The sequence below is a fragment of the Aquibacillus albus genome (genome assembly GCF_016908325.1).
Taxonomy (GTDB): domain Bacteria; phylum Bacillota; class Bacilli; order Bacillales; family Amphibacillaceae; genus Aquibacillus_A; species Aquibacillus_A albus.
In genome coordinates, this window is the sequence record NZ_JAFBDR010000008.1 from 115,344 (window position 1) to 171,886 (window position 56,543).

Here is a 56,543-nt window from a genome sequence, read left to right on the forward strand (position 1 = left end):
TTCCAATCGCTAAAAATAACGACAACAACATCGCGCATAGCAAAAACCACGGCGTGAACGGAACCTCGATAATCGTTGCACCGCCAATCGCCCGTAACACGAAGCCAGCAGCAATGATCATAATATCGATAATCACGACATGCTTAAGCCGAAAGCTATACAGCAAATTCATGACAAAATAAATCAACAGTACCGCAAAGTAAATTTTATTTAATAGGAAAGAACTGCCGAGCGCCACCACGAGCAAGATAGCACATACACTTAACGCGAGTCTCGGATTAAGCGCCCCTGATGCCATTGGCCGGTGGCGCTTTTCGGGATGGTGCTGGTCAGCTTCCCGATCGTTGTAATCATTAATAATGTAAATACTACTTGCAATCATGCAAAACGTCACAAACCCATAAATCGATAAAAGAATCGCTTCTATATTTGTTAATTGAAATGAAAATAGTAGCGCTGCAAACAGGAGCACATTTTTCGCCCACTGTCTCGGGCGGAGCTGCGTCCACAGGGCTGCTATTGTTGATTGTGCAACCAATAAAATTCCCCCAACCTGACAAATCTCCACTAATTATAGCATGAAAATATTAGTAAATTCAGCCAAAATATGTGACCGGATTCACAATACGAAAATTATTAGTAAATTTTGTAACAATTTCTCTATTATTCTCGACTAATTAAATGGTAAAATACAAAAATAGGGGTCAAAAAAGAGAAGCAACGACCGAATAGTTGTAAGTGGGAAATAAATAAGTGAAATAGGGGAAAGGGAATGGACTTAGCAAAAGCTGCGCATAAGTTGATCAGCGCCGCACTTCTGCCGGAGCGCTGAACTCGACTAGAGCACCCACTGCACCAAAGCGGCTCGAACTAGAGACAGCACCCTACAATACCCACAATTTTCTGCTTGCAAGAAATAGATCAAGATGTATATGCTAGAAACTATGTAACAAAAAACGCGTGCGCATCCACCATAATGGGTGCACTGCTCGCATTACTTATACCTGGAGTGAACGTTATGAATAGTCAAAAGAATTTCATCGTATTTATTATCGCAACCATTGCTGTTCTAGGAATTGGACTCATCTTACCTCCATTCATTGCCCTCGGCTTATCAACAGCCTTCTTTGCAGGGATTGCTTGGTGGAAGCCGAAATGGGTAATTCCGCTACTAATTATTTATTTCCCGTTTCGACCATTTTTAGTAGAAATTAATGAAGGGTTAAAATATGCTGGAGACTTAGCAATCTTCTTGCTCGTCCTCGTGTTCCTACTATCGGCGATCCGCAAGAAACAATGGAAATCTATTTTCCAGCTCGAAATCTATGAATGGGCTTATATCCTATTTTGCGTCGTCGGAGCGATTGCCGCACTAATCACTGGTGTATCTCTAACAGCAATCATCTTCCAGCTGCGCAAATTCCTAACGATGTATTTATTGTTTTATGCAGTGAAGCGACTAGGGTGGAATAAGCAAGACCTCATCCTAAATGCAAAAGTCATCGTCGGCGTTGGGATTGTCCAAAGCCTTCATGGATATATTGAAAAATTATCACAACGGAACTGGCTGTTGCCACAAGCATGGGAGGAAATGTTCGTATCTCCTGCCAATGCTGATCGCATTTACGGCCTAATCGGAAACCCAAATTCAATGGGAATGTTCATGGTTGTCGCGATTGCCGCAACCTTCATGCTGTTACGCGTAACGAAACAAAACATTTGGTACGTGCCACTAGCAATGTTTATCGGAACGATGCTACTAACCTTCTCACGTGGAACCTTGCTAGGCGTGCTTGTTGCAGGAACGTTATATCTTATTCTATCGAAAAATTTACGCATCTTAAAACAGCTTGCCATCGCAGGTGCAGCTGGATTCATACTCGTCTATCTACCAGTTGACTACGGAGACCAATTCTTAGAAAGCTCCGTCGAACAAAGCTCTGGAGTAAAGCAAGGACCAGATGACAACGAGGAAGAAGAAGGGCGCAACCGTTTTACGGATATGGATGATCAAGAATTAGCTCGAAGCGCCAGCAGTGGTCGAATCTTTTTCGTTAAAAAAGGATTAGAGATCTTCATGGATTACCCAGTCATCGGAACTGGATTCGGTACGTTCGGTGATTCGGCTGCACTGGTATACTCTTCGCCAATTTATGCAGACTATGGCTTAGAGGATATTTACTATTATTTAGGAAAAGATTTTTATTCGGATAACCAATATATACAAATTATCGTGCAAACAGGAACGATCGGCGTCATTTTATTTGCGTTGTTCCTATTAAACATGGTGTACCGTATGTGGACGCTTCGCGCCACCCATCCAAGCATCGCCAACACCGCGATCGCTCTTTGGATGTTCACCTGTGTTGTCGGATTCGTTTACAACGTATGGGAAAACCAAGTGTTCCCGATGTTCTTATTCGCACTGATTGCCTGGGTCGAAACGATTAAAAAAGGAAAAACCGTCTCCGTACCAGGGGATTCAAACTAAAATCATTAAAATAAGGTCCAATTAACTGCGCAAAACCGGTTGAAAGTTGAGAGTAAACACGAAGAAGTTGCTCAAAACCGAGTTAAAGTTGAGAATAAATCCCGGAAAGCTGCTCATAACTGTCTCAAAGTTGCGAGTAAACTCGGGGAAATTGCTCATAACTGTCTCAAAGTTGAGAGTAAATCCCAGAAAGCTGCGCATAACCGGGCCAAAGTTAAGAATAAATCTCGGAACGTTGCGCAAAACCGGCTCAAAATTGAACTGATAACAAACTAGATTGCGGAAACAAATAACTCCGCCCACTTATCATTAGATTCTCAAAGGAGAGAAACATGAACATGGAAAAATTATGCGTCATCGGCTTAGGATATATAGGATTACCTACATCGATTATGTTCGCCAAGCATGGCTTTCAAGTCCATGGTGTCGATGTCAATCAGCAAGTCATTGAAAAATTAACGAATAAAGAATTACACATCGAAGAACCAGGACTACAGGAAGCACTAGAAGAAGTAGTCGATGCTGGAAAATTAACGTTTGCTAAAACACCAGTAGAATCGGACGTCTTTATCGTTGCTGTACCTTCCCCAATTACAGAGGAAAAAACAGCGAACCTTGATTACGTCCGTGCTGGTACAGAAGCAATCGTGCCATTTGTGAAAAAAGGAGACCTCGTTATCCTAGAATCAACCGTCCCACCACGTACGGTAGAGGACGTGATGATGCCGATTCTAGAAAAAACTGGCCTCAACCTCAATGAAGAGCTATACATTGCCCACTCACCAGAGCGTGTGATTCCAGGCAAGATCTTTCAAGAGCTTGAGGAAAACGACCGCATCGTCGGCGGCATTAATGAAAAATCAAGTGAACTAACGAAACAGCTATACAAATCATTCGTAAAAGGTGACATCCACCTGACCGATGCAACAACAGCAGAAATGGTAAAGGTAATTGAAAATACGTATCGTGACGTTAACATCGCCTTTGCGAATGAGCTTGCTAAAATTAGTGACAAAATCGGTGTCAATGCGTGGGAAGCGATTAAGCTTGCCAATTATCATCCACGTGTAAACATTCACCAGCCAGGTCCTGGTGTTGGTGGGCACTGTATCGCGGTTGATCCATGGTTTCTTGCTGAATTGCAGCCTGACCTTGCAAACATGATTACACTCGCACGGAACACAAACGACGGTATGCCAGCATACACCGTGGAACGCATTCAGCAAATCATCGAAGAGCACAATCTCGTTCAACCAACCGTTGCATTGCTTGGCTTGTCGTTCAAAGGAAATGTAGATGACATGCGCGAAAGTCCATCCTTAACAATTATGGAACATTTAAATAGGAAGAATATCGATTATAAAGTGTTTGATCCACACATTAAAGATGTCCGTGTGCCACATCAAGTACTCCAATTAGATGAGGTTATTCAAGATGCAGACATCGCCGTCATCTTAACGGATCATAAAGTATTCCAAACGTACGATCCAAACGAAGTAAAACAATTCATGAAAGAAAGCATCATCTTTGATACGAAAAATTGCATCGATGAAGCCGCGTGGCGCGATGCAGGTTTTAATTACATTCGTCTTGGAGATGCTAAAAACAGGTGATATCGATGGCAAACAAAGAAACAATACTAGGTGTCGATGTGTCCAATGAGACATACGACAGCATTACGAAACAATTATTCTATAATATAGAAGAAAAAAAACAATCCTTTATTGTAGCGGTCAATCCAGAGAAGATCATGAAGGCCTCTAAAGACCCGCAATTAAGGGAACTGATTAATAGTGCCGATTATCAAATTCCCGATGGGGTGGGCGTCCTGATTGCTTCGAAGCTTCAGGGCGGCTCTATTTCCAATCGGATTACCGGCATCGATTTAATGAATGCTTTAATAGAAGAAGCAGAGAAACAAGGGAAACGCGTCTTTCTGTATGGTGGGAAACCAGGAGTTGCAGAAGTAGCTGCCAAAAGATTGAAAGAAACCTATCCCAATCTATGCCTAGCTGGAATTCTTGATGGCTATCAAAAGGATAATGATAAAATCATAGACACAATTAATGATGCAAACGCAGATCTATTATTTGTCGCAATGGGGAGCCCAAGACAAGAGGAATGGATCCGGGCTAATAGAGAGCAATTAAATGTGTCTGTCTTCCAAGGAGTGGGCGGGTCATTTGATGTACTAGCAGGAAATATTAAACGAGCACCAGGAATTTTCCGTAAGTTTGGATTAGAATGGTTGTATCGATTAATCGTTGAACCATGGCGTTGGAAGCGGCAATTGGCACTACCAAGATTCCTTGTCCAAGTGATTACAAAAAAGTAACAAAGATTAGTTCTAATTGAGTAGTGACATCATATATTAGACAGGGTACATTGAGTAGAGGGAATCTATTTTACCAAAACTGGAAAAACTTACTCACATGAAAACACTATCATTTGCTTGTAATTTAGTCTCAGTTTCTAGTAAAATAAGAATCACCGAAGTAATTATTGGTTATCAATCGTAGCACTAAATCTTACATATCGTTGAACTAGTATTCTAGTGAAGAAATATTGCAATTATATTACAAATACACAAATTACTAGAAATAGTTGACAAATCATGCCATAATTCTCTATACTAATCATGTGCCAATAGTTTACTAGGGGAATTACTATTTTCCTAGGCTTACATATATTGGGTTTGCCAGAAAATAGTGCAATAAATTTATAAGTTTTTACTAAGGGAGGATAAAGATTTATGAGTCAGAACAAATTTCGCAAAATCACTGCTTCATCAATCGCGGCAACAGCGGCTTTAGCAGCAGTTGCACCGGCAGCAGTATCTGCTGATGAAGTAGTAGAATTCTCAGATGTAGCTGAGTCAAATTCACACTACCCAGCAATTACTACACTAGCAACTGAAGGAATCATTGCTGGATACCCAGATGGTACTTATAAGCCAGGGAACGAATTAACACGTGCTAATGCAGCGGTACTATTCGCTGGAGCACTAGATCTTGAATTACCAGCAGCAGCAGCTGTTGAAGGTTACTTCACAGATATTGATGCTAGCCATACTTATGCTGCACAAATCGCTGCAGTTGCAGAAGCTGAAATCTTCGTAGGTTCTAACGGAGAATTCGGATCTAGCGACGTATTAACTCGTGCGCAAATGGCTTCTACAATCGTTAACGCTTTTGGTCTTGAAGACAATGGCGAAGACGTAGACGTTTACCTTGATAATGTACCAGAAACACACAAAGAAAGTGTTAAAATTCTAGTACAACAAGGAATCACTAACCAAACTGGTGACTTCCGTCCAAGCGAAGCTGTAACTCGTGGACAGTTCGCAACATTCTTGTTCAAAGCTCTTGGACTTGAAGACGTAACTGCACAGCCGGAAGGACCAGCTGTAGAAGACGTTGAAGTTAGCGGATTGAAGCAAATTAAAGTTTCACTTACTGGCGATGTTGACTTGGAAGCAGCTGGTGAAGTTGACAACTATACATTAGTAGACGAAGATGACAACGAAATTGATCTTGCAGATGTTGATGTTCCTGAAGCAAGCACTTCTTCAAATCACATCGTGGTAACACTAACTCTTGAAGAAGATGTTGAAAACCAAACAAACGCAACTCTTACGGTTGATAAAGCTGTAACAGGTGAAGAGTTCACACAAGATGTTGAATTCTTTGACACAACTATTCCAGAAGTTACTAATGTTTCTGTTGTTGGTAAAGCGACAGTTAAAGTTTCCTTTACTGAATCAATGGATTTCGGAACATTAGATTCTGACGGGTATGTAACAGATAGTAACATTCGCAAGGCGTTTGAATTAAATGATGGTTCTGTATTCGTTAAGGACGTAAAAGTTCTTAAGAATGGTACAGAAGCAAATGTTGAATACTACTCAGATCTTGAAGAAGGAACTAATTCATTATCAGTGGGTAAAGAAGTTAAAGACTATGCAGGATATGTAGTATCTGCTGGTGACTTTGAATTTGATGTTGTAGAAGATACAGAAGCTCCTCAACTAGTTGCAGTTAAAAATGTTACTGCTCTAAAAGCAACACTTGTATTTGATGAAGACATCAATGATGATTTAGACACATCTGATTTCTACCATACAAACACAAGTAACACAGTGGATTCAATTGAAGAAGTTGATGGAAATGAAGTTACTGTTAAGTGGGATGACGATCATGCACTTCCAAACGGAACTGCTTACATCTATGTAAAAGCAGAAGGTGTTCAAGATCTATGGGAAAATGAAAATGATCAATTACTCCGCATCTCAGCAGATGTAACAGTAGACGAAGACGCTCCAGAAATTACAGCGATTGAAGCTGATGGCGAAGATGCTATTTTAGTTACTTATGACGAGGAAGTATCTGATTCAGCGCTAGATGAAGATAACTACACTCTTTTCGATGAAGATGGAGAAGAAGTAGATATTGATAGTGTAGAAGTTGAGGATGAAGACGACAACCAATATAGAATAGTATTAGAAGAACCTACTACTGGAGACTTCACTCTTGAAGTTGATGGTGTTGAAGACATCTATGGAAATGCTATTGATGAAGAAACTTTAAGTGTTACTATCACAGATAGTAGTGCGCCATCAATTAGTGACTTTACATCTAAACTATATGAAGATGGAGAAATCCAAGAATTGGTTATTACTTTTGACGGCGAAAAAATGGCGACAACTGGTAAATACTCAGTTCTAGATCTTGATAAGTATAGAGTAGACTTAGATGGTTTAGACGGTAATTCGGATGAGTGGAAAACACTTTCTGATTTAGATGGAATTAAAATTGTTGCACTTGATAACGGTGAGCAAGTTAAAATCACTCTAGATACTGAAGAAGCTGGATATGAATTTGTAGCAGATGAAGATGACAGTATTGAGTTAGCTCGTGTAGCTGATGCTTCTGGAAATGCAACTTCTGAATTAAGTGGAACATTTGACATTGATGAAGAAGGTACAGTTGGATTAGATTCCGATGATCCAGTGAGAGCAATTTCTAAGAACGAAGTTGAAATTGAATTGGATGGTAAAATTACTGAACTTGATGAAGACGACTTCAGAGTATATTATGGTTCAGATAATACAGATGAAATCGAAATTACAGGAAAGAGTTTAGATAATTCTGGTTCTAACTCAGTAATTACTTTCACTTTAGCTGAAGATTTAGATACGGATGCAACTTACAATAGTGAAACAGTTCGTGTTGTATCTGAAACTTCATTAGGCGGATCTTATGAGGGTGAAACAGTAAATCAATTTGGTGAACAAGTTGAATTCTCAGCAGAAGTTGTTGCTGATCAATTAGCTCCTGAACTTCATTCAGATTTACTAAATGATGATGATGATTACGAAGTTAGAGTTGCTCATGATGACACTGATGACGTAACTGAATTCGAATTAAAATTCACTGAAGACTTAGAAGCTTCATCATCTGCAGCAGCTGCTGGACTTGCTTTCGATGTTGAAGGGTATGAGTTCACGACAGCGTCTGAAGCTGATCTTGAAGAAGGTGAATTCACAATTGCTATCGACGGTGCTACAGTACGAGTTTATGTTTACACTGAAGATACTGATGAAGAATTCGAAATTAATCTAGATCCTACTAGATTCCTTGTAGACGGAGATGGTAACGAAGCTACATTCCAAGAAACTGTTACTGTTGAAGTTTATGATGAAGAGTAAAAATATTTGTAGTTAAATTTAAGGAGGATACCCTATTTAGGGTATCCTCTTTCTTATGAAGTTATTTATTAGAGTAAGTTGCAAGGAAGACTATCATTGATATTCAAGTATTCAGGAAAAAGGAAAATGCCAGAATTATATTAGGTAAGTTAATAGTTTGTGCTATAATTAAAATTAATTCATTCATAATTATTTACGAGGGAGAAATTACTTAATATGAAAAGGATACTTCTAAACTATAGCTTCTTAATTATTCTTTTATTAACTTTAGGTGCATGTGGAAATTCCGCTGATGAAAGATTACTTGCGGAAGATAATAACCAAAAGGACATTACGAATACTATAATTTTTGGTGAAAAAACTGGTGATACATCTATAAAGGCAAGAAATTTATTTGAAATTGGAGAAGAAACACATTTCCTTGTTACTGCAGAGGATGAATTTGGGATTGAGCAAGTATTAATTACGCTTAATAAAGCCAAGGATGAAAAATGGTCAAAAATAACTGAATCAGAGCTGGAAGTCCATCCAGATGCAAAGCAGTTTATGAACGGTTTTCCAGGATCTACTTTTGAAACACTAGGCACTGGGGCGTATCAATTAAAAGTTACGATTGATAAAGACCGTACGCTTACTGGTGAGTTTATCATTGAGGAAAAAGGAGACTAGTTTTGGAAACAATTTTTACCTTTTACAGGAAATTCTGTAAAGGGTATTTTTTTTAGCACAGGAAATGCTATAATTAGAGAGAAATTTGTTGTAAGGAGTAAAAACATGTCAAAAAGAGTTAGCTTATATGCATTATTCGCAATTTTTTCTCTTTCCTATGTCATTTCCCCCTATTCAAAGGGGTTATTCTTCGATAGACACTTTATTTGGTGGGCATTGTTGATCTTTACTGTTACATTATTATGGTTTTTTATAAGTAATGAAATTCAATTTAACTATTTGTTTATATTTATTATTCCATTGTTGTACGCAGTTAGCTTATTTACGGCTGTTTCAGTCAACAGTACAGTCAACGAACTTATCAGATGGTCAATTTATATCGTTTCTCTATACATTATAATTGATGCTAAAAGACTACCGTACATATCTAAAATATTACCTTTTGTCGTATACATAACAGGAACATGGATAGCAATATTTGGTATTTTGTCAAAATGGGGATTAGTTGAGTTTCAAGATAGTTTTCTAGGATCAAGGATGACAAGCGTCATTCAATATCCCAATACCTTTGCCGTTATTGTAGCAGCGTTTTTATTGTTTGGTATTATTAATCTATTAAGAAAAGACATGAAATTCTACGATCTATTATTTTATTCTATTCCATTAGCATCTTTTATAGTTGCTATTTTGTATTCCTCGTCAAGAGGTGTATTTGTATTATTTCCTATCACCTGGTTTATTGGACTCATTTTAGTTAGAAGTTTAAATAAGAAAATAGAATATCTGTTTATTTCTTTTGTTACGGTAAGTTGTGGAGGTTTGGTCTATCTCAACATGTTAAAGAATGGTGTCGGTGAGTTTTTCGGTAAAGAGTTACTATTTTTATTAATGTATTCCTTTATTGTTTCGACTTTCGTCATTATTTACAAGAAAATAAGTGATAAATTGCATATTAATTTATCAAAACGGACTCAGATAGTTACATCAATAGGTATTCCGATATCTATTATTGTGGCAGGCATTTTATTTGTACTAGACATTTTAAATAAAGGGCTTATTTACTCACTTTTACCATCTAACTTACAAGCTAGACTAGATACAATTGACCTTGAACAAACCAGCTTATTAGCTAGACAAGATTTCTATGTTACTGCGATTCAGATTATCAAAGATACACCGCCTTTTGGTTTTGGAGCAGATTCGTGGAATATTCTTTTTACCCAATACCAAGAAGAGCCTTTTTGGGCAACAGATGTTCACAATTTTTACTTAAATCAACTGATGAACCTAGGATGGCTCGGTGGCATGCTCTTTTTTGGAGTATTAATATATTTAATCGTTAAATCTGCAAAGAATATTTGGACAAATAGGAATAACAATATTGTTCATTTAAAACTTTCTTCAAGTGTGGCAATTATCATGCTATTACTTCACAGCGCAATGGATTTCAACCTGTCCTATGGCACTACAGTATTTATTCTGATAGGATTATTCGGAATCATATTAGAACCGGAAAGTAATAGTAATAAGCTAGTGATAAAGCATAATAGATTAATTAAATACGCATTGTTAGTTCCACTGATTATAATTGTTACATTCTATACATCTAGAATAGCATATGCTAATTACCAATTTGCACAAATTAATGATAAAGAAACATTAAGCGAAAAAGAGGAAATTTTACTTAAGGTTAATTCTGCAAAGCCTTATGATCCAAAAAGTTATAGTGATTTAGCTACTTTATATGCAACTGCTTATAATAATTCAAGAGATGAAAAGATTAAGGATAAAATAATAGAGTTAATTACAGAAGCTGCTAAAATTGAACCAAGAAATCGGGACATATCCTATGATTTAGCCTCTATTTCAGAGGATATCGGCGAGACAAATTTAACATTTTTGTTACTTGAACAAACAATTGAAAATGATCCTTTTAGAGGTACGGCATATCACGGTCGAATTGGTATGGGGTCAGAACTTGCTCTTGAATTAAGTAGTGAAGGTAATATGGACACTGCAAAGAATGAGGCATCAAAAGTTATCGAATATTACGAATCTTATATGACCATACGTGATAAGTTCTCCGAAAAGTCAATTCCTAATAAACGTGGAGTGAATATTAATCAGGAATCTCATTATTTTGCAGCACAAGCTTATATCATATTAGGTCAATTTGATAAGGCTTTAAAAGCACTTGAATACGTGAGCATTGACCCAGAAAAAGATAAAGAAAAGTTTTTAAGGCAGCAAGCAATGACAAATGTAGCATTGATTCAAGCAAATAAAGTTAAAGAAGCAGATGAAATTTTTAACACAATGCATGAACAATATCAGGATTTCAATGCCTATGTTGAAGGATATAAAAAATTAATAAGTACGGAGTGATCACATGGAAGAAGAAATATCCTTGAAAGAAATATTGACAATACTATGGGAAGGGAAAATAACGATTATAAGTGTTACAATCGTTGTAACATTACTTGCAGCCATATTTAGTAATTTTTTCTTAACACCTAAATATGAGACGTCTGCTACAGTATTAATTAACAGTGTACAGCAAAATGAAACGGGCTCATCCGCTTTTACTGGATATTTGAATGAAGCAGTGTCACCTCAAATTTTTATGGAAAGAGTTGCTTCATTAGAAGTGTTACGAAGAGTAAAGGATAAGACCCCAACCTCAGAAAGAGAGTTAACAAGTTATCAAAATAATTTATCAGTTGAATTGACAGAAGATAGTAATTTAATTAAGCTGACCTTTACCGGTACAAACCCTGCAGAAATTCAAGAAACGTTAACAAGTATTGTTGAAGAAGCGAAGATTTATACTGAAGAATTAATTAGTGACCGTTTAATCACCTTATCCAATCAATTTAGAGAACAAGCTGAAATAGAAAAGCAATCCTTGGATCAATTATTGGCAGAATACAATCAAATGCGAGTATCAGAAGGATTACCATCAATTGTTGTCATGGATGCAGTAACAAGTAACAGTAATCAATTCATTTTAAATAGTGAAGATTTGGAAGAGTTTCAAAACTTAGATCGAACCAAACAAGTGGAGTTTGAAAAAATTAATAGCAAAATAAGGAATTTAACCTCCTTATATAACCAATATTACAGTAGCTATGAAGAGGGACGAAGCCTGGCAGATTTTTATAAAGTAGACAATAAATTTTCGGTTTTATCACAACCATTTGAGCCAATCAATCCAGTTTCACCAAATGTACTACTAAATACAGCAATAGCATTTGTGATCGGTTTAATGGTTTCCGTAGGACTTGTATTTTTTCGCGCCTATTGGCGAGATGAAACTAGTAAATAGTGGCAATAACATTTTTTTACAAAACCCTTCAAATAGTGTCGAGAAATAGTATAATAGAATTAAATGACCAAGTTACTTTAAGTAATCTGTAATAGGTCCATAGTTGTTAGTCATCATAGGAAAAGGATGAATAGACAAGCTTCTTTGTTTTCATCCTTTTATTTTTGTAAATGGAGAGGAACAATATGAGTTACCACAAACGAATTATATTCTTAGTTGGGCTGGATTCGTTAATTGTCTTATTTTCGATATTTATTGGGTATTTTATTTTACAGCCGATGTATGCTTCAAACCCTTACCCAACTTTATTGTTTAGCTCGTTATCCCTATTAGTATGTCACCATGCGTTTGCCTTTCGATACAAGCTTTACCATAAAGCATGGGAATATGCGAGTGTTGGGGAACTGATTGCGATTGTTAAGGCAATTACCTTTTCGGTTGCTGCAACTGGGGTTATTCAACTGATTTTTATGGGTGCTATGTATAAACGGGTACTTGTATTAACTTGGATGCTACATATTCTATTAATTGGTGGATCGCGTTTTTCTTGGAGAATCATTAGAGATCGTTTTATTAAACCAAACAATTCAAAAAAACGTACACTCATAGTTGGAGCAGGTTCAGCTGGTACTATGTTGGTTCGCCAGTTAATGAAAAGCAATGATTCGGATATAGACCCAATCGCATTTGTCGATGATGACTTAACGAAACAAAAGCTTGAAATATATGGGGTGCCTGTAAAAGGGAAAACGGATGAGATTGTAAAAATCGTTGAAAATTATAATATCAAACATATAATTATCGCTATTCCTTCATTAAGCAAAAGTGAAATTCAGGCGATTTACCAGCAATGCAGTAAAACAAATGCGAAAACACAAATTATGCCGATGATTGAAGATATCGTAACCGGAAAAGTATCGGTAAACTCCTTCCGTGAAGTCGAAGTAGAAGATTTGTTAGGTCGTGATCCAGTACAGCTTGATACCGATAGCTTGAAGAAAAAAATTACTGAAAAAACGATCCTTGTGACCGGTGCAGGTGGTTCAATTGGATCAGAAATTTGTCGTCAAGTATGTAAGTTTCATCCGAAGAAAATTATACTACTTGGACACGGGGAAAATTCGATATATCAGATTGATATGGAGCTAAGACAGGCCTATCAGCAATCGTTTGAAATAGTTCCTATTATTGCAGATGTACAAGATAAAACAAGAATACTAGAAGTGGTTGACTTTCACCGACCAGAAGTTATTTACCATGCCGCAGCACATAAGCATGTACCACTAATGGAATATAATCCGAAAGAAGCGGTCAAGAACAATGTGATTGGCACAAAAAATGTTGCAGAAGCAGCAGATATATTTGGTGTGGAGACATTCGTACTTGTTTCCTCAGATAAAGCTGTGAATCCAACCAATGTGATGGGATCAACGAAACGAATTGCTGAAATGGTGATACAGAATCTTGCCAAAGAAAGCAATACAAAATTTGTTGCGGTTCGATTTGGAAATGTGCTCGGCAGTCGTGGAAGTGTCATTCCATTATTTAAAAAGCAAATTCAAGCAGGCGGCCCCGTTACAGTAACAGATCCTGAGATGACTCGCTATTTCATGACGATTCCGGAAGCTTCAAGATTGGTGATGCAAGCGGGTGCGCTCGCTCGAGGTGGAGAAATCTTTGTCCTCGATATGGGTGAACCAGTTAAAATCGTTGATTTAGCAGAAAACCTGATTCGGCTTTCTGGTTATACCGTCGATGAAATTGGCATCAAATTTTCTGGAATCCGACCAGGAGAGAAGCTGTTCGAGGAATTACTTAGTGAAAAAGAAGTACATCCAAAACCAGTCTATCCGAAAATATTTATTGGGAAGTCCGTGGAAGTGGAATATGACAAAGTTGATAATTTAGTATCTAACCATATGATGTTTGACCAACACTATTTGAAAGATTACGTTGTGTCGTTAGCGAATAATCGGGAGATGGAAGTTTATGGTGTTGTGAATAGTTGATAGATGTGGTTTGAAAAGGCGCTAAATAATAATTTGCGAAATGGTTCTTTGCTTTTTCGGTACTTACGTACCTATTTGCATATGCTCTTTTCCTTATAATCTAAAAGGTACTTTTTGAACACTATTAATAATGATCGGAGGAATAGCTTTGAAACAGGTAAAAAAAGCAATTATACCCGCAGCTGGACTTGGTACACGGTTTTTACCAGCAACGAAGGCGATGCCGAAAGAGATGCTACCAATCGTAGATAAGCCGACGATTCAATATATTGTAGAAGAAGCGATTGCGTCCGGTATTGAAGATATCATTATTGTGACAGGAAAAGGGAAGCGGGCAATCGAGGATCATTTTGATAACAACTTTGAGTTAGAAGATAACTTAATCAAAAAGGAAAAATTTGATTTGCTGGAAAAAGCAACGCAACCGGCGGAAGTTGATATCCATTACATACGACAAAAAGAACCACTGGGACTAGGACATGCGGTGTGGTGCGCGCGTAAGTTTATCGGTGATGAGCCTTTTGCAGTGTTGCTTGGGGATGATATTGTCCAGGCGGAGACTCCGTGTTTAAAGCAGTTGATTGATCAATATGAAGAAACTGGTGGATCGGTTGTTGGGGTGCAGAAAGTGCCGGATGAGGATACACATCGGTATGGCATTGTTGATCCTAGTGTGCAAGAGGGTAGAAGGTATCAGGTTAATAGATTTGTGGAAAAACCGCCTGAGGGAACAGCACCTTCAAATCTTGCGATTTTGGGTAGGTATGTTTTGTCGCCTAAGGTGTTTAAGTACTTAGATCGAAAAGAAGTTGGGTCTGGTGGAGAAATCCAGTTGACGGATGCGATTCAGATGTTAAATGAAAGTCAGAGTGTATTTGCCTATGATTTTGAGGGCAAGCGGTATGATGTTGGAGAGAAGATGGGCTTTATTAAGACGACGATTGAGTTTGCATTGAAGGATGAGGAGTTAGGGGCGCAGGTGGAAGAGTTGATTAGTGGTTTGGTACCAGAAAAAGTAGATGGTTAACATATTTTTTAAATACATTCAAATGGAATGTTAGAGAAATATTTACTGGTAATGTCTCCCTTAACCTTTATCAATGGAGGCACTCGGCTATGCTGTGGGTGATACACCTTAGACACTTTTGTCGTTAGTATGGTGTGAGGAAGGGTTAGATGCCCTTGTAGGTAGCAGATGCGAAATTTGTATAATTTTGAACAATCAGCTACTAATTATTTAAATTAGTAGCTGATTGAATGGTAAATATAATTGGAGGGAACTCAGTTAGGATTACTAGATAGGTAAATATCTATTTTGTATTTGTGTAGATGTTGAATAGATATTGAGAGGTATTTATTGAAGTGGATTAATTTAGTGGTTTAGTAGTTGATTGGAAGAAAGTGTCCAATTGAGTCCTAATTTACTAAATAACTTTTAAAGGGAGTTTTACGGTATGTATTTGAAGATAAAGAGACTGATTGATATCATTCTATCTTTAATTGGACTTATAGTATTATCACCGATTTATTTAATACTAATTATTGGTATTAAGATCGACTCAAGAGGTCCGGTTCTATTTAAACAAAAGCGTATTGGTATCAACAAAACACATTTCAAAATCTTGAAATTTCGCACTATGCGAATAGATACGCCTAAGGACACTCCTACACATCTGCTGGAAAACCCTCAACAGTATATTACTAAAATGGGTAACTTTTTGAGAAAAACTTCACTTGATGAGTTACCGCAGATTTGGAATATCTTTGTTGGGCAAATGAGTATTATCGGCCCACGGCCAGCACTGTGGAATCAATATGATTTGATTGCTGAACGGGATAAATATGGTGCAAATAATGTTCCACCTGGGTTGACTGGTTGGGCTCAGATTAATGGTAGAGATGAACTGCCTATTGAAGTAAAGGCAAAATTAGATGGAGAGTACGTTGAAAGAATTAGTTTAAGGATGGATGTTAAGTGCTTCTTTGGAACAATTGTAAGTGTTGTTAAAAGTGACGGGGTTGTTGAAGGTGGAACGGGAAGGACGACCAAAAAAGACGTTGCTGCTACAAAAAATCAAGCAAAATAAATTAAGAGATGGGTAAGGTGCTGATAGATGGATAATAAAATCACATTATTTGTAAACACGGTAAAGTATCTAAAACCTTCACAGATATATTATAGAGTGTTTAATAGATTGAAACGAGAACTGTACACAAGGAAATTATTATCTGTAAAAATACCCACCGAAGTAAAGGTTAGGGAAGGTTACGATTACATTATACCTGAAATAGACTTTGATAAGGAATATTTGGAAAGGTTTGACGTTGATGACATCTTTAAGGATAAATTTACATTTATTAATTTAACAAACCAAATAGAATTATCTAAAGCCTGGAATAACAAAGAATTACAGCATTTGTGGAGATATAACTTACATTATTTTGAATACTTATTCAAATTAGCTTATGAGTTTTCTATGGGAAATAATCAAACAAAATACTATGAGAAATATAGAGACATGATCAAAAATTGGATCAATAATAACCCGTATGCGTATGGTGATGGTTGGCATCCATATACTATTTCTTTAAGACTAACTAATTGGATAGCAACGTATCGAATTTTTGAAGAAACTATTAAGTTAGATAGAGAGTTTGATAAGACATACAGAGAATCTCTGTTTTTGCAGTATCAATATTTACAAGCCAACTTAGAAAAAGATGTTCTAGGGAATCATTATTTTGAGAATATTAAAGCACTTATCATTGGAAGTGTTTTTTTTGAAGATACAAAAATCAAAGAAAAGTTTAAAAGGGAATTATTTAAGCAGCTTATGGAACAAATTCTAGAAGACGGAATGCATTTCGAACTAAGTCCCATGTATCACAAAATAATACTAGAAGATTTAATTAAAATAACATATTGGCTAAAAGACGAAGAAATTTATGATGATCTAATATTCTATATTCAAAAAATGATAGATGTAACATACAGTTTTGAAAAGGGCTTCGGTAAGACACCAGCATTTAATGATAGTGCTGATGGAGTTAGTAAGGATTTTAAGGCTCTATTAGAAACATGTAGCAAATATTTTGGGTTAGTTCCAGTAACCAAAACAATCTTTGAAGAAAGTGGATTTTATATTATCAAAGATTCGAATAAGAAGCTAATTTTAGATACTGGAGAAATTTGTCCAACTTATCTTCCTGCTCATGGCCATTGTGATGCATTAAGTTTTGAATTATCAATCAAGGGAGTTCCTTTCATTGTTAATTCTGGCACTTATCAGTATGAAAATGGTCAATGGAGGGATTACTTTAGAAGTACGAAAGCTCATAACACTATTTCTATATCAGACCAAGAACAATCACAATTCTGGGGAAGCTTTAGAGTGGCTAAGCGTATAAATAAGGTTAGTAGAAAGCAATTCTTGTATAAAAATATTCAATTTTATGCCGGGTCCTATGTTTCATATACTGGTGATCAACATAAAAGATATATTGGTTATTTAGATGAAAATACAATAATCATTTTAGATTATGTAAATGATCATATGAAAGACAATATTAAAAGTTATTTACATTTTGCACCTGAAACAAGAGTGGAAATTAAAGGTGAAATTGTCCAAGCAAATAAAGGTAGTGAAACAATTAAGCTAGCACCAATAGGAATAAATAATGTAAATGTAAAGCAAGGTTGGTATTCCGAACAATTTAATGCTAAAGAAAATAATAAACATTTAGTTTTTCACAAGGAAAAAAATCGACATTATTTTGGTTATTTAATAGGTTTTAATTCTACTAACTACAAAGTAAAAGAATTAGACAATGGAATTAAAATAACTGGAGATAAAGAACTAATTATTAACTATGAAGAATTGGGAGTTATGTTATGAAGATAGTTGTTATAAGTCACTATTTCCCACCTGAAATAGGAGCCCCATCCGCAAGATTATATGAGATGGCTAGACATTGGGTAGAACTTGGTAATGAAGTACATGTGGTTACATGTTTTCCTAACCATCCTACAGGAATAATACCTAAAAAATACAGAGGTATGAAATACATGTATGAAAAAATGGATGGTATCCATGTGCATAGGAATTATGTATATGCTACACCTAATAAAGGTTTTATTAAAAAGACATTAGGCCATATATCTTTCATGTTTTCTTCTGTATTACTATCCATGAGGAAAATAAAAAATCCGGATGTAATAATAACTAGTTCACCAACATTCTTTTCTATCTTTTCGGGATATTGGTATAGCTCAAGAAAAAAAGCTTCATTTGTACTTGAAATTAGAGATTTGTGGCCTGCGGCAATGATAGAACTAGGAGTTATGAAAGAGGGTTTCATAACAGATACACTAGAAAAGATGGAGCTGTTTTTTTACAGAAAGAGCAAAAGACTAATAATGGTAACAAAATCATTTAAAGAGAATGTTGTTAATAGAGGTATCGATGAGAACAAAGTACATGTTATAACAAATGGAGTGAATCAGGATTTATTTTACCCTAAGAAAAAAAATAAGGACATAATCAAAAAATATAATTTGAATGAAAAATTTGTTATCTCTTATGTAGGGGCACATGGTATTTCCCAAAATTTGAGTACCATATTAAAGGTTGCTAAGAGCTTAGAAGACGACAAGGAAATTCAATTCTTATTTATTGGTGAAGGTGCTGAAAAAGATAAATTAAAGCAAATAGCTAGTGAACAGGAGATAAAGAATGTTACTTTTGTTGATTCGCAGCCTAAAGAGGTGATTCAAGAGTTTTATAACACTTCTGATATATCGTTAATTCCTTTAAAGGACATAGAATTGTTCAAGACTTTTATCCCCTCGAAGATGTTTGAGATAATGGCCTGCGGTGTTCCGATAGTTGCTAGTTTAGAAGGGGAATCAGCAGATATTTTAAAAGAGTCCAAAGCAGCTGAAGTAGTTAAACCCGATGATCCAGAACAAATAAAGAAGGCAATTAAAAAGCTTAAAAGCGATAAGGTACTATTGGAAAAATTAAAGAAAAATGGTCCGGCATTTGTTGAACAGAATTATTCAAGAAGGAAGCTCGCAGAACAATACTTAAAAATTATAAGTGAAACATAGAGGGAGATTTAGATGATTTTACTGACAGGTGCTACAGGTTTTCTAGGAGAGTTTGTTCTAGAAGAACTAGTGAAAAGAGGTCATGAAGTTACTTGTTTTGTAAGAAAAACTAGTGATCTTGATAAAATTAAGCGATTAAATGTTAATTATGTTTATGGTGAGTTAGAAGACTATAGGTCAATTTGTGAAGCGCTAAAGGGAAAAGAGGCGCTAATTAACATAGCTTCTCTGGGATTTGGACATGGCCCCAATATAGTAAATGCATGTGAAGAAGTAGGAGTAAAGCGATCCATTTTTGTTAGTACTACAGGCATATTTACTAAGTTAAATCCTGATAGTAAAGGGATCAGATTAGCGGCTGAAAAACTAATAAAAGAAAGCAACTTAGATTATACAATTATTCGTCCAACCATGATTTATGGGACTTCTAAAGATCGCAATATGTGGAGATTAGTAAAATATTTAAAAAGATTACCTGTACTCCCTATATTAGGTTCAGGTACCTATTTGCAACAACCAGTATATGTAAAAGATTTAGCAATAGCTATTGTAAGTGCTTATGAAAAAAACATAAGTATTAAGAAGGCTTATAATATCTCTGGTGACAAGGCACTCTCCTATAATGAAGTCGTTGATATAACAGGTAAAGCATTAGGGAAAAAGGTAGTAAAAATTCATATACCTATGAAGTTAAGCTATAACTTATTAAAAATGTACGAAAAGGTATCAAAAAGGCCTAAGTTGAAAGCTGAACAAGTACTAAGGCTTAATGAAAATAAGGATTTTTCATATGAAGAAGCAAAAAAAGATTTAGGATATAATCCATTAAGCTTTGAAGAGGGAATAAAGCTGGAAGTATCAGAAAGATAATGCTCGAAGGAAGGTATTTAAATGATTAATATTATTGGACTCGGCTATATTGGCCTACCCACTGCTCTAATGTTTGCAAAAAGTGGGTTAAAAGTAGTTGGAACTGATTATAACTCCAATCTAGTAAATTCATTAACTGAGGGTAAGCTTACTTTTGAGGAAGAAGGCTTAGAAGAACTTTTTCAAGAAGCAATTTCCAATGGTATTGAATTTACAACAGAATACAAGAAAACACACACTTATATTATTGCTGTTCCAACACCTTATATAAAAGATAGTAAGAAACTTGATCCAAAATATGTTATTTCTGCAGTAAATAGTGTTCTAGATATTTGTGAAAAGGGTGCAGCATTAATTATTGAATCAACAATTTCACCAGGGACAACTGATAAATATATACGCCCAGAAATAGAAAGAAGAGGATATGTTATTGGTGAAGATGTTCATCTATTACATGCTCCTGAGAGAATAATTCCAGGTAAAATGATCTATGAACTTGAGTATAATTCAAGAACAATAGGTGCAGATAATCTTGAAATAGGAGAGAAGGTTAAAGGCCTCTACTCAAATTTCTGTAAAGCAGAAATTGTTGTAAGTGATATTAGATCTGCAGAAATGTCTAAGGTTGTAGAAAATACTTATCGTGACATTAATATTGCATTTGCAAATGAATTAGCTAAGATTTGTCGTACCGATAATATGGATGTTTATGAGATTATTAGAATTGCTAATATGCATCCGCGAGTCAATATATTACAACCAGGACCAGGTGTCGGTGGGCATTGTATTTCTGTTGATCCTTGGTTTCTAGTCGGTGACTATCCTGACTTAACTAACCTAATTCTAACTGCACGGAAAATTAATGATTCTATGCCCAGACATGTATTAGGAAGAATTAGAGATATTATGAGAGAGCATGGTATAAAGGATATATCAAAAGTGGGTCTTTATGGATTAGCGTATAAAGAAAATGTTGATGATACAAGAGAGAGCCCTACACTTCAATTGTTAGAAAGAATGGACGAGCATTTAGCATTTGGAGTTAAAGTATTTGACCCATTTGTTAAGGAAAGAATTGTAGACCATCAATTTATGAACTTTGAAGACTTTTTAAATGAGATAGAAATTCTTGTAGTTATGGTGGGGCATGATCACATTAAAAATAATAAAGATTTAATTAAAGAGAAGTTAGTTCTTGATGCTAAAAATATCTGTGCTTTTGAGAGTTCATATAAAATATAAGTTGAAGTAATTTAAGTATTTTATGTTTACTTAATGATTGTAAGTATGTAGGAGAAATGGAATATAAAGGGATTAGAGTTTAAATGTAAATAAAAATTATGATTAAAAGCTTTAATCATAAAATGGATAAAAGTATGGGTATTTATAAGTGGAAGGATGTAAATTTATTGGGAAGGATATGGAGTAGAGATTTCTTACTAAAAGTATGGGTTTTTTTCATAGGTTTTCCCTTATTTATAAACGTCGGGGGACCAGAGGTTATTGGTTTAGGTACGTCTGTATTTAGTAATCAGCCCGGAATAAATTTGCCAATAAGCTTTTTTATTATGATATGGTTATTATTAGCAACTACATATAAAAAAATAGTTTTAAGAGAAAAATGGATTATTACATCATTGACAAAGCAATACATTTTTTTGTTTTATGTTTGTTTTTTATTGGCATTTTTTGGCATATTAATTAGTAATAAAATTACTGATTTGATCTTTGTATTTCAGATGACAGTTCCATTGTTAGTGTATATTATAATAACAAATTATATTGACTGTATTAAAAAGTTTGAATTTATAATCAAAATAATGGTAGTAGGAGCTATTATAGGTTTTATACTTTTAGTAATTTCAAACATAGTCAATTATGGCCTTGAGATACTTTTGGGCTCAAAACCTTTAACAGACGAGGTATTTTTTTTAACAGTTTATCAAATCTATGATTACTATCCGGTAGTTATTGCTGTTATTGCAATTTTATTGTTTAATTGGTTCTTAAACAGTGAATCATTTTACAAAAAAAACCTATTATTTATTCTGTTTATTATTGCTATTATCGTAATGACTAAACTTAACTCAAGAAATGCATTATTAGCTTTTGGTATAAGTTTTTCTTTATTAGTCTTTTTCGGTAATTTAAGATATCGTTTAAAGTTAATATTAGCTTTTCTAAGTTTTGGTGTTCTCTTGGTTTTATATAGTTTAAACCTTTCGGTTTTTCATAGAATTTTAAATGCAAACAATAGCATATCTGTTCGTTTAGAAAGACTAGAACAAGGTTTGCATCAAGTCTACTCTCATCCCTTATTTGGTTCGATGTTTAGGTCAGATGAGATAACAGGTTTTCATAATCAATATCTAGAGTTAGCTGGAAATGCAGGAATATTCATTACAGTGGCTTTCTTTTCCTTTTTATTAATGTTTATATTCAGAACAGCTAAATATATTAAAAGGCAAAATAACAAACAATTAAAATCCATATCAGTTTCAATTGTTTGTATAATTATAGGGATTTTATTAGGCTCTAATATAGCTCAAAGTAATTTTACACAACCGATGAGTTCCTTTTTAATTTGGTTTTTAATTGGTTGTCAAGATTCTCTTAATAGGCTAAAGGAAAGATCAGATATATAAATTTTTTAAAGCAAAAACATGGAATTTATAAAATAATAATTTAAATAGAGGGAAGAGGTTATACATGAAACAATTATTTCTAATGGTTAAAGACGGAACCGTAAAACTAATAGATACGCCACACCCTACAGTTAAGGACAATTATGTACTAGTTGAAACTCATTATTCAGTGGTTAGTGCTGGAACCGAAAGAAGCCTTACTTCATTTGGTGGAAAAAATTTACTTCAAAAAGCGTTAGAGAGACCAGATCAAGTAAAAAAAGTAACAGAAAAAATGTCAACAGATGGAATATTAACTACCATAGACTCTGCGTTTAATCGCTTAAAGGAACCAATGCCAATGGGTTATTCTGGTGTTGGAAAAATTATAACTTGCGGCAGAGGAGTAACAGAGGTAGAGGTAGGAGATATTGTAGCAATGGCAGGACATGCCTACCATAGTGAAGTAAATCGTGTAAATAAAAACCTAATTGCAAAAATACCAGAAGAGTTCGAAGATTATCGCCAAGGTGCATTATGTGCTTTAGGTGGCATTGCATTGCAAGGAATCCATCAAGCAAATGTAGTACCAGGTGAAACGGTTGCTGTCATTGGCCTTGGTTTATTAGGACATATTGTATCACGTATATTAAACGCTTATGGTTGTGACGTAATTGGTTATGACGTAGTAGATAAATCATTACCTGGTACAAACCTAAAAGCTTTTGTAAACTCAAATGATGAAAATGCAGAAGACATAACAAAATCACTTACAAAAGGTAGAGGCGTTGATAAAGTAATCATTACAGCTGCTGCAAATAGTAACGGACCAATGGATTTAGCTGCAGCAATTGCTCGTGATCGAGGAACGATCTGTATGATCGGTGTAACTCAAATGAATATTGATAGACGTCCATATTATGATAAAGAGTTAACATTCACGATTGCGCGTTCATATGGCCCAGGAAGATATGATTCCAATTATGAAGAAAAAGGTATTGATTATCCAATTGGTCATGTTCGATTTACTGAGGGACGAAATATCGAGGAATTTATCCGTTTAATAGTAGAAAAGAGAGCAGACTTCTCAGATTTAATAACTCATGAAATAGCCTTTGAAAAAGCTAATGAAGCGTATGAAATGATCACAACAAACACTAATAAAGTGAAGTATATTGGCATTTTACTAAAATATGCACAAAATGATGCTAAATGGAAAGGTACTGTAGATTCTAATTCTAATAAGTTAGTAGATAAAAATGCCGTTTCTGTTGGCTTAATAGGCGCGGGAAATTTTGCGAAAAATACTCTTTTGCCAATTATGAAAGATACTGGACTTTATCGTTTTAAGGGACTAGCTACAACAGGTGGTGTAGGGTCTGCACAGGCTAATCAAGTTTTTTCATTTGATTATGCTACAAATGATGATAAAGAATTATTAGATGATGATGAAATTGATTTGATAGTAGTATCAACACAACATAATAGTCATGCAAAGTTCATAATAGAGGCACTTGAAGCCGAAAAGCATGTGTATTGTGAGAAACCACTATGTTTAACACTTGATGAACTTGAGAAAATAGAATCAACTTATAAAGCTTCAAAAGGTGAATTATTCTGTGGGATGAATAGAAGGCATGCACCTCTTATAAAGCAAATTAAAAAAAAGTTAAATACAGACTCAAACCCAGCAATTTATGATTATATTTGTAATGCAGGTTACATTCCTGGGGATCATTGGACACAGGATGAAAAAGTGGGTGGTGGAAGGATAATCGGTGAGGCATGCCATTTTGTAGACGTAATTCAATATCTTGATGGTAGTGATTTATTATCCTTGAACCTATCTTTTGTTCAAAATGAAGCTTATCCAATGAAAGATAACGCTATAATAACATTAAGGTTTAAATCGGGTGCTATTGGTAATATTATTTATACTTCTATGGGATCAAAAAAGTATCCAAAAGAACAACTAAGGGTATTTTCAAATGGTAAGGTTTATGAAATGGATAATTATATTAAAATGAATCAATTCGGAAGTGTTAAGAAAAAGAAGATGAAATTAAGACAGGATAAAGGAATAAAAGACGAGTACGAGTATATTTATAGTGTACTGAAAGGCGAAAAGGAAAATACTGTGATTGAGGATACTTTTGTTAATCATCGTTTATTAATTGGGAGTAAATAATTTTTAGTATTGGAGAACATATATGAATAAAAAGTCTATTGTTATGATTGGACCTTTTCCACCTCCAATTGGAGGGATTTCAATTCATACCTCAAGATTGGTTAGTGAAATTAATAAAAAGTATAAAATATTTAAAATTGATACATCAAGAAATAGAATTATTCAAGGAGTAATTCTTTTAAAATTGCTTATATTATCAAAGGTTAAACTTTCGACATTTATTGTTCATAACCATGTGTTTAAGCTTTGGTCAAACTCAATTATAGTATTTTTATGCAAGTTTTTTGGTGTTAAGTATATCCAGACTATCCATAGCTTTAGAATAAACCATGATGAGTTAGGTAGTAAGGAAATAAAATTAATAAAATTTATAATCCGAAATACCTACAAGACTATTGCTGTTAGTAATAAGATTAGAGAGGATTTGCTTCAGTTTGATCCAAGTCTTTCTGAAAAGATTACAGTAATTCCAGCTTTTATACCTTATGAGAATAAACAAGTGAGCAGTAAGAAATACTTAGATGATTTACAGATTAGTGAATTCTTAAAATCACATGAAGTTATTTTGTGTGCAAATGCTTATAAAATTGTTTTTTATAATAATGAAGACCTATACGGACTTGATTTATGTATTGATTTAATGGGTAAAATTAAACAATTAGACTTCAATGTGGGTTTTATTTTTATGTTACCTCAAATATCCAATAGTGAATATTACAACAATTTGTTAGAGAAGATTCGTGAATTAGGATTAGAACAAGATTTTCTTTTTATCAATAAAGAGGTGGATTTGGTACCTCTGTTTGAATATGTTGATATTTTTTTAAGGCCAACCAATACTGATGGAGATGCATTATCAATTAGAGAGTCATTATATTCAGGAACTCCTTGTATAGCTAGTGATGTTGTAGATAGACCATTAGGTACAGTTACTTTTAAAAATAGGAATGTAGTAGATTTATATGAAAAAGTACAAAATGTAATTATAAATCTAGAAGAAGAAAAAGCAAAGGTACGAAATTTTAGTAATACACATGAGGAATTTATTGATAAATATTATAGACTGTACGAAAAATGTAATTAGATAAACCTTCTGTATTCATTTCAAAAAAGTTTCAGATAATTATTATCTTGATTTAATGCTTAAGAACATAGCTCTAATTGAAGATCAAAATAAAGAATACAAAAATTAGAAAGGTAAGTTTATGAATAGAAAACATAAAGTTATGCAGATAATACCCAATCTCGGACTTGCTGGAGCAGAAGTTATGGTGGAAAACTTAGCTGTGAGTTTAAAGGATAAAGGTTATAGAGTAAGTGTTGTTAGTTTATATAATGAAAAATCTGTAATAACAACAAGGTTAGAAAATAAAAATGTACCATTATTTTATTTAGGGAAGAAAAAGGGTTTAGATATAAAGATTATCTTTAAATTATTTAAGCTATTTTTGAAAGAAAGACCTACTATAGTTCATACACATCGTTATGCAATGCAATATGTGATACCTGCTGCATCATTAGCAAGGATACCCATAAGGGTCCATACTATACATAATGTTGCAGTCAAGGAAGTCTCGAAATCCCAAAGACTATTACATTATTTTTTTTTCAAATACTGCAAAGTTATTCCTGTATCTATTAGCCCGCTTGTAAAAAAGTCTGTAATTGAAGAGTATAAATTTATTGATAGTGAAGTTGAGATGATTTATAACGGTATAAATTTGGAAAAGTGTATTCCGAAAAGTGAATATCTCAGTAACGGTGATATAAGTCTTCTTCATATAGGGCGTTTTACAGAACAAAAGAATCACATTGGTTTAATAGAGAGCTTTAAAATCGTAAATGATAGCTTTCCTAATACAACTTTGCAGTTAATTGGTTCGGGTGACTTAGAAAACGAGATAAGGAAAAAGATTAAAGAATTAAATTTAGAACACTCAGTTCAAATTTTGGGATTAAAGTCGCAGGTATATCCTTATCTAAATAAAGCAGATATATTTGTCCTTCCTTCACATTGGGAAGGTATGCCAATTACTTTGATTGAAGCTATGGGAACAGCCTTACCAATTGTTGCAACGGAAGTAGGGGGAATTCCTGATATGATTAAAAGTGATGTATCAGGTTTACTTGTAAATGTGGATAAAGAAAGTATTGCAAAAGCCTTATTGAAATTGGTGAAAAATGCACCTCAAAGACAGAAACTTGGCAATAGAGCAAAAATTGATTCTGAACATTTTTCAGTACAAGTTATGCAAAAACATTACTCGAATATATATGAAACTTACTATTCAAAGTTTAAATTAAATAAGTGATTATTTGATATATGCTAAGCAGATCAAGAAAATACTTGAATTGTAGCTTATGAAAAGATTTATTTGGTTTTAATAAGTCGTTAGTTTTGATGGTAGTGTCTTTTTTGTTGGGGACAATAATATTTTTCTTTTTATTTATTGTTCATTAGGGCAAATAATTAAAGGCAAAAAATCATTCCTGAAATGAGGAAACCTGAGGATTGAACAAAAAAGAGCCTCTTAGCATAGTACAGGGTGTCAATGCGCATTGACACTGATATTAGATAAATACCAAGGTGAGGATCCATATTGAACTGTAATAATAACCGTTAAATTTCGAAATTACACCATCAACCATAATCTAGGCATTGAAATTGCCAAGACTAGGATTCGAATTTGGCAGAAAAGTATGTTTGACAATCAAATATACGGATTACAAACAGTTACTGTACATGGGTAAACAGACTTATGAATTAAAATGATAAAATTGCTATTATTTTGAATCGGAGTTAACGGGATAGTACTGGTTTGACATAACTAATTATTTATGAGCCAAGGTTTACAGTTTTGTGCTAGTAAATCCAAAGCACGTGAAGAAGTCCAAGAAGCTCAATGGAAAGTGATAAAACAGATGCGCGGTAATTGCATAGCTGGAGAAGGAGGGGAGATAAACTTTACCAAATCTTTTCGAAGGCATTTATCCTGAATTAAGAGAAAACATGAATTTAAAAGATCAACTAACCAAGCATTTGATGATTATTGAGTGTCGCATTTAGAACAACATTGAGCTATACTTCCCGGGGCGGGGGTTAACGCTGGGTTTAAAACAACCTCTTAAACACTTAGGGAATTTTCATTTCCGTCGGACATGCGTAAAATGACCTAGGAAGAATATTAGCACAATGGAAAATTGACGTGAAACGTGATTTTTGGCATCAAACGAGCAACGAAACTAGTAGAAAGGCAAACAAAAGCTGTAATTAAAAGTATTATTCTTTTAGTAATAAAAATGAATTAATACTATTAGGCTTAAAGAACAATTTTTAATAAATTTAATTTAAATATGGATGCAAAAATGGAAAGGGACTAAATTAAGTGAGAATTTTATTTGCGAAAACTCCTGATATCTTTAAAGGATCTGCTATTTCTTTCTTTTTAAAGGTGACTTCTTTTATACTTGGTTATATATTACATTTTTTGATTGCAAAAATTTATGGAGCTTCAAGTGTAGGGATTTATTCAATTATACAAACATTAATAAACATTTTTGTTGTTCTGAGTGTTATGGGTCTTGATACCACTTCGTTAAGGTTGATATCTCAATATAAGGATGGCTTTAATACTAATGTTTCTGGTTATTACTATAAAAGAATAACTATTTTTATATTATTTTCGTCTTCTGTAGTGACTTCTTTAGTATTAGCAATTTCTCCTGTTATTAAAGAAAGCTTTTTTGGTGATATAAACTCGTATATTCCAATTATAGTTGTTGCAATCGCAATCCCCTTTATGTCACTATTAAAAGTTACATCTGAAAGTTTTAAGGGGTTTAATAAAGTGAAAAGTGCTTCATTATTCATATTTGTATTGGTGCCCTTATTTAATATAATTTTTATAGTTATTCTTGATTTAATTAATAGTAACGGGTATTTGATGCCGTTAATTACTTATTTGTGTTCATTAATTATAAGTAGTCTATTATGTTTTTACTTTTTGTTGAAATACTTGTATAGAACAAGAACTGAAAGTAAAACTGTTAAAAATGTATCTTACAGAAGTTTACTTAAGATTTCACTACCAATGCTGGTTACTTCGTCTATGTTATTAATTATGAGTTGGACAGATATTTTGATGATTGGCTATTTTATGAATACTAATGATGTAGGAATCTATAGTATTGCTGTAAAAGTTGCTACAATTACTAGCTTTACATTGACTGCTGTTAATACAATTAGTGCACCTAAATTTTCAGAATTATTCTGGAAGAAGGAGATAATTGGATTAAAGAAAATAGTAGAGACTTCGTCTAAACTAATATTCTTGTCATCAACTCCTATTTTATTTTTTATATTCTTCTTTTCTAAAGATATTCTCAGTTTATTCGGCAAAGAATTTATAGGTGGTTGGTTTGTCTTGATTATTTTAGGTATGGGACAATTTATTAATTCGATTACGGGCTCTGTTGGTTATCTTTTAAATATGACTGGAAATCAAAAGGTCTATAGAAATATAGCTATAACCTCTGCACTTTGTAATATTCTTTTAAACTTTATTTTAATTCCTTTATTTGGCCTTATGGGTGCTGCAATTGCTACCGCTTTTAGTACTGCGTTACTAAATATAGGCTCTACAATTCAAGTTAAGAGAATTTTTGGTTGGTGGACAATTTATATTCCCTTTATTAATTTAATAAAGAAGGCACTTTAAGGATATGTTTGACTCATTTGTATTGAGTAAATAAGAATTGAAATTTATATAGGTAAGAAGGAATAAATATAATATTTTAATGATACTTTTCTATCGGCTTCACTTGATTAGTAATAGAATGAAAATAATAATTTTTTTGCTTTAATAATTATTTTTATATATTTTGATTTAAATCAGCAAAGGATTGGGTGTAAAATGATTAAATTTTTCAAAAAATTTTTACTGAGGTATTTGAAAAATAAAGGTTATTGTTTAAAAAAAAGTGTTTTTGATAACGAAATTTTTATAGAAAAAAAAATTATTTTTATACATGTTCCTAAAGTAGCTGGAAATGGTATATTAAAATCACTTGAACTGGAGGCCCCTCGTCATACCCATTTATATACCTATGAAAGTGAGGATTTTAAAAAATATAACGAATTTTTTAAAATAGGTTTTGTAAGAAATCCCTGGGATAGAATTGTATCCTCTTATTTTTATTTAAAAAATGGTGGAATGAAGAATAAAAACGATTTATATATGCAGCAACAATTAGACAGGTTCAATAGTTTTTCAGATTTTATCTATGAATTGCATTTAAACAAAAATTTTAGAAAAGAAATGCTAAAGAAAGTGCATTTTAAGCCTCAGTATTCATGGATGATGAATTCTATTGGTGAACTTGAGATGGACTATGTTGGGCGTTTTGAGAATTTAACTGAGGGTTTTGAAATTATTAAAAGAAAGTTAAACAAACCTGAAGCAAAATTAAAAAATTATAATTCAAGTAAACATGATCCATATTGGAAGTACTATGACAAAGAATTAATACAGTGTGTGGGTGAAATTTACAAAAAAGATATAGAATTGTTCAACTATGATTTCCCGTATGAGAAGTTAAACGATAAAAATCATAAATAAGAGGATATAAGCGTTTTAAATTAATCAGCATAAATTGTGTCATTCTTTTTGACGGTTACAAAGTTGAATTACAGATAGAATTAGGTAAAGGGGAGAGAAAAGATGGATAAAACTATTTTCTTTATAGGTGAAGGACGGAGTGGAACGACTGTAATTTTTGAAGTTTTTTCCAGACATAAGGATATTGCATATTTGTCTAATTATACTGATAAGTTTTACTTCCCTCAAACTGGTCTGATTCATAGGATTATTAAAAAACGAGGGAAAAAAAATCAATACAATGATGTACCGATACTAAACAAAACTTTCCCAAAACCTTCTGAAGCATATGATACATGGGAAAAGCTGTGTGGGAGTAAAATAAGATACTCTTTTATGAGAAATATTCAGCCCACACAAATAGAGGCTGAAAGTGTAATAAAATATATAAACCAGATAAAGAAATATCAAGGTAAAAAATTATTTTCTACAAAGTTTACTGGACCACCTAGAATATCATATTTTACACAGGTCTTTGATAACATATCTTTTGTTAACATAGTAAGGGATCCAAGAGCTGTAGTTGCATCTTTAATGAATGTTAAGTTTTGGAAAGATAAAGGTGATGAACCTTTTTGGGATGGGACTTTTACAGAACATGAATATGAGATTTGGAATAGGTATGATAAATCCCAAGTTGCGCTAGCCGCATTAGAGTGGAATTCAATTTATAAGCAAACGGAAATTGAGAAAAATATATCGAATTGCCATGTTATTAATATAAAATATGAAGATTTTATGGAAAACCCTAAAAAGGAAATGAATAGTTTGTTAGATTACTTAAATCTAGATTACTGTAACAGTCTTCAAAGTCATATAGAAAAGGTAGATAATAAGAATATGAATTATAAATACAAAGAGAGGTTAAGCGAAGATCAAATCAAGGTAGTCGAAGAAGTATGTAAAGATGCTATGGAAAAACTCGGTTATCTTTAGTGTTATCAATGTTAAGAGTTTAATAATTTTATTTAGCAAAGGGAATTGGAGAAACTATTTAATGACTCTATTTATTTGTTAAGAGACCTTTTATAAGGATATGTTAATCAGGAGGTACAATAAATGAAAGAACTAACTCACCTCGATCAACTTGAGGCTGAAGCAATATATATAATCCGAGAAGTAGCCGCGGAATGTGAAAATCCCGTTATGCTTTATTCGATTGGGAAGGATAGTTCTGTAATGTTGCATTTAGCAATGAAAGCTTTTTATCCAGAAAAACCACCATTTCCTTTCATGCATGTAAATACGACATGGAAGTTTAAAGAAATGATCGAATTCCGTGATCGTAAAGCAAAAGAGCTTGGGATAGAAATGATAGAAGAAATTAATAAAGAAGCGGTAGAACAAGGAATTAATCCATTCGACCATGGCTCAGCTTATACAGATATTATGAAAACTCAAACTTTAAAACAAGGGTTGGACAAATATGGGTTTGATGCTGCCTTTGGTGGTGGACGACGGGACGAGGAAAAATCCCGTGCAAAAGAGCGCATTTTTTCTTTCCGTAATAAAAACCATGCCTGGGATCCCAAAAACCAAAAGCCTGAAATGTGGAAACTTTATAACCCAAGAATCAATAAAGGCGAAAGCATGCGTGTTTTCCCACTTTCCAACTGGACAGAAAAGGATATATGGCAATACATAAGAAAAGAAAATATCGATATTGTTCCATTATACTTTGCGAAAGAAAGACCTGTTGTTTACCGCGATGGAAATATCGTAATGGTAGATGATGATCGGATGAAATTAGAACCTAATGAAGAAGTGGTGATGAAGAAAGTTCGTTTCCGTACATTAGGTTGCTACCCTCTTACTGGTGGTGTTGAGTCAGATGCAGAGACTCTAGATGAAATCATCGAAGAAACACTTGGTGCTGTATCATCTGAGCGTACAAGCCGTGTTATTGACCAAGAAGCAGCTGGTAGTATGGAAAGACGTAAGCGAGAGGGGTATTTCTAAAGTGAAAAGTCTATTAAAATTTATTACGTGCGGAAGTGTAGATGACGGAAAATCAACTTTAATTGGCCATATGTTATATGATGCTAAACTATTATTTGCTGATCAAGAAAAAGCTTTAGAGCTTGATAGTAAAGTAGGAAGTCGTGGAGGAGAGATTGATTATTCTCTTCTACTTGATGGTTTAATGGCAGAGAGAGAACAAGGGATCACGATTGATGTAGCATATCGTTATTTCACTACTGATAATCGTTCCTTTATTGTTGCTGATACACCAGGACACGAAGAGTATACACGTAACATGGCTGTAGGAGCTTCGTTTGCAGACCTAGCTATTATTCTAGTTGATGCAACAAAGGGTGTTATTACTCAGACCAAACGTCATGCTCGTATTTGTGCTTTAATGGGAATTAAACACCTTGTCTTAGCTGTAAACAAAATGGATTTAATCGGATATGATGAAAATCGGTTTAATGAAATTAAAGAAGATTTCTTACAAATCACTCAAGGATTTAATATGGAAAGCATTCAAGTGATTCCTGTATCTGCTACAGAAGGAGATAATATTACAGGGAAATCAGACTATACTCCTTGGTATGATGATATTCCACTATTACCATATTTAGAACGTGTTGATGTAAGTAAAGAAAATGAACATATTGGATTTGTTATGCCAGTTCAACGTGTCAGTCGACCAAACCATACATTCCGTGGTTTCCAAGGACAAATAGAAGCTGGTGATATTTCAGTAGGTGATGAGGTAATCACGTTACCAAGTAACGAAAAAGCGAAAGTAAAAAGTCTGTTAGTTACGGATAAAGAAATGGATGCTGCTGCTATTGGACAACCTGTTACAATTCAATTGGACCGGGAAGTAGATGTTTCTCGTGGTAATGTATTAACGACAGCAGATAATATTCAAGTTACGGATATGTTTACAGCAACCATTCTTTGGATGGATGATGCGAAGCTAGTACCTGGTAGAAACTATCTCGTAAAAGTTGGAACGAAAACACTACCGGGTACCGTGATGAAGATAAAACATAAAATTGATATAAATACAGGTCAAGAAATTCCAGCAGATCAAGTATTTAAAAATGAATTAGTTGCATGCGATATTTCTCTATCAGAAAATATGGTATTTGATACATTTGAGAATAATGAAGCACTAGGTGGATTAATTTTAATTGATCGCGTAACAAATATGACGTCGGCCTGTGGTGTCATTGAGCATTCACTAAGAAGATCAACCAATGTTGTATGGCAAGAGACGGATGTTACAAGAGTGATTCGTTGCCAGCAAAAAGGACAGCAACCATTAACGCTATGGTTTACAGGCCTTTCTGGTTCAGGGAAATCAACACTTGCGAATGAAGTCGAAAAGCGTTTGGTGTCACTGGGTCATCATACTATGTTATTGGATGGCGATAATGTACGTCATGGCTTAAATAAAAACTTAGGTTTTAAAGAAAGTGACCGTGTCGAAAATATTCGTCGGATTGCTGAAGTTGCTAAGTTGATGAATGATGGTGGTTTAATTACATTAACGTCATTTATTTCTCCATATGAAAGTGACCGTTACAATGCTAGAAGAATTATTGGTGAGGAATATATTGAAATCTTTGTTAGCACACCACTTGAGGTATGTGAAGAGCGTGATGTAAAAGGCTTGTATAAGAAGGCTCGTGCTGGGGAGATTCCAAACTTTACAGGTATTACTAGTCCATATGAAGCTCCGGAAAATCCAGAAATTGAAATTGATACAAGTAAGTATTCTTTAGAAGAAGCAACAGATCTTGTGGTAAAACAAATTATGAAATACTTGGATTAATATCTATGAAGCTACTATCTATTAGGGTAGTAGCTTTTTCTTTATCACCTATCAACATGATTCGGACCAGAAAGGGAGAATTGCCTATGTCGTTAGAAATAACTTTCGTTTTAATTATGATTATTGTGATGTTTACTGCTATTTTATTAGAATTGGCGCGTCCAGACATGATTGTGTTTTCTGGGGTTGCAGTCTTTAAGTGATGTTTGTAACGGTGGTTATTGTGAATTTTGTATGATTTTAATAATTATTAGAAGGTGATTTTATGACAGTAAAGCAGTTAAATTTAGTTGACCTTTTTCAGGTTTCGCTAGAGGCTGGAAAAGAAATATTAGACGTTTATGCACAAGATTTTGATGTAGAATTTAAAGAAGATGAATCCCCATTAACCCAGGCTGATAAACGGGCACATGAATCGATAATGAAAGGATTAAATGCAATTGACTCTAGTATCCCTGTATTGAGTGAAGAGGGGAGAGAGATTCCATATAGTGAACGGAGAGAGTGGGGCTGTTTTTGGTTAGTAGATCCCTTAGATGGGACAAAGGAATTTGTTAAGAAAAATGGCGAATTTACCGTTAATATAGCGTTAATAGAAGGTAAATATCCTTCCATTGGTATCATCTATGCACCAGCATTAGACGTGTTTTATTTTGGCCGTGTTGGTGAAGGGGCTTATAAGTTAGAGAATGCTTCTAAAGTAGAGGTTTGTAGTGAGGAACAGTTAATGGAGAAAAGCGTGCTGTTACCTGAAATATCTGATAGTGACATGACACGTGCTGTCGCTAGTAGGTCACACATGTCAGAGGAAACGGAAGTATTCATTAAGGAATTAGAAGCCAAGTCTGGAAAAGTAGAAGTAGTTTCATCGGGGAGCTCTTTGAAGTTTTGCCTAGTTGCGGAAGGTAAAGCAGATTATTATCCAAGGTATGCACCAACGATGGAATGGGACACTGGAGCAGGACAAGCTATTGTTGAAGCGGCTGGTGGTAAAGTTACTAGATATGAAGATGATGAGAGATTTTATTATAATAGAGAGAATTTGTTAAATGGATGGTTTTTGGTTCAACGTTCTTAGATAATTAAGGTCCAAAAACTTCTGAGAAGCATGGATAGGGATTTTCAAATGAAATAAGGGAGTTGAATTTTATGAACATATTAGTAACCGGGGGTGCAGGTTACATAGGCTCTCATACTTGTGTAGCCTTACTTGAAGCAGGATATTCTGTAATTGTAGCGGATAATTTCTGCAATAGTCAGGCTGAAACACTAGAACAAGTACAACAAATAACAAATAAAGATATTACTTTTTATCAGATAGATGTAACTGAAGAAGATTCAGTGGAATCTATCTTTTTTAATCATGATATTGATGGTGTGATTCATTTTTCTGGTCTCAAAGCAGTAGGGGAGTCAGTAGAAAAACCATTAGATTATTATCAGAATAATATTGTCAGCACTTTGATTTTATCGAAAGTATGTCAGAAATATGGTGTTAGAAGATTTGTCTTTAGCTCTTCGGCAACAGTATATGGAGAGAATGAAGTGCCTTTTGTCGAAACGATGAATCTATTACCAACAACCAATCCTTATGGGGAAACGAAAGCAATGAGTGAGCGAATTTTGACTGATACTGCAAAAGCAAATTCTACTTTTTCCGTGTCATTACTTAGATATTTTAATCCAGTAGGTGCACATGAGAGTGGCTTGATTGGTGAATCACCTAATGGAGTTCCAAATAATCTTATGCCATATGTAACCCAAGTTGCTCAAGGGAAACTAGAGAAGTTAAGAGTATTCGGAAATGACTATCCAACAATAGATGGGACAGGGGTTCGCGATTATATTCATGTAATGGATCTTGCAGAGGGTCATGTAGCAGCATTAGAGAACCTCAAAGAAGGAGTAAACATCTATAATTTAGGTACTGGTCGGGGTACTAGTGTATTAGAGTTAGTACACGCTTTTGAAGAAGCTAATGGTGTTGAAGTTCCGTATGAAATTGTAGATCGTCGGCCGGGTGATATTGCTTCTTGTTATGCAGATGTCTCAAAGGCAAAGGAAGAACTTGGTTGGGTTGCGAGGCGAGATATTGTAGATATGTGTCGGGATGCTTGGCGGTTTGAGAGGAAGTATGAGGTAGAGTCGCTTTTTTGATTGGGTAAATTAGAATGAATATGGTTGTATGTATGCGTCCAAATTTACTTAATCAATCGAACATTTTTCTAGAGTGATAGCGGAAAATTAATGGCCCAATTAAGAAAGATTATACGGAAAGGAGTATTAGATGGAATTTAGCATTTATAAATTAGATACCACCAGAGAGAGCTTTAAGGATATACTAATTAACCATTATTACATGCATCAAGTAGGCGAGACAAAAACTCAGCAAGTTGAGAAAAGTATAGGTGAAAATCAGGTTTCAACTGAGTTAGTTATTGAGTTTTATTTTAGAAAAGACTCTAATGAGCAATCAATCTCATGGTACGATTACTGGTTTAAATTTTTTGATAGTGATGAAAATCATTACAAAAGTGTAGAATCTGCTTTTGGAGTTATTATTATTGAAATTGAAAATCACTTGTATGGCATTTCTCTGGGAAGAGGCCATCATTATACTAATAAAATAGCAGATTTAGATTTTGGTTTAGACATTGCTGAAATTATAATTCGTGAGAATTCTATTGATATAAAATCTGCAAAATTTTTTAAGCAAACAAAAAATAAATCACTAACTCAGTATAATAAGAATTCTTTTGTTACTAATGAAATAGGAGAAAGTAATGAGATGGTAATTGGTAAGATAGACATTGATGATAAATACCAAAATTGGGTAATTAGTGATTATTTGGATAGAGCTGTATTTGGTACACCACTAAAAATAAATGCGAGCAATTATGATCCATCAGAAATTATAGAAATTGTTTTTGAGGTACATTTTATTTCTATATATGAAAGTCATAATAGAAAACATAGTTTTCCTAGAATATCTATTTTAAAAAATAGTGAGGATAACGCATACAAAATTGCTAACTTAAACACTATTTTATTAAATGAATTAAAAAGTGATAAGGAACAATTAGACGTTTCTTTATCTTATTTTATTGAAAATGACGGTGACATATTAATAGAGCCTATTAATTCTGATATCGAATTAATTTACAGTAGGCGAAAGCATGAAGTTCCTTTTGATATAAACAAAATTAGTCAAAAAATAAAGGAATTAGATGTTGATGATATTGAAAAGGTGTCAATTAAACCGAAAATGAATCCCGAAAAAAGAATTCCACTTTTAAACTTCTTAGATTTCACTACCACTTATGAAAGTAAAAACTATTGCTTGTATAAGGGGAATTGGGCCCACTTTAATGCTTCTTATATTGAATTTATTGAAAGGGAAATTACTAAAGTAAATGAGATTACAACATACAACGAAGAATATAACCTTGACCAAAATCTCCTGGAGAGAGGAAAAGTTATAATAGATTCAAGTGACACGTATCATAATGTGTCTTATACAGAATATAAATATAATGTTTTCCTGCATGATAAATATGACTTTAAATTATTGGACAGAGAGAGAGAACATACAATTTTTAAGGAGGTGGAATTTGCAGACTTGTATGATGAAACAGATGCAAATTTAATTCATGTGAAAATAGGTTCAACCAAAGATCTTAGATATTGCATACAACAATCTTTACATAGTGCTGAACTATTTAACATCCACTCAAACTCTTTAGAAGAGTATGAAATAACAATTGTAACTGATATATCAATGTTGCTAGTTGTTGACTTTGAAAATATATTTGATTCAGATGGTAGAATTGATTTCGGAAAAAGTAAGTCTATATATTTTAAAACTGAAGTAATTGAATGGCATAATAGGTTAAGAAGCTTAGGATTTAATCCAAATATTATTGTGGCAAAAGATTTGAGATAGTTCATTCATTGAAGGGGTGGTCACAGTAACGCCCCGGATTATGGTTACCAATAAAACTTCTAAGCATAATGCTGTGTCAAACACCAAAAGGGTTGCAGTATAATTTCCAATTAATGTATGGTCACAGTGACATCCCGAAATTTGTCGAACAGGTAGGTTGTCAGCTGCTTTAAGGAGAAATTAGTAGTTTTTTCTCCTACTTGTGGAACGATATTTCGCATTATTGCTCCCTTTATCCTAACTCCTTGTGCATGTGATAATCATTCAATAAATCAGCAACATCTACTTGTCGTTTTTCTAAGTCTGGCCAATTGGGTGAGGCTTTTTTGTTTTGGTTAAACCAGTCAGGGATGACTTCATGCTTTTTAGCTTGTTGTTTCTTAAAAGCGGATGCTTCTGCTTGTGCTTCTTCAACAGAAGAGATGCCTTTTTTAGACCATGACTGCAGAATGCCTTTGACATAACTCCAGGATGCTTTATTATGTTCAAGTGCTTTTTTCATTGCTTCAATTACTAGGGTATCGCCTCAGCTAGCAATCCAATTCTGTAGCTCAGCTAATATGTATGGAGGAAGGCTGCCAAGGTTTTCTTTGTAAAACACGGCCGCGCTGTTTGTCGTTGGTGTTTGATTGTTTTGTTTAGGTCTTGTTTCTTTTTGTTTATTTAATGGGGCCATCTTTCGGACCGCATCCTGGTTCGTGGTGCTGGACACAGTCTGGTCCGCCCTGTCGTCTGTACTGTGGTCCAATATGGACGACAACGATGTTAGTTGATAGATAGGTGCTTGATTGCCACCTCTTGATAGTACGGAAATATACCCTTTTTCTTCTAACTCTTTTCTTGCTCGCTTGAAGGAGCTTTCCGTCAAGTTAGTTTTTACTCGTAAGACAGAAGCTGCTACGGTAAATTGCTTCTTCCAGCCTGCTTTATTATTAATATGGATCAAGACGTACCACAAAAATGCCGGCAGATGGGGAGAGCGGATTTGTTTCGATTTGGTTATAATAGGCGTTTATTTCTTTGATATAGTTCATGAGAGACTTCCTTTCATTTTTAAGTATAAAGGTAAAATGGAAACAAACGTTGATGTGTTTTTGAAGCAAGCATATAGTGATACGAAGATAGGATTGTGACACATTCAGCAGTACGATGCATTTGTTTTTCTAAAAGATAGAAAGATTCTTTCATTGGGAGCTGGTATTCATTTTTGAAGATGATTGAAGATGGAGTATTTGCTTGAGATGTTTTGGAATTTGAGACAATTGACTTAACGTGGTGATAAAAGATCCAATGACAGTGGAATTGACTTGGAGAGCATGTTGGGAAAGCATAAATATTTAAAAATGGGTCAATAGGAATAGGAATTTTCTTTTTAGAATTGGTTAGGTAAATAACAGCTGACCGCCGTCCATCATAGGAAGAACCCGCCTTTAAGCAAGCACTTCCAATCAGTTGGAGTGGTGTTCGCTTCACTAATAACTGACGGTTGCAGTCCAAAACAATCGTGTAGTAATCGAGGTGAGCGGCTGGTAAGAGAGCCATTGTTTGTTCGTTGACATCATAGTTAGACAAGATTTTGGTCATGGAAAGACACTCCTTTGCGGGGGTTGTATTTATGTTTTAGTTTCGAATGTAAAAGGCGAAGATTAGTATCGAATTATCGATACTAAGGATGAGAGCGAGCTGTGGAGAAGGAAATTACTCGTCGTCAGGATAGTATTTTTTAAATTCTTGTTCATATTGCTCCCAAATGTCATCAAGACTAATATCCAGAGCCTTAGCTAGTCTACCAATCGTAACAAATTGCGGCTCTTTTTTATTGCCGCGTTCGATATGACCGAGGTGATCTTCATCCATTTCGGCTTGTTCAGCTAAGTAAGCAATTGTCCAAGTTTTATCTTTTGCTTTTCTTTCTAATCTTAAATCTCGTATGATTTGACCAAGTATGCGACCATCTAATCCCTTATTTTTCAAGGTTATCCCCTTTTTTGAACCTATTATCTAGTTTGGGTAAGAGAAATGGTACGTGCAGGTGCACGTATTCGGGGTATTTTTTAAGAAAAAATTGGTCATTTGTGGAAATAAGATAAAGTCACAGTGAGGTCCCGGGATTTGTAGAACAGAAATCGGTACCAGGTACCCCATATGGACAGATTGTCATATTTTTCAATGTATGAGGACAGTTTGGTGTGATAAAAGGGTGACTTATTCAGGTTTGGACTCTTTTTGTAGATTTTTTCAGGGATTAGATTATTTGGAATATGAACCGATATCGGGTACCCAACCGTAAATTTTAAAAGGATAAGATTGCAAAGAAGGAAACCAGCATGCACATCGCTGTGCTCATCATCTGCTTTTTTAAAATTTAATTGGAAACTTACATCTCTAATTCTTAAAGCTTACAATTGATTTAATGTTGGATGTGTCAATGGATTTAGAACGTTGAATGGAATGAATGTGGTTGTAAAAGAACCAATTGCATTCGAACTGGCTTTGTGAATTTGTAGGAAAGGCATAAATATTTTTTATCCGATCAATGGGGATTGGGATTTTCTTTTGAGAGCCTGTATAGAATGTGATTGCTTCTTGTATTCCATAATAGGAGCAACCAGCCTCTATGCAATCCAGTTTGATGAGCTGTATGGGGGGCGTGTGTAAAGCTCACATTCAGTTTCAATATTAATAGTGTCATAATCAAAGTGCTTGGCTGGTTTTAAATCCATCGTTTTTTCAGTGATTTTGTAACCACGTAATATTTCTGTCATAGAGAGGACACTCCTTTTGGGAATTGAATATAGAAAGGGTAAATGTAGGGGGGATAACAAATTAGAATTCAAAAAAACATGTAGAAAGTTGAAACAAAACTGGATTTTTTTCGTAAAGAATAAGTGATACCATAGATTAATTTTCAAGAATATTAATAAAAAATAGAAGGGAGAAAAAGTTGATGTCTGCCTATTTTGTACAATTAGTTACTACGGCGACATCATGCTCCATCAAGAATGTAGATTTCTTCTACGATAAATATCCTAAATCGGTTACCATATAAATCTATTTATAATCTCCAATCTAATTAAGCTTCTCAAACAATGATAGAAAGACAACAATGCGGAAGGACGATGGACAATAGTGATAGACCCTAATGTATCGGGTATACAATCGAGTTTAAGGTAAGGAAGTAGGCTATGATAAATGAAAAAGAACAATGATTATAATTCTAAAATAGATAATAAATTAAAACCAATAGACGCAATAATGAAGTCCCTTTATATTGATGAGGTTAAATCAATCAGTAGTGACATGATTGAAAGTGGAATAGATTCTTTCTTGGAGTCAGAAGTGCTCCAACACATTCCTATAGTTAAATCAGTTCATTCTTTGGCAAAAGTATCTTTTGCTATTAGAGAGAAATACCTTCTGGCTAAAACTATTGTTTTTATACAAACTCTTAATCAAGGTAACGCCAATACTGAAGAAATTGAAAAGAGAAAAATTGCAGCAGAAAATAATGAAAAATGGTTACAGAAAGAAGTTGAGTTGATCACCTTTCATTTAGATCGATTAGATGAAGTGGAAAAAGCTAAAATAACTGCGGTCTTCTATGTTCAATACATTAATCAAAAGATTTCTTGGGGAGAATATAGAGAACTTCTTGCAGTTGTTGAACGAGTATTTTACCAAGACTTCATACAATTGTTAGATTTTCATAACGCATCACTTGAAAAGAAAAAGGTCGATGAATATATTAGTGCTGGCTATGACGGCGGTGTGGTAATTAAAAACATAAGACAATTAAAATGTGAAAGATTGCTAGCTGTTGGATTAGTACAAGTTCAAAGAAGTCCAGTATCAAATGGTATTCATTCAGACTATAGTCTATCTAGTCTTGGACAAAAGTTTGCTGATGTTTTGATAAAGATAAAATGGAATGATGATAACCTTTAGTTTAACGGATCGACGGCCAAGCGTGACGTTACAGCTTTTTTACGTGATTCATGGTGTTTCGAAATAATATTATGTCTGACGTTCCGAAATTTGTCGGATAGAGGTGCAGGAGATTCTAGTATGGAATCAGAAGATGAAAATTTATTAGCTCATCTTTATACCAACATATAATAACCCGGAAGTCGGTACCAGGTACCCAATATGGACAGATTGGGACTAATTTTGTAGATTTTTCAGTGATTAGATTATTTGGAATATGAACTGATATCGGGTATCCAACCCTAGATTGAAAAAAGGGGGGCACCTTAATTTTCAAAATTGCTAAAAAATAGTTTAGGAAGGAGAAGGGCTATTGTACAGGTTTAGAAGTGTGGCAAATTTAATAGGACCCTATCAAGAGCTAGAAAAACAACAAATCTATTTTGCAGCATTGGAGGAATTAAACGATCCGATGGAAGGAATGCGCCGTTATTATTTCCGGGGAGACAGAGTGGTTTGGGAGAATTTTTTCAAGCACTACCTACTTTGTTTAGAACATGTCCTACTAGTTTCTAGGGTGTTACCGGAAGATGAAGCGATAAAGAAAGAGGATGTTCCAGTTTTTAAAAGCCAAAGAGATTTACCTACAGATATGTATCAAGAACGAATTGAAAATATAAATGACAGTTTCTTTTCTAATAGGTTTGTGCAATCATACTTAAAGGTTCTAATTGAAAATCCAAATAAGATTTATATGGAAGAAATGTATGTTCATTTGAAGATACTATCTTTTGAAGCGATACAAGCTATTCTTGAAGTTGATGTACAAAATGGCTTATTCACTTATCCAGAAAACAAAAGGTTTGATAGGAAAGACATTGCTTTAGATTTGGATTTTCCAGAACCATCGGAGCTTTATTCAGATGGCGAAGCTTATCGTGAGTTAATGGACACTTTATATGATTTAGTGAAAGCCTGGGATAACGAGTTATTATTTAAATTAAAGGATTCTCCTAAACAACAAAGCATACAGATAGAATTTCCGCAAATGTATCTGGATTCCATTGTAAAATTGACATACCCTGAAGCTTTTGTGGCATGTTTTATGGATAATTGTTCAAATTCAGCAATATGGGGGACTTACGGCGTAAATCATACAGGTGTTTGTTTAAAATATAATAGCGATGATAAAGTAAACCCGGCATTACCATTGAAAACAATTACGGGCTACAGTTCAAACGGTTTTCATCATGAGTACCGACAGCTTCCGCTAAGACCAATCGATTATTCCTCGGAGTTTGAGGATTTCGACTTTTTCCAGAATATAGGTAGACTACCACAATGGCAATTAATCGAACAATGGTACACAGACAAAAAAGGAAAGAAAAGCGTTTGTGGTGAAAAGTTTTTCGATGATATAGATCAATGGAGAAAAGACTATTGGAATCGATATGAAAAGGCATTTTTAAAAAAGCTACCCGAATGGTCACATGAAAGAGAATACCGAATTATATTGAGTAGCGCTTTAAACACTTATAGTATTAAAAATAATAGGCTATTAGAATATAAATTTGAGGATTTAGAGGCAATTATTTTTGGAATAAGAACTCCGAAAGAAGCTAGGACTGAAATAATGGAAATAGTAAAAAGAAAGTGTGGAGAGACTGGGCGAGAACATTTTAAGTTTTATGAAATGGCATATTCTACTAGTACTGGGAAACTGTATCAAAGGAAGTTAAATTTCTTAGGTTAAAGGTATTGGGGTTGCAGCCCCTGAAGGTATTGTCACAGTGACGCCCCGGATTTTGTCGAAAGGCATGAGGAAAGCTCTGTAGAGAAAATTTTTGAGGGAGTTTTTTTTATTGGTATAACCGTATCAATTGAACCTTCAATTATATATTATATTTATGATTGTTAGTTCATATAACAAGCCCTAATTCCTAACGAGGAGTGAGGGTTTTTTTAATTTAGAGGGATAAATAGTTTCAAACACTAAAGCTAACCAATGCAGAGCCTGTTACTATAGTTGAAAGCTACATATCCTTGGTTACTGATCTGTATCTTCATAAATCAGGTTAATATTTATATCAACTACTATAATAATTGAATTCATGATTACGGCCAATGAAATTTATCACCATTGCCATACTTTTTATCACCCTGTTACAAAGATTTTACTAGTAAACTGTCGTTTACCACTAAATACCTTAGTGTAATTGATGAGCACTATACAAACTAGGATACATTCTAGTGCTGCATCGTAGACTAAATAATGCGTAATTGATTAAGGAAAACTATTCTTTAGAAGTTAACAAAGAAGCAAGAAAATGAGGGAAGCAAGATGCTAGGTATGAATGCTGTGAAAAATGGATGAGTTCATTACCGTTCCAACACTATTGAAACATTAATGAAATGCTCATCCTAAAATGTTATGCATGAATAGTTATTTCAATACTTTTATTTTCAGTAGGTTTTATCGTTAGCGTTTCCTCTATTTCATCAAAATTAATTTCATTAAATGATGAGGAGAAATAATCTCTAGGTAGTCTTAATGTTGAGTAACTAAACTCTCTAATTGAAATATCGTAAGCGCCATAAGTGTTTGTTTGAAAATGAACTTCATATGTTTCTTTCTTGTTAAATCCTGCACCATAAACAGATACTAAAAAGTCTTCAGAGAATGAAGAACGGTTACTAGGATCAACAAGAGAAATGAAACTTCGGACTGCATTTGTATTTTGGGTAGCCTTGGTATTCATCTAATCACCTCAAAAAAATTATAAACTATGTGGATAAATTTAACAATTAAGAATCTTCTTATAAATCTAATTAATCATTTATGTAAAATACCAAATGAAATCAAGTCATTTGTTGTACAGTACAAATATACTATTCAATAACCATAAGCCTAATTCTTCGATGACAACTAGGAGGAATAGGCTTTTTAACTTTTAAATTACGTTAATGGTAAAAAACATGGCAGAGATGGTACCTTCTTGTGGCCGTATGTTATTGTCACAGTGACGATCCGGATTTTGTTGGAGGTTGAGGGGTGTTTGTTCACTTCTCTTTTTAGTTTTTTTGTTGTTTTACAGGATTTTGGATTTTTTTGTAGAAATGTAAACTCAAGATACTTATCTTTTCTTAAGAAAGCCCCTCTTACCGAAATCGGTTGTCAGGTCCTATTTATGACCGAATAGATATTCTCTTATCTTTGAAATCGGTGAATGTCAACCAGCCTAAGAAAGAGAGCGGTGTGGTCACAGTGACACCCGGAATTTGTCTGTCGAGTTGCGGGTAGTTAGAATGATCGTTCATCGTAAGAAAACCAACTAATATGATTTTTCACAACGCCCGCTTCCTATCCAAATAATCAGTTAATAAATCAACCGTACTTGACTGATCATCAGTAGCACCAGGCAGTTTACGAGAAGGCTGTTGGTTTGGACTTTTATGCCAATCCGGGATGACTTCTTGTTTCACGTGCATAGGCTTCTGGTGCAGTGTTCGTTGTTTTTGCTTAAAAGCTTTCATGTCTGCTTCAACATCCGCTAGGCTAGTTAACCCTTTGTCCTTCCATGTTTGCAAAATAGCTTTCACATAGTTCCACTTAATGTGATTCCGCTCTAACGCTTGTTTCATTGCTTCAAGTATTAATGCTTCATTAAGGTTCTCCACCCAACTGGTTATTTCTTTTTTTACGTACGGCGTTATTTTCCCAAAGTTTTCTTCATAAAAGCTGGCAACAACATTGTTTGTTGTTTTTATAATATCGTCTTTTTTTGTTTCAACATTTTCTTGTTTAGTTAATGGGGCAGGTTTGTGGTTCATCCTGTCGTCCATATTGCTGTTCACTTTATCGTTGGCTTTGTGTTTACTAATGTTGTTCTCTTGTATTTCATTGCTTATGTAGTGACTATTGGGCTCCGTAGTGAAGGTCAAACTAATCATTTGATAGATAGCGGATTGGTTACCACCACGAGACTGGAAGTGGATATAGCCTTTCTCTCTCAATTCCTCCCGCGCTCGTTTAAAGGTACTATCCTTTAATTGTGCTTTTACAGCAAGTACATTGGCTGCAACGGTGAATTCCTTTCTCCAGCCAGCTTTGTTATTAATTTGCATTAAGGCATGCCACAACAGGACGGCAGCATTTGATAGCGGATTAAATTCCAGGTGATTATAAAACGCATTGATTTCTTTTATGTAGTTCATGAGATTTTTTCCTTTCGATGGGGTTTTGGGATTAGATTTTTGTACGAAGTTTGATTAAAGACTGAGTTGCTGGTGCTGCTGAGAAGCTATTTGAAGAATACAAATGGCTGTACGTTGTCGTTGTTTTTCCAACTGGTAATAGGATTCACGCATGGGAATTTGTTGTTCATTTTTAAAGGTAATAATAGACTTGTGTATGGCATGACCTAAGGCGAGATGGTGCGGATGTATCGACTTGATGTGGTGGTAGAAGAGCCAGCTGCAATCAAATTGACTTGGAGACTGGGTAGGAAAGGTGTAAATGTTTTGAACAGGATCAATTGGAATTGGCACTTTCTGTCTTAAGTTCGTTTGATACATGACAGCGGATCGCCTTCCTTCATAGGACGAGTAAGCTTCTAAGCAAGCTTGTTTGATAAGTTGAAAAGGGGTTTTCTTGATGAAAAGCTGCCGGTTGCGTTCGTATACGATGGTGTCGTATTCGATCTGAGCAGCGGAGGTTAGTGCCATGGTGTTTTGGTTGATAGAGTAGTTTGATAGAATCATTGTCATTGTGAGGACTCCTTTTTGGTGGGATTGGTATCAGTAGAGTGGGTGAATCGAATATTTAAGTACATGCGGAGAGCGAATGATGTGGTGAAGTAGCCATAAGACAACATTCGTTATGACTACTCTTCATCATCAAATTCAGCTTCATAGGGTCCTAGATTTTCACAAATTTCTTGAATGATCGGATCCACTTTAAACCCAAATTTACGATGAAGTTTTATGAGTGTTGTAAACGATGGGTGATTTTGGCCGAGCTCAAGTTTACTAAGTTTTTTGTCACTCAATTTAATTTCTTCAGCAAACTCTACTTGTGACTGGCCTCTACTTGATCTTAAATGCTTCAAATTCTTCCCAAACATTTTACCTATATGTTCTTTTCTATCCAATGCTGACCCCACCTTTTTTAGCTATTATCTAGTTGGATGGGAAAAATTCACACAACCTATAGGTAGAATTATGGGAATAAATGGAAAATAGTAATAAAAAATTTATGGAGGAAGGATGTTTGAGTTCAGGAGGGTGGCACCATAAAAAAAGACATAGGGTCAGCTGATACCTAATTTGTTTAAAGAACAAAAACCTAGTAGGGGGGGCGAGCATGGAAGAAACGGACAGCTATAGATATCGCCCCTGGTACTGCTGCAGGTATTGCCAATACGACAGTGAAAGTATTTCAATCAGAAATTCCGATCCCAAGGGTTCGCATAAGAGGAAGGAAGTTGAGAGAAAATCCGTGATCGGTTGCGCATAAACCGGAGAAAATTGAGAGAAAATCCCGAGACAGTGCGCATAAGCCGGGGAAAGTGAAAGTAAATCCAGATTCGGTACGCATAACCGGTGGAAAGATGAGAGTAAATTCTGGGATTGTGCGCATAACGCTTCAAAGTTGAAAGAAAAACATCGAATGGTGCTCACATCTGGATATCTGGCTGGGACGTGGGACCTGTCCCCGTGTCCCACGAGGCATTTTTTGGTGAATTTTACCGAAATTTGTATGTATTTCCTTTCGATTTTAAACTATATAGAGTATCCTAATAGTAGATAAAGGAATAGGAGGATAACGCTATATGGGGAATAAGAAAACAGTTGGGAAACTTGTTGCATCCTCGGTTGCAGCTACATCCGTATTGGCAGCTGTATCGCCAGCTTCGATCGACGCAGCGGAAGTCGAGGATTTTACGGATGTAAAGCTCGGGGGTTCACACTATGATTCTATTAAAGCACTAACAGAACAAGGGGTTATCAGTGGGCATACATCAACAGAATATGGTGTATACGCAGGGATGGAACGGGTACACAGTGCTGTTATGTTTGCTCGTGCCCTTGATTTGGAAGTGCCATCTGACACGGATGCAGTACTAGATACATATGAGGATGTAGATAGTGATCATGAATATGCGGAGGAGATTGCTGCGGTTACAGATGCAGGAATTTTCCGAGGAAGTGGTGGCTATTTTGGTCCATCCAATACGCTAACAAGAGAGCAAATGGCAACAACAATCGTGAAGGCGTTTAAATTAGAGGATGATGGATACGAATCTATCGTTCATCTAGATAATGTCAGTCCATCACATAGAAGTGGAGTGAAAATCCTTGCACGGTATGGCATTACGAATCAATTAGATGATTTTCGTCCAAAGGAATTGGTGAAGCGTGGCCAGTTTGCTACTTTTGTTTATAGGGTACAGCAGATATTGGAAGAACAAAATTCGGGAGAACCTTCCATTGAAAAGGTTGAAGCCAATAATCTTAAACAAATTGAGATTACCTTACAGGGTGACATTGATATAGAAGCTGCTAAAAACAGTCGTCATTATGAACTTGAGAATGAAAACGGAAAAGAGCTTGATTTCACGATAGCATTTGAAAGTGATGAAGATGTACAAGCAGCCTCCAATTCAAAGAAACTACTGTTAACGATTGATGATTTGGATGTACCAGAAAATCAGGATGTTCTTACATTAACGATTGATGAGGAAGTAGCAGGGGAAGAAGTCAAGGAGGAAATTGAATTCTTTGATACGGTTGTCCCTGAAGTAACGAATACAGAAGTGATTGGTAGTAGTACTGTTAAAATATCCTTCAGTGAGCCACTTGCTGTTAAAGAATCAGACGGCGATTGGGTCCATTTATTTACTGGAGAAACGTTAGAAGAGTTATTTGAAATAGAACAAGATGGAGATGACCTTTTTGTAAGGTCAGTGAATTTTAACAAAAATAATACAGAAGCAATTGTTGAATTTTACTCCAGCTTTGATGAAGGATATCTAGATTTAACAATCGATCCAGGATTAGAGGATTATGCAGGGTTAAGGTTAAAGGATACAGAATATAGCCTTCGCGTTATTTCGGATGAAGATGCACCAGAGGTAGTTGGATATAAGAACGCAACGCCAAATAGTGTGACGTTGGTTTTTGATGAAGAGATCCTTTTAACTTCATCTGCTGATTATGATCATTTCTACCATACGAATAGTAGTAACACGGTTGACGAAGAAGCAAATACAACTACTGGTTATGGTGCAGAAGTTGATGGAAAGGAACTGACTTTATATTTTAAAGATTCAACATTGCCTAGTGGAACAGCATATATATTTATTGACGGAAAATCATTACTAGATCACTGGGATAATGTGAAAGCCTCTCAAACTCGACTAGAGGTTTCGATCGAAGAAGATGAAACCAAACCAGAAGTAGAAAATGTGGAGTCCGTGGCAGAAGATGAGATTGAAATAACCTTTTCCGAAGAAATTGATGAAGATTCTGTCGACGAAGCTAATTTTAGCATTGTAAATAGTCAGGGGCAGGACATAAGAGTAGACGATATCGTTGTTGATGGAGATCTAATTAGCGTCACATTTAGAGACAAAGTGACTGGCAGACATATGATTGAATTGGAAGGAGTAGAAGATTTATCTGGTAATGAGATGAGTCCTGCTAATTATGAATTTAATGTTGAAGACTCCACGCCAATTAAGACAGACGAAGTAAGTGCAAAAATTTACGATAATAACGACGATTTTTGGCTAGCAGTGGTTCACTTCCCAGAACCGATGGCCACCTCAGGCAAGTATGCGATCAATGATTTAGATAATTATCAAATCAATGGAAAAATATTATCTGACTTAGAAGATGTAGACATAGATGTAACGGATAATCAAACGACGGTTGAGCTTCAAATCCCTAAGCATCAAGAGGATGATTTTTCCATTAGTGAAAACGATGATATCACGATTGCTCGTATTGCGGATGAATCAGGTAATGCCATCAGTGCCTACAGCTTTGATGTGAATTTGGATAAGCAAGGATTTGTAGAAATTGATAGAATTGAAGTTACTGAAGTAGATACACTAGAAATCTATTTTGATGATCAAGTTGCCTTGGATATTGATGATTTCTCTTTTGAAAATGATAATGTAACGATTGATCCAGCTGGCGTTTCCGTATCAAGTGAAGATGGTAGATCAGTGGTGACTATCCAATTGTCAGAAGAGATCGCTTATGATCTTAGTGACTTTGAAGTTATTGTTAATCGAAACAATACAGAAAACCGCTATGGAGAGAAAATAAAGTACTACTCCCCTGGCGAAGTAACGCTATTGGATAAGATTGCCCCAGAGGTATTATTTGATGGTGACGGTGACCCAGAAGTTGAATTAGAAGAGAGTAACAATCGAATTAACCTCACATTCACGGAATCACTAGCAGCTATCGGTACAGATAGTGATGAAATTAATTCCTTATTGGCCTCTCTCGATTTAGTGATAGAAGATGAAGATGGAGAGGAATTAACACCAGGGACGGAATACTCATTAGCCACAAAATCGTGGGATGATAGTGTACTAGAGATTACGTTTAAAGGTGCGTATGAGGATTACAAAGGAACACTGGATATTGCTATTGAAGATCCATCCTATATCATGGATGCAGAAAAAATTGAGGGATCCGGTGCGAACCTCGTAGAAGAAGTAGATGGAATTTCAGTAAATGTTGATTTTGAATGATAAGTGGGGAGCTGGCCTTGGGGCTGGCTCTTTGTTTCATTTAATAGAAAGTATTAAGGACCCGGTTGTGAAATGGAGTGAGAGTAAATCTGGGGTTTGTGCGCATAAATCGATTGTAAGTGATAGTAAATCATGATTCTGTGCGCAAAAACAGGCGAAAGATGAGAGTAAATCTTGGTGCTGTGCGCATAAACGGTGGAAAGATGATAGAAAACCCCGTGAAGTTGCACATAAACGAAGGGAAGTTGAGAGAAACTCCGGGATTGGTGCACATATACGAGTAGAACCTGGTTGTTATTCCTGGATACAAGAATGTATGTTCTTTTTTATTTATCGTTTTCTCTTAGAAAGTAGTATAATAGAGGAGTAACTACATTGTATGGTGGGCGGTTGGCCATCTCTCTTGCAGAAGGGAGGTGGTAGAAATGACGACATATGAAGCATTAAGCTTAGTAGCTCAATTCTGTATAACGTTATTAGCAGCATTGACACTTGTTGTAACTATTGTCGTCTTTCTAAACAGAAAGAAGTAACCGCCCTAGACCAAGGATAATGGTTACTTCTTCTGTTTATACTTATAAAACTTTGGTCAGCCGCTCTTCATGCGGCATGTAGTTACTTTACCGGATGGTACCAGCCACTCGGTATTCTTTATTATATTATAAATGTGATTATATATGCAGTCAAATCAAGAAGGAATGGTCACAGTGACGTCCTAATTGAATCAAACAACCCTTTTGCAATAGCAGTGTTGGCAGCAAAATATGCGAACGAATCCAAAGAAGATGAAGAAAAAAGATATCGCTTCAAACGAAAACTTTTTCGATTAATTTTGCAAAAGAGTAGTTATCCTCCAGTAGAACGCCGCATTTATATAGCTACACTCATTTACTTCATTGATTATTTACTTCAGATTCCGTTAGAATTAACCAAAAAATTAAGGGGGGGTAAAAGAAATGGTGTACATGGATCGTGAAAATTTGCCAAAATCTTTGGCAGAGTGGGAGAAGATATTTAAAGACGAGGGAAGAGAAGAAGGAAAGGCAGAAAATGACAGAGCAGTTGCTCGTAGGATGCTAAATGATGGTATGTCATTAGAATTAGTTGCAAAATATGTAACGTTATCTAGAAAACCACCCTACGCCGTCCAAAGCAAAAGGGTGGTTCCCATAAAAAATAAACTTTGACAACCATCACCCTGACGGTAGGGGTTGCAGAGAGAAGTGAACATTCGCTTCTCTCTTTAAATTATTATATTATAATCGTACTTACTTATGCAGTCAACAAATAGCCGGTCACAGTAACACCCCGGAATTTTTCGAACAAATGTGCCTAGATATTGCAACCGAATTGTAGAAAATAAAGTAATTTATCTTGAGTGGATAAGTATGATGTGGCAATAAGTAAGGGTTTTTTAATTGGCAAATGGCAATTTAAGTAAGTTGAAATGTGCTTGTTTATTATATTTAGTAGTATAATAGATTGGTAACTACATAAAGCGGATGGGCGGTTGACCATCTCCCGTAAGAAGGGAGGTGGAAAAATGACGATATATGAAGCAATCAGTGTTGCATTAACATCAAGTTTGGTTCTTCTTAATGGGCTTGCAGTTGTTGTTCAAATCGTCAAAGAAATAAGAAAAAAGTAACCGTCCAGCGCCCCGACAAAGGTTAGGAAAGGTTACTTTTCTCTAAGTAATATACTTAACTTTGGTCAGCCGCTCTTCATGCGGCATGTAGTTGCATTGACCGAGTATTAGTCCTACTCGGTCTTCTTTAATATATTATAATTGGACTTATATATGCAGTCAAATTTCGGGAAATGCTTGGTCACAGTGACGTCCCGGGATTTGTCGAATATGACAAACAAAATGCGATTGTAAAAGTAATAGCAGAGAATGAAACAAACTCAAATGATACAGGGTATGTACTTGTTAGGAGTTAGGGATTTTATTTATTGTTCCTCTCTTGTTTAAATAACGAACAAGTGTTCCGTTTTTATGCTATAATAGAGATATTAAAATAAGGATGTGATAAAATAGTGGCAAGTAATTTAGTATTAGAAAAACCATCCCAATATGGAGTAACAGATTATGACGGTCTTTGGAAACAGTTGATTCATGAGTTGTTTGAAGAGTTTACCCTGTTTTTTCTACCAAATCTCGCCGAGGAAATTAATTTTTCTAGGAAGCCAGATTTTTTACAACAAGAGCTTTTTCAAGAAATAGTAAAAGAAAAAAAGGGAAAACTAGTTGCCGATCAAATTGTGAAGGTATATTTAAAAAGTGGTGAGGAAAAGTGGATCCTCATTCATGTCGAAGTTCAAGGAGATCCAGATCCTGATTTTCCAAAGCGAATGTTCCGTTATTATTATCGAATCTATGACAAATTTAATCGAGACATTGTTGCGATCGCATTGTTAACAGATGACTCTAAAGGTTTCAGGCCTGATACACACCACTATTCCTTGCATGGTACTTCATTAACGTACAAATATAATATGTATAAATTTAATGATCACGAAGAAAAAGAACTAATTGAATCAAACAACCCTTTTGCAATAGCAGTGTTGGCAGCCAAATATGCGAACGAATCCAAAGACGACGAAGTAAAAAGATATCGCTTCAAACGAAAACTTTTTCGATTAATTTTGCAAAAGAGTAGTTATCCTCCAGTAGAACGCCGCATTTATATCGCTACACTCATTTACTTCATTGATTATTTACTTCAGATTCCGTTAGAATTAACCAAAAAATTAAGAGATGAACTCATCCAAACAAAGGGGGTAAAAGAAATGGTGTACATGGATCGTGAAAATTTGCCAAAATCTTTGGCAGAATGGGAGAAGATATTTAAAGAAGAAGGAAGGCAGGAGGGAAAGCAAGAAGGAAAAAAAGAGGGAAAAGAAGAAGGAAAAAAGTCAGTGGCGATTGAGCTTTTAAAAGCAGGTATGTCTGCAGAGTTTGTAGCAAAGCATGCGAAATTGCCACCTGAAAAGGTAAAGGAAATGGCGGATGACCTGTGAATTAATCATTTTTGGTGCCTAGTCACCACCCGAGAATTGGTGGATTTTACTAAAGAAGTTGCTGATATATTATTAGCAGTTTCTTTAGTTATGGGGGATTTTTCTTGTCATATCTTTGACTTCTGCATCCATCCAATCAGATCCTACCTATTATGACGACATATGAAGCATTAAGCTTTGTAGCTCAATTCTGTATACACTTTCAAGTTTTTAACCTTATTCGGTTGAAAATATAAGAAAAACTTCGACACTCGTTATAGGACATGGCGAATGTTGAGATATTCTAAACATTATTAGCAGCATAGACACTTGTTGTAAGTGTTGTCGTCTTTCTAAACAGAAAGAAGTAACCGTCCCCATGACCAAAGGATGACGGTTACTTCTTCTATTTATAATTATAAAACTTTGGTCAACCGCTCTTTATGCGGTCTGTTACGTTACCGAGTGGTACCAGCCACTCGGTATTCTTTATTATATTATAAATGTGATTATAAGTCGCTAATGAAGAGCCGGTTCTGGGGAGGTGGTTGATCAGATTGCCGGGGATAGTTGCACATACCCCGGATGTAGTTGAGAGTAAATCCAAAAGACGTGCGCATAAAGTGATTTAAGATGAGAAAAACTCCGAGGATCGTGCACATAAATCGGTAAAAGATGAGAGAAACTCCGAGGAGTGTGCGCATAAATCGATTAAAGCTGAGAACAAATCCATGAAAGTTACTCATAAATCGAACTGAAAAGAAGGAGGATTCCTAATGGGATCCTCCTTCTTTTGGAATTAATACAGTGCCGGTTGTGGGAAGGGGCCAGACCCCCGGTCCCCACAAAAAAAGGAACACGTGCTACAACACCCTTTTGGTGATTTTTATAAAAATCTTTATAGTTTTGCATGTTTTAGACCTAACCCGATAAGCATCCAGGGGTCTGGTCCATCAGATAGACATTAGTCTTCAGTAAGAGGACAGATAAAGGATTGTAAATACTTTTTTGACAAACCGAAAGGTTTGTCTTATGAGGAAAGAATAACGAAAGTTTGAGAAAAGAAAGGCGTTATCATTATTTTATCAATCAAAAAACGGGAGGTTCTCCATTTTCCCTTCGCATAGAATTGATTGTTTGCTTGATTTCTAATAAAAAGTCATCTTTAAGAGATAGAGCTTTTTCCATGAGAATATGTTCTTGTTCGCTTGTTAAGTTGTGCATTTCAAACTTAATTCTATTTCCTCTCATCCATCCAATAAAGGTTAGTTGTTGATCTGTAATGTGTTGTGTCTTATAAAGAATTATTTCGGTGAGGAACTCCTTATTATGTCTATGTTTAAACGCCTCGAGCCAAATTTTATTTATAGTCCCTTCTGCATTCATTTCTTTGGATCTTTGACTATATTGTGGTGGAGCCTTTAAGTAATATTTTATTACCTTAGCTGGCTTTAATAGAAAATTGGCAATCTCACTAATGGTCATGTTGAATTCATGATGAAGTTTTACGATGATTTGATTTCGGTCATGCCAATCAATGATTCGGTTCTTAAATATCCAATCAAGGGTTAGTAAATATCTCTCTGACTCGTTTAATTTGTCATAAGTTTTGCATAAGATAAGTTGGTTATTATTTCTGTTTTCTAAATAAGCATAGTAAGAAGTATAGCCACCAACAAGTATATAGTTGCCTGTCTTTTCATTTAAAACGAGCTCACAGATTTCTGAGTCATGGACATCAGCTTGTATTTTTTGTAGCTTGCGATCAATATGTATTCTCGGGATCTTCAGGTTATTGATAAGAGGCTCAATATTTTTAGGGTGGATGTATGTAAATTGGTTTGGGCGTAGGTTTTTCATAGGCTGTCAAATCCTTTCATTAACAACCTATGTTAGATAATATTTGTCCTATTCTATAAATCTAAGTCGATAGTTCCTTTATCTGTAATCACTTACAATTTGTCTCTAATTAATAAATGTCAACGATAAAATGTACATTTTTGATTGTTTAAGTATGTACAATTTTGTTTATTAGTGACTCCTGGGAATTTGTCGAACAGGTAGGTTGTCAGCTGCTGAAGGAGGATCCCCCGTTGTTTTGCTCTTTATCCCAACTCCTTTTGCATGCAATAATCATTCAATAAATCAGCAACATCTACTTGTTGTTTTTCTAAGTCTGACCTTTTGGCTGAGGCTTTTTTGTTTTGCGTAAACCAGTCAGGGATGATTTCTTGTTTAATTGGGCGATAGGGGCGTGACTGCTTGTGCTTCTTCAACAGAGGCGATGTCTTTTTCGGACCATTACTGCTTGTTTTGTTTAGGTCTTGTTTTATCTTGTTTATTTAATGGGGCAGTAGTTTGGTCCAAGTTTTGGTGTCAGCGTATAATGGTAAATAAGTCAACCACCATTTTTAAGTAAAAAAGACCGACCTTAACTAAAACTCTTAAAATCGCTTTTTAAAAAGTTC

Annotated in this window: 49 protein-coding genes (1 of these 49 only partly in view); 36 read left to right on the forward strand and 13 right to left on the reverse strand. The window is 34.9% G+C overall.

From position 1 onward, the window contains the following. Positions 1–538 carry the 5' portion of a decaprenyl-phosphate phosphoribosyltransferase gene (locus JOC48_RS09035; protein ID WP_239584276.1) on the reverse strand. The gene continues 344 nt to the left of window position 1, outside the view, so 538 of the gene's 882 nt are visible here — the first part of the coding sequence; the start codon lies at positions 536–538; its stop codon lies beyond the left edge, outside the window. 480 nt (positions 539–1,018) lie between these two features. Between JOC48_RS09035 and JOC48_RS09040 the strand changes: the two genes are divergently transcribed. The 27 genes from JOC48_RS09040 (at position 1,019) to JOC48_RS09170 (ending at position 38,380) form a co-directional block, all read left to right on the forward strand. Next, positions 1,019–2,491, forward strand: coding sequence for an O-antigen ligase family protein (locus tag JOC48_RS09040; RefSeq protein ID WP_204498896.1), 1,473 nt, complete (start codon positions 1,019–1,021; stop codon positions 2,489–2,491). Between the two features lie 338 nt (positions 2,492–2,829). Beyond that, positions 2,830–4,104, forward strand: coding sequence for a nucleotide sugar dehydrogenase (locus JOC48_RS09045; protein WP_204498899.1), 1,275 nt, complete (start codon positions 2,830–2,832; stop codon positions 4,102–4,104). Positions 4,105–4,109: 5 nt separating this feature from the next. Continuing rightward, positions 4,110–4,826 carry a WecB/TagA/CpsF family glycosyltransferase gene (locus tag JOC48_RS09050; protein WP_204498902.1) on the forward strand — a complete coding sequence of 239 codons (717 nt, stop codon included), beginning with the start codon at positions 4,110–4,112 and terminating at the stop codon, positions 4,824–4,826. 417 nt (positions 4,827–5,243) lie between these two features. After that, complete coding sequence (locus tag JOC48_RS09055; protein ID WP_204498903.1) at positions 5,244–8,198, forward strand: S-layer homology domain-containing protein; 2,955 nt, start codon at positions 5,244–5,246, stop codon at positions 8,196–8,198. Between the two features lie 216 nt (positions 8,199–8,414). After that, positions 8,415–8,867: a hypothetical protein gene (locus tag JOC48_RS09060; protein ID WP_204498904.1), complete on the forward strand. Its 453-nt coding sequence runs from the start codon at positions 8,415–8,417 to the stop codon at positions 8,865–8,867. Positions 8,868–8,972: 105 nt separating this feature from the next. Further along, complete coding sequence (locus JOC48_RS09065) at positions 8,973–11,252, forward strand: O-antigen ligase family protein (RefSeq protein WP_204498905.1); 2,280 nt, start codon at positions 8,973–8,975, stop codon at positions 11,250–11,252. Between the two features lie 4 nt (positions 11,253–11,256). After that, positions 11,257–12,192 carry a Wzz/FepE/Etk N-terminal domain-containing protein gene (locus JOC48_RS09070; RefSeq protein ID WP_204498906.1) on the forward strand — a complete coding sequence of 312 codons (936 nt, stop codon included), beginning with the start codon at positions 11,257–11,259 and terminating at the stop codon, positions 12,190–12,192. Between the two features lie 185 nt (positions 12,193–12,377). Further along, a complete protein-coding gene (locus tag JOC48_RS09075; protein WP_204498907.1) occupies positions 12,378–14,201 on the forward strand; it encodes a polysaccharide biosynthesis protein in 1,824 nt (607 codons plus the stop codon). Positions 14,202–14,349: 148 nt separating this feature from the next. Further along, complete coding sequence (gene galU / locus JOC48_RS09080) at positions 14,350–15,228, forward strand: UTP--glucose-1-phosphate uridylyltransferase GalU (protein ID WP_204498908.1); 879 nt, start codon at positions 14,350–14,352, stop codon at positions 15,226–15,228. A 427-nt stretch (positions 15,229–15,655) separates the two neighbouring features. Then, positions 15,656–16,288, forward strand: a complete 633-nt coding sequence (locus tag JOC48_RS09085) for a sugar transferase (RefSeq protein WP_204498911.1) — start codon at positions 15,656–15,658, stop codon at positions 16,286–16,288. Between the two features lie 27 nt (positions 16,289–16,315). Then, complete coding sequence (locus JOC48_RS09090; protein WP_204498913.1) at positions 16,316–18,097, forward strand: heparinase II/III family protein; 1,782 nt, start codon at positions 16,316–16,318, stop codon at positions 18,095–18,097. After that, positions 18,094–19,311: a glycosyltransferase family 4 protein gene (locus JOC48_RS09095; RefSeq protein ID WP_204498916.1), complete on the forward strand. Its 1,218-nt coding sequence runs from the start codon at positions 18,094–18,096 to the stop codon at positions 19,309–19,311. The genes JOC48_RS09090 and JOC48_RS09095 overlap by 4 nt, the downstream gene beginning before the upstream one ends. Positions 19,312–19,323: 12 nt before the next feature. Further along, complete coding sequence (locus tag JOC48_RS09100) at positions 19,324–20,181, forward strand: NAD-dependent epimerase/dehydratase family protein (protein ID WP_204498918.1); 858 nt, start codon at positions 19,324–19,326, stop codon at positions 20,179–20,181. 21 nt (positions 20,182–20,202) lie between these two features. After that, a complete protein-coding gene (locus JOC48_RS09105) occupies positions 20,203–21,423 on the forward strand; it encodes a nucleotide sugar dehydrogenase (RefSeq protein ID WP_204498920.1) in 1,221 nt (406 codons plus the stop codon). A 122-nt stretch (positions 21,424–21,545) separates the two neighbouring features. Then, positions 21,546–22,826: an O-antigen ligase family protein gene (locus tag JOC48_RS09110; protein ID WP_204498923.1), complete on the forward strand. Its 1,281-nt coding sequence runs from the start codon at positions 21,546–21,548 to the stop codon at positions 22,824–22,826. A 64-nt stretch (positions 22,827–22,890) separates the two neighbouring features. Next, the gene (locus tag JOC48_RS09115) at positions 22,891–24,993 is read left to right on the forward strand and encodes a bi-domain-containing oxidoreductase (protein ID WP_204498925.1); all 2,103 of its coding nucleotides are present in this window, start codon (positions 22,891–22,893) and stop codon (positions 24,991–24,993) included. 22 nt (positions 24,994–25,015) lie between these two features. After that, entirely contained in the window at positions 25,016–26,077 is a 1,062-nt protein-coding gene (locus tag JOC48_RS09120) for a glycosyltransferase (RefSeq protein ID WP_204498928.1), read from the forward strand. A 121-nt stretch (positions 26,078–26,198) separates the two neighbouring features. Continuing rightward, positions 26,199–27,305 carry a glycosyltransferase gene (locus JOC48_RS09125; protein WP_204498930.1) on the forward strand — a complete coding sequence of 369 codons (1,107 nt, stop codon included), beginning with the start codon at positions 26,199–26,201 and terminating at the stop codon, positions 27,303–27,305. Positions 27,306–28,379: 1,074 nt separating this feature from the next. Next, entirely contained in the window at positions 28,380–29,711 is a 1,332-nt protein-coding gene (locus JOC48_RS09130) for an oligosaccharide flippase family protein (RefSeq protein WP_204498933.1), read from the forward strand. Between the two features lie 195 nt (positions 29,712–29,906). Continuing rightward, the gene (locus JOC48_RS09135; RefSeq protein ID WP_204498935.1) at positions 29,907–30,611 is read left to right on the forward strand and encodes a sulfotransferase family 2 domain-containing protein; all 705 of its coding nucleotides are present in this window, start codon (positions 29,907–29,909) and stop codon (positions 30,609–30,611) included. A 102-nt stretch (positions 30,612–30,713) separates the two neighbouring features. Continuing rightward, complete coding sequence (locus JOC48_RS09140; RefSeq protein WP_204498937.1) at positions 30,714–31,586, forward strand: sulfotransferase; 873 nt, start codon at positions 30,714–30,716, stop codon at positions 31,584–31,586. Between the two features lie 123 nt (positions 31,587–31,709). Further along, the gene (gene cysD / locus JOC48_RS09145) at positions 31,710–32,609 is read left to right on the forward strand and encodes a sulfate adenylyltransferase subunit CysD (RefSeq protein ID WP_204498938.1); all 900 of its coding nucleotides are present in this window, start codon (positions 31,710–31,712) and stop codon (positions 32,607–32,609) included. Between the two features lies 1 nt (position 32,610). After that, on the forward strand, positions 32,611–34,437 hold the full coding sequence (cysC, locus tag JOC48_RS09150; RefSeq protein WP_338024259.1) for an adenylyl-sulfate kinase: 1,827 nt from the start codon (positions 32,611–32,613) through the stop codon (positions 34,435–34,437). A gap of 5 nt (positions 34,438–34,442) precedes the next feature. Continuing rightward, positions 34,443–34,640 carry a hypothetical protein gene (locus JOC48_RS09155; RefSeq protein ID WP_204498940.1) on the forward strand — a complete coding sequence of 66 codons (198 nt, stop codon included), beginning with the start codon at positions 34,443–34,445 and terminating at the stop codon, positions 34,638–34,640. Between the two features lie 62 nt (positions 34,641–34,702). Next, positions 34,703–35,515, forward strand: coding sequence for a 3'(2'),5'-bisphosphate nucleotidase CysQ (gene cysQ, locus JOC48_RS09160; RefSeq protein WP_204498941.1), 813 nt, complete (start codon positions 34,703–34,705; stop codon positions 35,513–35,515). Between the two features lie 71 nt (positions 35,516–35,586). Beyond that, a complete protein-coding gene (gene galE / locus JOC48_RS09165; protein ID WP_204498943.1) occupies positions 35,587–36,594 on the forward strand; it encodes a UDP-glucose 4-epimerase GalE in 1,008 nt (335 codons plus the stop codon). A gap of 130 nt (positions 36,595–36,724) precedes the next feature. Then, positions 36,725–38,380 (forward strand): DUF6119 family protein, encoded by a 1,656-nt coding sequence (locus JOC48_RS09170; RefSeq protein ID WP_204498945.1) that lies wholly within the window; start codon positions 36,725–36,727, stop codon positions 38,378–38,380. Between the two features lie 232 nt (positions 38,381–38,612). On the opposite strand, the gene JOC48_RS09175 is transcribed toward JOC48_RS09170, so the two are convergent. The 6 genes from JOC48_RS09175 to JOC48_RS09200 all read right to left on the reverse strand — a co-directional run bounded on the left by JOC48_RS09175 (position 38,613) and on the right by JOC48_RS09200 (position 41,145). Next, a complete protein-coding gene (locus JOC48_RS09175) occupies positions 38,613–38,891 on the reverse strand; it encodes a DnaD domain-containing protein (RefSeq protein ID WP_338024263.1) in 279 nt (92 codons plus the stop codon). Between the two features lie 15 nt (positions 38,892–38,906). Next, positions 38,907–39,326, reverse strand: a complete 420-nt coding sequence (locus JOC48_RS09180; RefSeq protein ID WP_204498948.1) for a hypothetical protein — start codon at positions 39,324–39,326, stop codon at positions 38,907–38,909. Between the two features lie 107 nt (positions 39,327–39,433). Then, complete coding sequence (locus JOC48_RS09185; RefSeq protein ID WP_204498949.1) at positions 39,434–39,964, reverse strand: competence protein ComK; 531 nt, start codon at positions 39,962–39,964, stop codon at positions 39,434–39,436. Between the two features lie 114 nt (positions 39,965–40,078). Further along, positions 40,079–40,354, reverse strand: a complete 276-nt coding sequence (locus JOC48_RS09190; protein ID WP_204498950.1) for a helix-turn-helix domain-containing protein — start codon at positions 40,352–40,354, stop codon at positions 40,079–40,081. Between the two features lie 411 nt (positions 40,355–40,765). After that, positions 40,766–41,023 (reverse strand): competence protein ComK, encoded by a 258-nt coding sequence (locus tag JOC48_RS21765; protein WP_204498999.1) that lies wholly within the window; start codon positions 41,021–41,023, stop codon positions 40,766–40,768. Then, positions 40,996–41,145: a hypothetical protein gene (locus JOC48_RS09200; protein ID WP_204498951.1), complete on the reverse strand. Its 150-nt coding sequence runs from the start codon at positions 41,143–41,145 to the stop codon at positions 40,996–40,998. The genes JOC48_RS21765 and JOC48_RS09200 overlap by 28 nt, the downstream gene beginning before the upstream one ends. A 427-nt stretch (positions 41,146–41,572) precedes the next feature. On the opposite strand from JOC48_RS09200, the gene JOC48_RS09205 reads away from it, so the two are divergent. Together JOC48_RS09205 and JOC48_RS21665 are read left to right on the forward strand one after the other, a co-directional pair. Continuing rightward, complete coding sequence (locus JOC48_RS09205) at positions 41,573–42,325, forward strand: hypothetical protein (RefSeq protein WP_204498953.1); 753 nt, start codon at positions 41,573–41,575, stop codon at positions 42,323–42,325. A 370-nt stretch (positions 42,326–42,695) separates the two neighbouring features. Then, entirely contained in the window at positions 42,696–44,057 is a 1,362-nt protein-coding gene (locus JOC48_RS21665; protein ID WP_204498955.1) for a DUF2971 domain-containing protein, read from the forward strand. A 676-nt stretch (positions 44,058–44,733) separates the two neighbouring features. Here the strand turns inward: JOC48_RS21665 and JOC48_RS09215 are convergent. The 4 genes from JOC48_RS09215 to JOC48_RS09230 all read right to left on the reverse strand — a co-directional run bounded on the left by JOC48_RS09215 (position 44,734) and on the right by JOC48_RS09230 (position 47,454). Continuing rightward, positions 44,734–45,063: a hypothetical protein gene (locus tag JOC48_RS09215; protein ID WP_204498957.1), complete on the reverse strand. Its 330-nt coding sequence runs from the start codon at positions 45,061–45,063 to the stop codon at positions 44,734–44,736. A 586-nt stretch (positions 45,064–45,649) separates the two neighbouring features. Further along, the gene (locus tag JOC48_RS09220) at positions 45,650–46,519 is read right to left on the reverse strand and encodes a DnaD domain-containing protein (RefSeq protein ID WP_204498959.1); all 870 of its coding nucleotides are present in this window, start codon (positions 46,517–46,519) and stop codon (positions 45,650–45,652) included. 54 nt (positions 46,520–46,573) lie between these two features. Next, positions 46,574–47,071, reverse strand: coding sequence for a competence protein ComK (locus JOC48_RS09225; protein ID WP_204498962.1), 498 nt, complete (start codon positions 47,069–47,071; stop codon positions 46,574–46,576). A gap of 116 nt (positions 47,072–47,187) precedes the next feature. Next, positions 47,188–47,454: a helix-turn-helix domain-containing protein gene (locus tag JOC48_RS09230; protein ID WP_204498964.1), complete on the reverse strand. Its 267-nt coding sequence runs from the start codon at positions 47,452–47,454 to the stop codon at positions 47,188–47,190. Between the two features lie 681 nt (positions 47,455–48,135). Here JOC48_RS09230 and JOC48_RS09235 point away from each other — a divergent pair. The 7 genes from JOC48_RS09235 to JOC48_RS09255 all read left to right on the forward strand — a co-directional run bounded on the left by JOC48_RS09235 (position 48,136) and on the right by JOC48_RS09255 (position 54,096). Continuing rightward, on the forward strand, positions 48,136–51,072 hold the full coding sequence (locus tag JOC48_RS09235; protein ID WP_204498966.1) for an S-layer homology domain-containing protein: 2,937 nt from the start codon (positions 48,136–48,138) through the stop codon (positions 51,070–51,072). Continuing rightward, complete coding sequence (locus JOC48_RS09240) at positions 51,065–51,208, forward strand: hypothetical protein (RefSeq protein ID WP_204498967.1); 144 nt, start codon at positions 51,065–51,067, stop codon at positions 51,206–51,208. Before JOC48_RS09235 ends, JOC48_RS09240 begins: the two co-directional genes overlap by 8 nt. A 289-nt stretch (positions 51,209–51,497) precedes the next feature. Continuing rightward, positions 51,498–51,605 (forward strand): putative holin-like toxin, encoded by a 108-nt coding sequence (locus JOC48_RS21255; protein WP_239584277.1) that lies wholly within the window; start codon positions 51,498–51,500, stop codon positions 51,603–51,605. Between the two features lie 134 nt (positions 51,606–51,739). Next, positions 51,740–52,048, forward strand: a complete 309-nt coding sequence (locus JOC48_RS09245) for a hypothetical protein (protein WP_204498968.1) — start codon at positions 51,740–51,742, stop codon at positions 52,046–52,048. Next, a complete protein-coding gene (locus JOC48_RS09250; RefSeq protein WP_204498969.1) occupies positions 52,029–52,259 on the forward strand; it encodes a hypothetical protein in 231 nt (76 codons plus the stop codon). The genes JOC48_RS09245 and JOC48_RS09250 overlap by 20 nt, the downstream gene beginning before the upstream one ends. A gap of 356 nt (positions 52,260–52,615) precedes the next feature. Beyond that, the gene (locus JOC48_RS21670) at positions 52,616–52,720 is read left to right on the forward strand and encodes a putative holin-like toxin (protein ID WP_338024262.1); all 105 of its coding nucleotides are present in this window, start codon (positions 52,616–52,618) and stop codon (positions 52,718–52,720) included. A gap of 392 nt (positions 52,721–53,112) precedes the next feature. Then, positions 53,113–54,096 carry an RpnC/YadD family protein gene (locus JOC48_RS09255; RefSeq protein WP_204498970.1) on the forward strand — a complete coding sequence of 328 codons (984 nt, stop codon included), beginning with the start codon at positions 53,113–53,115 and terminating at the stop codon, positions 54,094–54,096. Between the two features lie 1,068 nt (positions 54,097–55,164). On the opposite strand, the gene JOC48_RS09260 is transcribed toward JOC48_RS09255, so the two are convergent. Continuing rightward, positions 55,165–55,935 carry a hypothetical protein gene (locus JOC48_RS09260; RefSeq protein WP_204498971.1) on the reverse strand — a complete coding sequence of 257 codons (771 nt, stop codon included), beginning with the start codon at positions 55,933–55,935 and terminating at the stop codon, positions 55,165–55,167. A 245-nt stretch (positions 55,936–56,180) separates the two neighbouring features. After that, positions 56,181–56,351: a hypothetical protein gene (locus tag JOC48_RS09265; protein ID WP_204498973.1), complete on the reverse strand. Its 171-nt coding sequence runs from the start codon at positions 56,349–56,351 to the stop codon at positions 56,181–56,183. Between the last annotated feature and the right edge of the window lie 192 nt (positions 56,352–56,543).

What these genes read in the sequence shown, in the direction of transcription:
- JOC48_RS09040 (WP_204498896.1), top strand. Translation starts at nt 1,019, where the DNA reads ATGAATAGTCAAAAGAATTTCATCGTATTTATTATCGCAACCATTGCT.
- JOC48_RS09045 (WP_204498899.1), top strand. Translation starts at nt 2,830, where the DNA reads ATGGAAAAATTATGCGTCATCGGCTTAGGATATATAGGATTACCTACA.
- JOC48_RS09050 (WP_204498902.1), top strand. Translation starts at nt 4,110, where the DNA reads ATGGCAAACAAAGAAACAATACTAGGTGTCGATGTGTCCAATGAGACA.
- JOC48_RS09055 (WP_204498903.1), top strand. Translation starts at nt 5,244, where the DNA reads ATGAGTCAGAACAAATTTCGCAAAATCACTGCTTCATCAATCGCGGCA.
- JOC48_RS09060 (WP_204498904.1), top strand. Translation starts at nt 8,415, where the DNA reads ATGAAAAGGATACTTCTAAACTATAGCTTCTTAATTATTCTTTTATTA.
- JOC48_RS09065 (WP_204498905.1), top strand. Translation starts at nt 8,973, where the DNA reads ATGTCAAAAAGAGTTAGCTTATATGCATTATTCGCAATTTTTTCTCTT.
- JOC48_RS09070 (WP_204498906.1), top strand. Translation starts at nt 11,257, where the DNA reads ATGGAAGAAGAAATATCCTTGAAAGAAATATTGACAATACTATGGGAA.
- JOC48_RS09075 (WP_204498907.1), top strand. Translation starts at nt 12,378, where the DNA reads ATGAGTTACCACAAACGAATTATATTCTTAGTTGGGCTGGATTCGTTA.
- JOC48_RS09085 (WP_204498911.1), top strand. Translation starts at nt 15,656, where the DNA reads ATGTATTTGAAGATAAAGAGACTGATTGATATCATTCTATCTTTAATT.
- JOC48_RS09090 (WP_204498913.1), top strand. Translation starts at nt 16,316, where the DNA reads ATGGATAATAAAATCACATTATTTGTAAACACGGTAAAGTATCTAAAA.
- JOC48_RS09095 (WP_204498916.1), top strand. Translation starts at nt 18,094, where the DNA reads ATGAAGATAGTTGTTATAAGTCACTATTTCCCACCTGAAATAGGAGCC.
- JOC48_RS09100 (WP_204498918.1), top strand. Translation starts at nt 19,324, where the DNA reads ATGATTTTACTGACAGGTGCTACAGGTTTTCTAGGAGAGTTTGTTCTA.
- JOC48_RS09105 (WP_204498920.1), top strand. Translation starts at nt 20,203, where the DNA reads ATGATTAATATTATTGGACTCGGCTATATTGGCCTACCCACTGCTCTA.
- JOC48_RS09110 (WP_204498923.1), top strand. Translation starts at nt 21,546, where the DNA reads ATGGATAAAAGTATGGGTATTTATAAGTGGAAGGATGTAAATTTATTG.
- JOC48_RS09115 (WP_204498925.1), top strand. Translation starts at nt 22,891, where the DNA reads ATGAAACAATTATTTCTAATGGTTAAAGACGGAACCGTAAAACTAATA.
- JOC48_RS09120 (WP_204498928.1), top strand. Translation starts at nt 25,016, where the DNA reads ATGAATAAAAAGTCTATTGTTATGATTGGACCTTTTCCACCTCCAATT.
- JOC48_RS09125 (WP_204498930.1), top strand. Translation starts at nt 26,199, where the DNA reads ATGAATAGAAAACATAAAGTTATGCAGATAATACCCAATCTCGGACTT.
- JOC48_RS09135 (WP_204498935.1), top strand. Translation starts at nt 29,907, where the DNA reads ATGATTAAATTTTTCAAAAAATTTTTACTGAGGTATTTGAAAAATAAA.
- JOC48_RS09140 (WP_204498937.1), top strand. Translation starts at nt 30,714, where the DNA reads ATGGATAAAACTATTTTCTTTATAGGTGAAGGACGGAGTGGAACGACT.
- cysD (WP_204498938.1), top strand. Translation starts at nt 31,710, where the DNA reads ATGAAAGAACTAACTCACCTCGATCAACTTGAGGCTGAAGCAATATAT.
- JOC48_RS09155 (WP_204498940.1), top strand. Translation starts at nt 34,443, where the DNA reads ATGAAGCTACTATCTATTAGGGTAGTAGCTTTTTCTTTATCACCTATC.
- cysQ (WP_204498941.1), top strand. Translation starts at nt 34,703, where the DNA reads ATGACAGTAAAGCAGTTAAATTTAGTTGACCTTTTTCAGGTTTCGCTA.
- galE (WP_204498943.1), top strand. Translation starts at nt 35,587, where the DNA reads ATGAACATATTAGTAACCGGGGGTGCAGGTTACATAGGCTCTCATACT.
- JOC48_RS09170 (WP_204498945.1), top strand. Translation starts at nt 36,725, where the DNA reads ATGGAATTTAGCATTTATAAATTAGATACCACCAGAGAGAGCTTTAAG.
- JOC48_RS09185 (WP_204498949.1), bottom strand. Translation starts at nt 39,964, where the DNA reads ATGACCAAAATCTTGTCTAACTATGATGTCAACGAACAAACAATGGCT.
- JOC48_RS09200 (WP_204498951.1), bottom strand. Translation starts at nt 41,145, where the DNA reads ATGACAGAAATATTACGTGGTTACAAAATCACTGAAAAAACGATGGAT.
- JOC48_RS09205 (WP_204498953.1), top strand. Translation starts at nt 41,573, where the DNA reads ATGAAAAAGAACAATGATTATAATTCTAAAATAGATAATAAATTAAAA.
- JOC48_RS09215 (WP_204498957.1), bottom strand. Translation starts at nt 45,063, where the DNA reads ATGAATACCAAGGCTACCCAAAATACAAATGCAGTCCGAAGTTTCATT.
- JOC48_RS09220 (WP_204498959.1), bottom strand. Translation starts at nt 46,519, where the DNA reads ATGAACTACATAAAAGAAATCAATGCGTTTTATAATCACCTGGAATTT.
- JOC48_RS09225 (WP_204498962.1), bottom strand. Translation starts at nt 47,071, where the DNA reads ATGACAATGATTCTATCAAACTACTCTATCAACCAAAACACCATGGCA.
- JOC48_RS09235 (WP_204498966.1), top strand. Translation starts at nt 48,136, where the DNA reads ATGGGGAATAAGAAAACAGTTGGGAAACTTGTTGCATCCTCGGTTGCA.
- JOC48_RS21255 (WP_239584277.1), top strand. Translation starts at nt 51,498, where the DNA reads ATGACGACATATGAAGCATTAAGCTTAGTAGCTCAATTCTGTATAACG.
- JOC48_RS09250 (WP_204498969.1), top strand. Translation starts at nt 52,029, where the DNA reads ATGGTGTACATGGATCGTGAAAATTTGCCAAAATCTTTGGCAGAGTGG.
- JOC48_RS21670 (WP_338024262.1), top strand. Translation starts at nt 52,616, where the DNA reads ATGACGATATATGAAGCAATCAGTGTTGCATTAACATCAAGTTTGGTT.
- JOC48_RS09260 (WP_204498971.1), bottom strand. Translation starts at nt 55,935, where the DNA reads ATGAAAAACCTACGCCCAAACCAATTTACATACATCCACCCTAAAAAT.